Raw genomic sequence first — 57,671 nt, 5'->3', positions numbered from 1 at the left:
AGTGCGTGACACTGGTATCCAGCCTTTTTACCAACAAAAACTTAGCATAAACTTTCGTGCTCAAAAAAATTCTGGATTCCAGTTGGATTTGTTGCATAGGTCAAATAAAAAGAACTGTCAGTTACTGACAAAATTCACTGTAAGACAAGCATTTAACCTACTAAAGAAAATATGCCGCAAAAAATGAGAGTAAGTAACCAAAGAGAATATAACGAATTTCTCAAAAAAAAAGAGGAAATATTTTTCATTTTGTTAATCAAGCTATAGAAAATTGGTATGAAAATAGTCCAAAAGTTGCAGGTGGCAATATCACTTATAGTGATGAGGTTGTAATTTTAATACACATAATAGTTCATCTTTTTAGAATTGGCTTGAGACAAGCTGTAGGTTCTGTAAAAGGTTATATGGTACAAATAGGCAAAAAAACTTAAGATTATCAGCTATACACAAGCGTCCAGAAGCTTTAAAAAGCTTAATTTGAAGATTGATGACCATAGAGCCAATAAGGATGATTTTGAAAATATTAAAATTGCCGTAGATAGCACTAGAGTTGGTATCTAAAATAATAACGGTGGCATAGTAGGCTTAATACTCGAAAAAGAAAATACAGTAGCGGAGTTTATTTTGACCACTATGGAGCATGTGATCTTGTTGCAAGGATTAATGTTAAATATAATATAAGCACACTATACGTAGACAGGGCATATAATCGAAAGAAGTTATAAAAACTGTGCGATGAGCTTGACATAAAGACAAGGATTTCTCCGCAAAATAATGCAATAGAGCATCCAAAGTTGGATTATATGGATGAGAGAAATTCTACAATCAAGCTCATAAAGTCATATGATGAAGATGGTATAAAGAGGTGGACAAAAGAGATAAATTGTGGGAAGAGATCTTATATAGAAAGTTTTTTTCTCTCGAATAAAGCAAACATTTGGGTTTAGTTTTAGAAATAAATCTGAGGTTAATCGTGAGAGAGAACTGCTTCTCAAGTGTTATTTGCTTAACAAATTTACTGATATAGGCATGGCTAAATTTGAGATAGCTTCATGAATTTATTCCACCTTGCCTATTATCCGAAGAGTGATGCAACAAAGCCATCCCAGTGTTAGCTACTTGCATGACATCACCTACTATGTAATTTACTTTTTTATATAATAAATATTAATGATTTATTAAGATATATAGTTAATATCTTAATAAATAATATGCCAAAACATGTTAATCGCATTTCTCAATCTATTGTATTAAAAGTCTATACTGATAAGGAACATCCTAGAGTTAAAGTGTTTTGTAAAACTGAAGATAGAGAAAATGGACAAGTTGAAATAAGACTCTCAAAACAGAAAGTTGCGGAGTTTTTAAATCAAATTGCCAATAAAGGAAAGCACCAAATTTCTATCAGTAAAAATGTAGAACAAGGTATAATTAAAGATATAGAAGGTATACGTAGAGAAATGGTAGATATGTATACAAAGCACCGTATTTATCAGCTGAAGAACAATATAATAAGTTATTTGAAAGTGAGAAAGCTATTCAATTTAGTTTGAATACTTTTATGTCAAACAGTATACTTAAAATTGTAAAATAAAAAGATAGATTTGAAGAAATTTTAGATTTTGATCCCAAAAAAGGGCTATATCACTCATTAAGTTACTTTATTACTTTTATAAAATTAGAGAATAGGAAAGATTTTGTTGCATTTCTCGAGTCTAATAATATTATATCTGAACAAGATTTTATGAATTATATTGATAAAAAAAAAGAACAAACGAAAAAGTTATTAATGATGCAGTTTTTATCGCAATTCTTACCTATTCTTGATGTTCAGAGCATTGAAAAGCGAGAAGGGGATCAATTTTATTATGATGACATAATATATAAGTAATTAAATAATAATTTATCTTCAATACAACTATGGATCTATACTGAGCAAGAACAAATCAAATGTGCGTTAAATGATATGGAGATAGGATGCCACTTAGAATTTAGTTATTTTTGCTATGCTTGTAATGAAGAAGATGTCATTGAGGATGAGGGGCATTCTATGTTGGTGTATAAAGCAGGGAATGATAAATACATATTTTTTGACCCTAATAAAGGAGCGGTTGGCTTTTGTCCTGATACAGGAGCTGCCAATTTTACATTAGAGGAAGTTTGTAGGGTAATGGAACTTGCTGTAAACCGTTATTCATATGATATGTATATTGAAAATATTGCAGATTATTGCCAAGTTTATATTATGGATTAGAAATGCAACACTAATGTTAAAGAAATCCGAAAAGCTTTATGAAACAATGGAAAGAATAAATTCAAAAATAATTGATATATCAGTTGATAAAGGTATGAATAAATTGTTGCTCACACCTGCAAGTCTGTGAAAGGACATAACTTGATCTTTTTGGCTATTTACCTAGTATAGACATCAGCTCATTCCATTCTCTTTTACCAATGCCACTTTCTTCTTTCGTGACATTTTCTCCTTTTATTAGCTTGCGAATTATTTCAAGACCAGTTTTTGAAATACAGGCTGATTTTAGCGAGTATTCAACAAAAGCATTATAGGCCAGCGGGACCCATTTCTTCACTATGTCCAACATAACTTCTGCATAGACTCTAATTTCATATTGGGCGTGTTGATCGGCTCTAAGCCTTAAAAAGTGAAGAAGGTTGTGTAAATCTATTTTCCAATAAAACTGAGTATAGTAATTAAGTGTTAGATTGGTTCGGGCAATTTCCCTTGCAAGGCCCTGTTGAATAAATTTCTCATAATGAGAATATACTAAATTAGAATTATTTATTAGAGAATCTATTATTTCTTTTGAAGTACTTGAGTCAAAAGCTTCACCGCTGCCTTGTTTATTATTATCAGATTGTTTTGCAACCTGTTCTGGTATATAAAATTCATTATCAAGTATAGAATACCTTCCGGAATATTCATTTACATTTGCAGTTCTATGTCTTATCCACTGTCTTGCAATAAAAATTGGAAGTTTCACGTGAAACTTAATTTCACACATTTCAAATGGAGTTGTATGATGATTTCTCATCAAATATTTTATAAGAGCCTCATCTTGATTTATCTGTTTCGTTCCCTTTCCATAAGAAACGCGAGCAGCTTGAACTATGGCGCTGTCAGAGCCCATATAATCAATTACTCGAACAAATCCATGATCTAACACCTTATGTTCTTCGTATAGAATTTCATCTATCTCTTTTACTTTAGTTCTCTTATTCATAACTTGTCCTCAAGGAAATATCGGCTCCACACGAATTGAGTTTTTCGTCCATCCCTTCATAGCCTCTCCATAAATGATGTGAGTTATTTATTGTAGTTTCTCCTTTAGCTACTAAAGAAGCGAGAATTAAAGCTGCTGTTGACCTTAAGTCATTAGCATGCAGATTAGCTCCATATAGGCTCTTTGTTCCACTTATAGTAGCTTTACTTTTTTCGATGCTGATATTAGCGCCTAATTTTCTTAGCTCATTGGCATGTGCAAATCTACTTTCAAAAATGTTCTCTTCAATGATTGATATTCCATCTGCAATGCACATTGCAGACATTAGTTGTGGTTGCATATCACTGGGAAAGTTGGGATATGGATTTGTTGCAACGTGAGCAGATTTAATAGAGCCATTTTTTCTAGAAATAATAATACCATCATTATGTAACTCAACTCTGGCTCCTATAGTCTTCAATTCATTTGCAATACATTCTATATCAGACAAACTTACTCCTTCTAACTTTAGCTCGCCGTCGGTAATGACAGCAGCCAAAGCATAAGTACCGGCCTCTATGCGATCTGGTATTACTTTATGCTCACACCCATTTAATTCTTCAACACCTTCTATTGTGATTTTTGTATTATTAACTTTAATATTGGCACCCATAATCTTCAGAAACTCTATTAAATCAAGAACTTCCGGCTCGATTGCAGCATTGTTTATTATTGTTACTCCCTCTGCAAGAGTTGCTGCCATTATTATATTTTCTGTTGTACCAACACTCACTTTTTCAAATGTTATTTCTTTGCCTTGCAATTTCCCTTTTGTTGTTGCAGTTATATTACAGCTATCAATTTCAATTTTAGCTCCCATTGCTTCAAGTGCCTTAATATGAATGTCAACAGGACGTTTTCCAATATCACATCCGCCAGGAAATACTGTTGAAACTCTACTAAATCTGCTGAGCATTGGACCTAGCATTAAAAAAGATGCTCGCAGTCTGCTTGCAATTTCATGTGATATTAAATAGTTATTGATATTGCTACAGTCAATTTCCAAAGTGTGATTTGCTTTATAGTCTTTATTGCATATAAAATTTACTTCTGCACCAAGACTCTTAAGCAGCTCAGACATCAAATGTACGTCAATTAAATCAGGTACGTTATGTAAAGTCATTGAAGAATTACCAAACAAGCTTGCCGCCATTATTGGCAAGACTGCATTCTTTGAACCATTAATCTTTATTTTTCCAATCAAGGGCTTGTGGTTGCTTCTTACTAATATTTTATACATTTAATCAAGCGATAGAACTTATCAAGTAAGTATAATAGGTTAGCGGTAAAAGGCAAAATTTTGCTCTCTCTTCTTCTGTTATTCGAGTAGCTGAAACTGGGATCCATTTCTTCATCATCATCAAAATGATATATTTTAACATTACTTCTATGCTGACCAATTTAACTGGATTCTAGTTTTAGCTACTCGAATAACATTTTTGTAGTCGATTCAAAATAGCATAATTAACTACACCTTTCCAAAGATGAGAGACGCGTTGGTACCACCAAAACCAAATGAATTAGAAAGCGCATATTGAATTTTATGCTCTTGAGCTTTAAGTGGTACAAAATTTAAATCACACCCTTCTGAAGGTTTGTATAGGTTTAAAGTTGGTGGAACAATTCCATTGTTTAATGCAAGGATACTAAATATTGCTTCAACACTTCCTGCGGCACCAAGTAAATGTCCTATAGAAGATTTAGTCGAGGAAACAGGTATTTTATAGGCACAGTCACCGAATAACTGCTTCATTGCTATTACTTCAACTTTATCCCCAAGTGTTGTTGAAGTCCCATGTGCATTGATATACCCAATTTGACTTGGGCTTACTTGTGCACTCCTTAAAGCAAGTTCCATTGCCTTAAGTGCGCCTCTTCCTTCTGGATGTGGTGCTGTGATGTGGTGCGCATCTCCTGTTAACCCATATCCAGTGAGTTCTGCATATATTTTTGCTCCCTTTTTTTTTGCATGTTCATATTCTTCCAGAACTAATACACCTGCCCCTTCGCCCATGACAAATCCATCGCGCTCTTCGTCCCATGGCCTTGAGGCCTCTTCAGGATTATCATTGAATTTAGTTGATAGTGCCTTCATCGATGCAAAACCTGCAATTCCAACTCTGCATAACGCACTTTCTGCTCCGCCTGCAATCATAATGTCAGCTTCACCGAGTTTTATAGCTCTTGCTGAGTTTATAATCGCATGCGCACCTGTTGCGCATGCAGTTACCGCTGAGTCATTTGGACCTATAAATTCGTATTTAATAGAAATATGACCAGATATCAAATTTATTAGACTTGCAGGAACAAAAAGTGGGCTAACACGTCTAGGCCCCTTCTCCTGCATGGTAATTACATTTTCCTGAATCGATGGAAGACCACCTATACCAGAACCAATAGCTACACCTATTCGCTCTTTATTAATATTTTTATTTTCCAAAATTAGTGAGTCTTCTACTGCTTGAACAGCTGCCGCAATTCCGTAATGAATAAAACGGTCTGTTCTTTTTAGGTCTTTTTCAAAAATATAGTCTTGTGGATTAAAACAATGCTCAATGTTATCGGATTGCACAGGTACCTGCCCTGCAACCCGACAAGGAAGATCAGAAGAATCGAACCTATCTGTATTTATTGCTTTAATGCCAGATTTACCTTCTTTCAGCTTTGACCAGGTGTTATTAACATCTGCCGCTAGTGGAGTAATTAACCCAACACCGGTAACTACTACTCTTCTTCTCATTCAATATCAACTGTTTGCTTTGTTTACTACATATTCAACTATCTGTCCCATAGTTTCCATTTTTTGCGCATCTTCGTCAGGAATCTCTATACCAAACTCTTCTTCAGCTGCCATAATTATTTCAACTGCATCCAAACTATCTGTTCCATGGTCTGAAAGCTTTGAAGAACTACCAAATGCCTCTATATCCTTATTGATGTGCTCTAGTATAATCTTCTTTACTTTTTCTTCTATATGTTCCCTAGTGCTTTTTGCTAATTCGTTCATTTCTTACTAAAAAATAACCTATCCTCTGATGTTATAAGAAATTTTGATGTTTGCAATAGCTTTTATGATTATATAAACTATTAAAAGCTTCCTATCTCTTAGCACTCGATAGTTGATAAATTTAAAAATGCTAGACGAAACAACAAAAAATTTGCTTGTTGTAGAAGTGAATAAGCTCTTACCTGAAAATAGCGAGAATAGACTTATATCAGCTATGCGTTATGTGCTTCTTGCTCCTGCAAAACATATACGTTCTTTTTTAGTTATAGCATCTTCGTCGATATTCAACATAAAGGTTGAAAAAGCAATAACAGCAGCAGCAGCAATTGAATTTATTCATGCTTACTCCCTAATTCACGATGATCTGCCATGTATGGACAACAGTGACACACGCAGAGGCCAGCCAAGCTGCCACAAAAAATTTGGTGAAGCAACAGCAGTACTGGCCGGAGATGCATTACTTACCCTGGCTTTTGAGGTATTATCTTTGTTAAATTGTGAGATCATAAAAGTGCTCTCTCAAGCAATAGGAATGAAGGGAATGGTGGGAGGGCAGATTTTAGATATAGGTGCAGATTTTGACAAAATAAAAGAAATTCATTTGATGAAAACTGCAAAACTATTTGCAGCTTCATGTGAAATAGGTGCTATAATAGGAGGCGCTGCAGACAAGGAGCGGGAAGCATTATATAACTATGGAATAAATCTAGGGCTTATTTTTCAATCCAAGGATGATATCGAAGATTATGAGCAAGATAAAACAAATAATTTGATGTCCGTGCTTGGCAAAAATGAAATGGAAAATTATATAGGTAGTCTCTTTAAACAAGCCTCAGATAATCTAGGTACGCTTTCAGGTAATACTAATGACTTGTATGATTTATTGAATCAAGTAAAAAAAGATGGTTAGAAAAATTATATTACAAATGTTTATCTCTGTAGTAATGATTTTCGCTTTAGCTTCTGCTTTTATAATTACGATTGTTTATATAAACAAAGATAAACCAGAGAAAAGGGAAAAGCTTTACGAAATAAATGCTACACATGGTGGTTTGATACGGATGATAGCAAGTTATTTGGTCAGGCCGATACTTGAATCAGCTCTTGATCGTTATATTGAAAAGCATGGGTTAGCAGAATATTTAGAAGAGATAACACAGCAAAAAGAAGAAGAGATGATAAACTTTTATGAAATTACTGAAGGCAGTGGCAGTAAAGTTTTCTGTGGCCAAGAAGTTCTGCTGCAAATGTACAAAGTCTCCAACAACCTAGCAACGCTACTTCCGACTGATGTCAATTTGAAAATAGGTCAGGATTACTTAAAAGAAGTGAGTTTAGGGGTAATAGGTATGAAAGAAGGCGGGGAGCGTGTAGTTACTATTGCTGCTGATGACAACAAAATGAGTTTTAACTCTTATTACATCAAACTTATTGAAGTAAAAGATAAATATCCCGATTCAGTAAATAACCTGATGATTTTTAATGACTTAATTAATAAAACTGGAAAACAAGTAAAATGTGGCGATGAGATATCAGTTCAATATAGCATAAAGAGACATAATGGTGAGTATATAATCAAAGATCAAATAGTGCAGTTTAAGGTTGGTGACAAAAAAATACCACTTGCTATAGAACTTGGAGTTGTGGGAATGAGAGCTGGTAATAAAAGAACAATTCTTTCTCCACCTGATCTTTTAACTGATGTGTCAACAAAAGGCATAGACTGTGATATTGCAATAATTGATTTAAGCTTGAGTTCTTCTACTGAAAAATAGCTTAAAGAACTACGAAGTAAGAAAAAACAAAACCTCTTGAATGCTCTATATTACTTAAAGTAGTCTTCCTCTAAAGTATAAATTTAGATAAGTCAAGCTGCTTTGAAATTGACTCTAGCTTATCTCTCACATATTTGCTATCTATAACGAATTTTTCATTATTTTTTTCAGAAGCAATAAAACTTACTTCATCCAAAAGCTTCTCCATGACAGTATGAAGTCTTCTTGCACCTATATTTTCCACTTCTCTATTAACTGTAAATGCTATTTCAGCTATAGTCTCTATACCATCATCAGTAAATTCAAGTGTTACATTTTCCGTTTTCATTAACGCTATATACTGTTTTAACAAATTAGATTCTGGTTCCTTTAATATTTTCATTAGATCCTCTTGAGTAAGTGCCTTAAGTTCCACTCTAATTGGCAATCTACCCTGTAATTCTGGTAAAAGATCAGATGGCTTAGATAAATGAAAAGCACCAGATGCAATAAATAATACATAGTCTGTTTTTACGGGTCCATACTTAGTTGAAACAGTTGTTCCCTCAAGCAATGGTAACAGATCGCGCTGCACTCCTTCTCTGTTGACTTCACCTTTTATTTCTGTACGCGCTGCAATTTTATCTATTTCATCTAAAAACACTATACCTTCATTGCTAACAAGATCAATCGCTTCTTTGACTATCTTGTCTTCATCCATTAACCTTTCGCTTTCTTCATTAATCAATATTTCACGTGCTTCCTTCACTTTAACTGTAATAGTTTTTGTTTTTTTGCTCCCATTAAATATCTTGCCCACGATTTCTGTTACGTTCATCACACCAATTTGCCCACCTGGCATGCCAGGTATATCAAAAGTGGGTAACATACCCTTGCTCTCCCTGACGTTAATAGAAACTTCTCCATCTTCAAATTCCTTATTTCTCAGTCTTTCTCTGAAAACTTTTTTGCTTTCCTCGGTTGCATCTTCACCAACCATGGAGTTGACTATTATCTTTTCAGCCAAACCTAAAGCTTTTTTAGTTAAGGCTTTACGTGCTTTTTCCTTAACTAAAACTATTGCTGCGTCAACTAAATCACGTATTATCGAGTCAACATCACGTCCAACATATCCTATTTCAGTAAATTTCGTTGCTTCAACTTTTATAAAAGGTGCACCAGCAAGCTTTGCTAAACGGCGAGCTATTTCAGTTTTACCAACTCCCGTATGACCTATCATGAGTATATTCTTAGGTATAATCTCTTCACGTAGTGGAAGTGGGACTTTATTTCGACGCCAACGGTTTCTGAGTGCAATAGCAACAGCGCGCTTTGCATCATTCTGCCCGATTATAAATCTGTCTAATTCTTTAACTATCTTCTGTGGTGGTAGATCATCTAATAAAGCTTGTGAGCTTTGAATGCTACTACTTCCTGTACCTTCATTTTCATAGAGGCTATTTTTCTCATTACAGTCATCATTATTATCAAATTGACCCACTACAGATTGACTAGAAAAATTAGCATACAAAGTTCTTGACATATTACTCCTCTATTTTTTCGATAATTAGATTATGGTTTGTATAAACACATATATCAGCAGCTATCTTCATAGCCTTTTTTGCAATCTCCTCTATTGATATTCCTTCAACGTCAATCAAAGCTTTTGCTGCAGATAAAGCAAAATTTCCTCCAGAGCCAATGGCTGAAATGCCATCTTCAGGTTCAAGAACATCACCCGTTCCTGTAATTACCAATGAAATGGACTTGTCTGCCACGATCATCATAGCTTCTAATTTTCTTAGATATTTATCCATCCTCCAGTCTTTTGCAAGTTCAACACATGCTCTCATCAACTGTCCTGGGTGCTTATCAAGTTTAGATTCTAGCCTTTCGAAGAGAGTAAATGCATCAGCTGTTGCTCCAGCAAAACCGGCAACTACGGAATCACCAGAAAGACGCCTAACTTTTTTTGCTCCAGATTTTATAACGGTATGGCCTAGCGAGACTTGCCCATCACCTATGACTACTACATTTTTGCCTCTTCTAATTGACAGTATAGTAGTACCATACATTTTACTGCTGTCATGATGAATCATTTTTTGTTATCTTAGTTAGTTATATTATATTAAGATTATAACCTACAATATAGTACTTTTCTTATAACATTTAAAGTGTAGATGCAAAACATAATTCATCCAAATCTGGAAAAAGATATAAATAATTGGTTCAAAACAAAATTTAATGGTTTTACATTACCATTTTATAGCTCCATAGATCTTAGGAATTCAGGCTACAAAATCGCTCCAGTAGACGCTAATTTATTTCCTGCAGGGTTTAATAACTTAAGTGAAGTATCAAAAGCGATAGCAGCAAAATTGATAAAAAGCTACTTCGAAACAAAACAATATAAGAAGGCCCTGATAATACCGGAGAATTACACACGAAATAAAATGTATATAGAAAATGTATTTGCCATAGAACAGGTACTGCAACTCGCAGGTTTTAAAACTAGAATTGGCCTCTTTCATAATGAAACGTACAATTTAATAGAACAGTATGAAACTGTTGTGAAAGAAAACTCTTTGCTGAAGACAACTTCAGGATTTGTGCCTGATGTTGTTATACTGAACCGTGATATGACGAGCCACATTCCAGACACGCTAGAAAACGTAAAACAAGAGATAGTGCCAAGTCCATTATATGGCTGGCACAGTAGGCGGAAATTTCAATATTTTGAAATCTATCAAAAATTAGTGTCCGAATTTTGTGGCGAATTTAAAATCGACCCATGGCTTATTTCTGTGCTTACAGAAAGCTGTAATGGAGTTGACTTTAATGATGATTCATCACTAGGAGCAGTAGCGACTAAAGTTGACCAAATATTATCTCTAGTGCAAAAAAAATATGAGGAATATGAAATAAAAACACAACCTTACGTTTTTATCAAAGCAAGCAATGGCACATACGGAATGGGCATTATAACAGCAACAAGTGCAAAGGAAATATTAAATCTCAATAAAAAAAAGCGTCATAAAATGAAAAAGATAAAAGAAGGAATAGCAATCAATAGTGTTATTATACAAGAAGGTGTACCAACTATTGACATATTTAAAAGTAGTTCTGCAGAACCGCTAATATACTATATAGGAGATACTCCAACATGTTGCTTATACCGATGTAATAGCAGGAAAGATGTATATTCTAGCTTGAATTCCACTGACTGTGAATTTTATGACATCAGCCAAGAAAATAAAACTTTGCCACTTTGGAATATTGTTAGCAAATTAGCAGTGCTAGCATTGGCAGTAGAAATTAAGTCTTTTCATCTCTAATAATTAATTTCTACAATGCTGCCATTATGCTGAATATGGTGAGCGTCATCAAGTCCAGTAGGACTATCAGTACCATTATTAGGTTGATTGACAAACTTATCGATGTTTGATACTAGATGTACTATACTTAGTAGCAAACCGACCGTAATGGTTAAGTTGAAATTATAGATTATGCCACCACCCAAGTATATTGGCATGGTTGGAAGTTCCATTCTTTTTAATATGAAGCTTAACAAGCCCAATGACAAAGCGAATGTGCTAAAAATAACTTCTTTACCATATTTAGCAGACTTTTCAGAATCCTTATTATCTAGATACTTCTTCCATGTATAATAACAGTTTATGCATTCTGAAAATAGAAATAGAGCTGCTGATGTTAAGCTAATATAACTTATTACATCCTTGTTGTTTCTAGCTAAGAAATGAACGATTTTTGTCTCTATCAATATTCCTATTACACAGTTTGCCAATAGGGCTAAGCTACCCACAACCTGTATTGGTTTTTTAGGTTGATTTTCCCCTTTACCATTCTGAGGTTTTTTAGATTTACATCTAGCTAAATTGAGACCAAAGTCAAGAGCAAATATTATTGATGCTGGTAGTTTTAAGAACTGAGAAATATCTAATATAGTACAAATATTGGATCTGTTGTTATCAATAAACTCGCAACAGAACTGCAATGAAATTTTACACAATATGCCTGTTAAACCTACTGCAATACAATACATCTTTCTAATATCATTGTTGTGAGCGTCATGTATATTTTCTATGAATGTATTTGGCTCACCTTTTTGCATAAGTAGATACTAGAATAATAACTCTTTAATATTATATTATAAGAATATAAAAAGAAAAGTGCTATAAATCAGTACTTTGAGAGTGATCTGAACATAAATCGGCCAAGCACTTGATAAATAAGAGATCAGTACTGAGCGTTGGTACGCGAAAGTAATACCCGTCTTTGATAATTGCTTTATACTCTATATCAAGTTCAACCAGTGTTTCAGAATGCTCGGAAACAAAAGATATAGGTGATAAAACTACAGGTATATTATCGTCTTTTGCGCGTGATAGCTCACTTTCAGTGCTAGGATCCAACCATTTTACAGGGCCAACCTTACTCTGATAACATATTCCCCAGTCAAGATCTTCAATATTCAATCTTTTTACTATTAATTTTACTGTTTTTTCTATCTGTGAAGCGTAAGGGTCGCCTTTTTTAATGATACTAAGAGGTAAGCTATGAGCCGAGAATAGGACTCTTGGCTTACCGATTTTGCTAGCTAATTGATAATATTTAGACGTTAGATTAACATGAGCTTCAATAAAGTCTTCATTGTCATAATAATGGTGAATTGTTTTTGTGTTACATTCCAGTTTGGCATTTTTTTGCCAATTCTCGATGGATGATAGAGTTGTGGTGGTTGAATATTGCGGATATAGTGGTAACAGAATGATTTCTTCAGGGTCGAATTGCTTTACGCTTTTAACAACTTCATCAGCGAATGGATGCCAATAACGCATGCAGATGAATATCTTATATACATGGTTTCCATTTTCATTTAATTTCAGTTCTAAAGCATCAGCTTGTGCTTTCGTATTCTCCAAGATTGGTGATTTACCTCCAATGTACTCGTATATTTCTTGTGCAGTACTCTCTCGCCTTTTGGAGATAAACTTTGCTAAAAGGAAGCGAAAAGGATTTGGCAGATTTATTATTCTTTTATCGTAAAAAAGATTAAATAAGAAAGGGCGTACCGCACTTAGTGAATCAGGTCCTCCTAGGTTAAATAAGATTACTGCCTTCTTCACTGACAGCACCTTTCTTCAGGTTTGCCTATAAAATCAGCCACACACTCATCAAGTTTAGTTACAGGCACTAAATTTCTTACACTGGCATACAATAGATGAGCAGATCTCTTCATGTTACTCTGTGTAGATGCAAAGCCTCTATCGAAAACCACATCAACACAAAAACTTGGCACTGCTTCAAGAAGTTCAACAGCAGCCAAAGATATCATTATGTAGCTTTGTAGGGCCTTCAAAGGGAACATAAGCGGAAAAAGTAAAACCTTAACAAAGAGAGAGCTAGGACTTTCATTCATTATTTGTCCTTGATTGGGAGAATTATACTCAATATGCTGTCTATTTCTATAAAAAACAGGAAATTTTATAGTGTCTTCCTCAAATTGCTTATCTATTTCTTTTCTACTATGGTTAGTGATCTTTTCCATTAATTTCTCACGCACTTGACAAGTGGTTCTCACAAAAAAACACGTGGCAATCATCAATACAGCACATATAAGCGCACAACGCATGAGGTTCATCCCACCTATCATAGATGGTAATGCAAGACAAACAAATGGTACTATGATAGCCATTTCGAAAAATGGAATAGTGTTCCTTTTCATTGCAAAAGCAGCGCCTTCTTTTAATTTTGTATTATTGTGTAAGCTATACTCTAAATAACTCAAAAATGCCAAATTAAAAGTTAAAAATCCTTTTGTTCCACAAAAAATTGATGACTTAAATTGATTAACCCATTCTTTAGCAGTAAGTGTGGTTTCAATTGATTGTTTAACATTGGGATCGACTGGTTTGTTGTTTTTTTTGTTACAACACCCCATAAAACACCTCCTTGATGGTTTATCCTTAACTATAAGTGAAAAATTGCTTTTATCAAATCAAAGTTTATAATAAAATAAATCTGCAAATATACGATCTTAATATAAGGGAATAACATGGCAATTGAGAGAACACTTTCAATATTAAAACCTGATGCAGTAAAAGGTAATATTACAGGCAGTATAAATTCTTACATTGAAAAATCTGGACTAAAAATTATAGCACAAAGAATGATGATGCTGACAAAAAAACAAGCAGAACTGTTTTATGAAATTCATAGGGATAGGCCTTTTTTTGTAGAGTTGGTGGAATTTATGACTTCTGGGTCTGTGATAGTTCAAGTTTTAATCGGTGAAAATGCAGTCAGTAAATACAGACACATCATGGGTGCTACAGATCCAAAGCAGGCAGATAAAGGTACAATTAGGGGTGATTTTGCTGATGATATTAGTGAAAATAGAGTGCATGGTTCTGATAGTCTAGAGAACGCTCATAGAGAAATAGCTTTCTTTTTTGCTGAATGTGAATTAGTGTAGTTTTACTTTTTTACATACTAAATTTCTGAGTTTTATGTTGAACTGTATAATATCAGCTTAATTTTTAGTTTAAGCAACATTAAGGGAAAGCTTTTTCATGCACTATAGATAATATTTACAATGGATCATGTTGTTAACGCTTATAATAGATCTGAAGCTTCTATAGTTAGAGGAGAAGGAGTATATCTCTTCGATAAGGATGGTAAAAGATATTTAGACTTTGCTGCAGGAATTTCTACAACCTCTCTAGGTCATTGTCATCCATACATTACAGATAAACTGAAGGAGCAACTGGATTCATTATGGCACTGCTCTAATATTTTTACTATTCCCCAGCAGGAAAGGCTTGCTCAGCGTTTAACAGACCTTACCTTTGCAGATAAAGTTTTTTTCTGCTCAAGTGGACTTGAAGCAACAGAAGCTGCAATTAAATTTATTCGCCGCTATTTCTACTTAAATGGACAAGAAAAGCGCAATCATATCATTACAATTGAAGGAGGTTTTCATGGCCGCAGTATTGCTGCAATTTCAGCTGGGGGAAATGAAAAATCACGCGAAGGTTTTGCTCCACTCCTTTCTGGTTTTGATAAAGTTCCAAGAAATAACATTGAAGCATTAGAAAAGAAAATCAATAGCGAAACAGCTGCCATATTTTTAGAGCCCATACAAAGTGAAAGCGGAGTACATCCATTGGACGTAGAGTATCTTAAAAAAGTAAGAGAGATAACAAAATCTCAAGGAATAATTTTATGCTTTGATGAAGTGCAATGCGGATATGGGCGGATTGGCTCTCTATTTTACTATCAAAATATAGGAGTTGAACCTGATATGCTCACTTGTGCGAAGGCTATGGGTAATGGATTTCCTCTGGCTGCATGTTTAGTAAAAGATTATATAGCAGAAGCAATCACTCCAGGAACTCATGGGTCAACTTATGGAGGTAATCCACTTGCCATGACTGTGGGTAATGCAGTACTCGATGTAATGCTAAAGGAAGGCTTTTTTGACCATGTTAAGAAGGTCAGTAAATATCTAAAAGAAAAGTTATTGCCTTTGACTGAAGAATTTCCGAAGATCGTTTCAGAAGTTCGTGGGGAGGGTTTATTGATAGGGATAGAGCTTAGAGTACCTTTCGCTGATAAAATTGTTAAACAATCTCTTGACAGAGGCTTAATGATGACTAATATTATAGATAATAGGGTAGTGAGAATAACTCCTCCACTTCTTGTTGAGAATATGCATGTGAATACAGTATGTGATATATTTCATGATTTATTTTTTTATATTAAAGATATATAGAATTGCAAATGCCTCTTGCAACATATAAAATCAACTCTGTTTCTATATCGCAATAACATCATACTTTAATGGATTGGTTATTGATCTCAGTATTGTCAGCAATTTTTTCCTTATTGATTTTATCGTTTTTGTTCTCAGGAGCAGAAATAGGGTTAACCTCAATTAGCCGATCACGAGTGAATAAACTAAAGCTAGAAGGTAACAAAAAAGCCAAGATAATAGAGCTTTTGTTAAGTAAAAAAGAATTAACAATAGGAACAATATTACTGTGTAATACAATTATTAACATTACTTGCTCTGCTTTGTTTACAGTAATATTTATAAATTCTTTTGGAAGTGAGGGCATATTTCTTTCAACATTCATGATGACGTTTTGTATTTTGCTATTTTGTGAAGTTTTACCAAAAACTTACGCCATGCAAAATCCTGAAAAATTTACATTACTTTCTGCTTATTTTATGCTGTTTTTTGTCAAGGTTCTTTCTCCATTGACATTAGGCATTCAGTTTATTGTCAATATCATTCTGAAGTTATGTGGGCTTCATAAGAATAGGGAGGTAATATCTGCAGCAGATGCAATGCGTAATATGATTACTCTTCACCGCAGTGAGGGCACTATGTTACAACAGGATTTAGATATGCTAAATAGTATACTTGATTTGGCTGAGACAGAAATATCACAAATTATGACCCACAGGAGAAACTTATTTTCTCTTGATATAGATCGAAACAAAGAAGAGTTAATAAGAGAGATTTTAACCAGTAGCCATAGCAGAGTACCTTTGTGGCAAAAAGAACCAGATAATATTGTTGGAGTGGTTCACGTGAAAAATCTAATAAATGCCTTGCGTGAAAAGGATAATAAAATAGAGATTGCCAAAGTTATGTCAAAGCCTTGGTTTATACCAGAAAGTACGCCACTCAGTGTACAACTTCACAACTTCCGTAAAAACAGGAAACACCTTGCATTTGTTATTGATGAGTATGGGGCACTACAGGGAATCGTAACTCTTGAGGATATACTGGAAGAAATAGTTGGAGAAATTTCAGATGAGCATGATTTGATCACAGAGAATTTTATAAAAAAGATATCCGATAATATGTATCACATAGAAGGAAAATCTACCATTAGGGATATTAATAGACAGTTACATTGGGATCTTCCTGATGAAGAAGCTACAACTCTAGCAGGTATGATTGTAAACGAGATAGAGCGCATTCCTGAAGAAAATGAAGAGTTTTCCATGTACGGTTTTTACTTTAAGATTTTAAAAAAAGATAAAAATATTATTACTATGATTGAAGTACAAGTAAAAACTGCTAATACTGTAGTAGCAATTAATTAGTTGGGTTCTATGGAAGATACAGTAAAAATAACGGCTGAAGATTTGAAGAGATATATAGAGAGAATCGAAAAACTTGCACAAGAAAAGAGGGACGTGCAAGATCACATTCGTGATGTATATGCAAAAGCTGCAGATGAAGGTTGGGATATAAAAGTGATGAAACAGATTATTAGGCTAAGAAAGATGGATGATGATGACAGGGAGGAACAGGAGATATTACTTGATACCTACAAACGTGCATTGGGAATGAATTACGAAGGTGAATAGTAGGATTGTAATTGGAATAAGTGGAGCATCTGGTTCTATTTACGGTGTAAGGATTCTAGAGGCACTAAAAAATACCAATCATGAAACTCATTTAGTGATCAGCAGCACTGGAAAAATAGCTATAGCTCATGAGATTAAAGAAAAACTTGAAGATATTATATCGCTTGCAGATTTTTACTATTCTGAAGAAAAAATAGGAGAAAAAATAGCAAGCGGCTCATTTAAAACCTCAGGTATGGTTATTGCTCCATGTTCTATGAAAACAATGTCTGAAATAGCATCGGGGGTGACTTCCAATCTATTAACAAGGGCTGCAGATGTAACTCTAAAAGAAAGAAGAAGATTAGTTCTTATGGTGCGAGAATCTCCACTACATCTTGGACATCTCCTAAATATGTTAAAACTAACGGAGATGGGAGCAATTATTGCTCCGCCGATGCCTGCTTTTTATATTAAACCAGAATCTTTGGATGATATTGTAAATCATGCTGTTGGTAAAGTATTGAACTTATTTGATATTGCATTACCTGACTTCAAGGAGTGGCAAGGAAATGTCAATTATTATTAACGGTAAAAAAATAGCAGATGATCTCTGTGAGGAGCTATCAAAAAAAATTGATCTTTTAAAGAAAGAGTATAATGTTTTTCCTTGTCTTAAAGTAATTCTTGTGGGTAGCAATCCAGCAAGTCAGGTCTACGTTCGTAATAAACAAAGAAAAGCAGAATCAATAGGCATAAGTTCTGAAACTATTGTTTTGCCTGATAGTATTTCAGAAGATGAATTGATTAAAAAAGTTAATACATTAAATGAAGATTTATCTGTGCATGGAATTTTAGTTCAGTTACCTTTACCAAAAAACATTAGTGCAAGCAGAATAATTAATACAGTAAGTGTTGAAAAAGATGTAGATGGCTTTCATGATGAGAATATTGGCAGGTTAGTTAAAGGTGAAAAAGATTGTCTGATACCTTGTACTCCCAAAGGTTCTTTGCATTTAATCAAGTCAGTTGAAAATAATCTATCAGGTAAAAATGCGGTAATCATTGGCAGATCAAATATTGTGGGTAAGCCAATGTTTCACCTATTGTTGCAAGAAAATTGCACTGTTACCATCTTGCATTCACAAAGTATGGATTTAGCTGATTATTGCTCTAAGGCGGATATAGTAGTTGCAGCAGTTGGAAAGCCAAATTTTGTTCAACCAGATTGGATAAAAAAAGGTGCAATAGTGATTGATGTTGGCATAAATAGCATTAACATAGGAAATCAAAGTAAGCTTGTGGGTGATATTGACTTTGAGGGAGTAAAAGAAAAAGTCAAAGCTATTACTCCAGTGCCTGGTGGAGTTGGCCCGATGACAATAGCATTTCTTATGATAAACACTGTAGTTGCTGCTTGCTTACAGCGGGAAGTTGATCCCTCTAATTTTATTGCTTAGGATTTATTCTAATATTAGAATAAACAGAATACCTTTGCAAATAGCACATATATAGCACCTAGCATACAACTATATATAAGGATTCAAAGTGTTCATAGCTTAAAAATTATAACGTATACCTACTTCTATGATTGCATCTGGTTTTTTCATCGGTGGTTTAAAGCCACTTAATTGACCGCTTGCAGCAATAGCTGCTGTGCTAACTATCTGTGGAATAATTTCACAATCAACACCTAACTTTACTTTATAGGAAATAGCACCTAGTATTTTATCTAGTGTTTCATTTTGACCTGCGGCTACAGTTGCAGATGAATTTACTGCATTTGTATCCTCACCAAGACCAAAAGATGGCAATATTCAAATATATCCACCCAGACCTATACTAGCATATAATTTAATAGGATCAATTTCAAGATCAGGATAGTAAAGGTAATTTGCCAACAAACTAGCTCCTACTTTCCTTTTTTGTTTATCAGTTATATCACTTATGTTAGCAAGAACCTCAAGTTCAAACTTAGAATTTTTGTTATGATGATAACCAAAGACAACGTTGGGGTTCAATTTAAAGCTTTCACCCCATCGGGTCCCAAAGTTTAAACCTACATAGCAATGATCTTCGTATTGATCTTCACAATGATCTTTGTGTTGATTTTCTAACTCACTTGTACCATTACTAGCTGTACTTGCTAAAGCAACCAACGCAGCGAACACTTTCATCATTCTCATATAATTCATACACATTACTTCCTTAAAACAGGCCGGAATAAATGTTCAAATATGCTAGCAGCAAGTTTTGAGCATCGCTTGTGGTTACACCTAAACATTACATGTATTCAATGTTATCCAGCGTTAAAAATTATAGCGTACTCCTACTTCCAGCATCATATCCGGTACTGTCATTGCTTTTATACCACTCATTTGCCCGCCTAAGGTTAAAGCAGCTGTACCAACTATCTGTGGAGCAACTTCATAATCAGCACCAACCTTCAGTTTGTAGGAAATAGCACCCAGTATTTTATCTAGTGTTTCACTTTGAGTATCAGCTGAATTTATAACTTCAGTTTTAGGGTTAGGTTTTGTACTTTCAGATTTAGGTTGTTTATTTGCATCTGTACCAGAGCCAAAAGGTATTACTTGGAGATATCCACCTAAACCTCCACTGACATATAGTTTCACAGGATCAATGTCAACGTTAGGATAATAACGGTAATTTGCTAACAAACTAGCTCCCATTTTCTTGTCTGCTGCACCAAACATATCACTTACGTCGGTGAGAATCTCAAGTTCAAACTTAGAGCTTTTATCATAATTATAACCAAAAACTAAGCCAGGTTTTATTTTTCATCTAGCACCCCATCTACCACAAATTTTAAACCTGCGTAGTACTGCTCTTTTGCACTATTACTAGCTGCACCTGCTAGAGATGAAGTGAGCAACACAGCTAAAACACATAATCCTTTTATTTTCATATAACTACCCATACAAAAAAATATATAATGCACAAGTATATATCTTTTATATTAAAAAAAGTATAACTGCTAAATTAGGGACATGCTACTCAAAAATTTTATATAACTATGTTTACTACCTTATTTGGCACAGCATATATAGTGCGAATTTTGCTTTGATCGATTTTATTAGATACAGAATCTGTTGCTATTTTCTTCAATTTTTCTTGAGGTAAATCAGTTGCCACTTCAATGGTCGCACGTAACTTTCCATTGATCTGCACTGCTACAGTCACCATATTATCAATTAGTAGTGATTCATCAACTTTTGGCCAAGGTTGCATATATAGCATGCCTTTGCCTCCTATTTTTTGCCATAAATTTTCAGCCAGGTGTGGCATGAATGGCTCAATCACTCTGATTAGTATGCATATACCTTCATCAATAAGAGATTTTCCAGTTTTTACGTCTATTTCAGCTATTAAATTTGTCATTTCACGAAACTTTGCTACCACACAGTTTAATCTGCAGTTTTCCAAGTCATCTGTAAACCCTTGCAATAGTTTATGGATTTTTTTTCTGTACTCTAGTAGTTTACCTATAATGTTTTCATTATCATAGTGTATGTTTACGGTCCTAAGTTGCACCACCATACGCCACAATTTATTTATATAGCGAAAACAACCTTCCACGCCATCATCAGACCATTCCATATCTTTTTCTGGGGGGGTATCGGATAATACAAACAAACGAGCAGTATCAGCACCGTATTTTTCTATGATAAAGTTTGGGTCAACTGTATTTTTCTTTGACTTACTCATCTTTTCGACTTTTCCAACTTTGATCTTAGCACCCTTCGCAATCAACTCTTTTGCTTCTTCGGGAAAGAGCCATTTGCCATTCTCATCTTTATAAGTTATATGGCAGACCATTCCTTGAGTGATTAAAGTAGAGAAAGGCTCTCTAACGTCAAAATAGCCACACTTAGTTAAAGCACGGCAAAAAAACCTTGAGTAAAGCAAATGTAGAATTGCATGTTCTATTCCACCTATGTAATAATCAACAGGCATAAAACGATTACAAGTATCTTTATTAATCGATTTATTTTCACTGCAAAATGCAGCAAAATACCAAGAAGATTCAAAAAAAGTGTCAAATGTATCAGTTTCACGTTCTGCTTGCTTTCCGCACTTTGGACAATCAACAAATTTCCAGGTTGGGTGCTTATCCAGGGGATTACCACCACTTGTAAATTCTACGTCCGTTGGTAGAACAACAGGGAGATCTTTTTCTGGAACTGGAACAATTCCACAATCTTTACAATGTATAATAGGTATAGGACATCCCCAATAACGTTGCCTTGAAATTCCCCAATCGTGTAGACGATAGTTTATTGTTTTCTTACCTATTCCTTTTTCTTCAAGTTTTTTTATGATTACTTTTTTTGCCTCATTAATCATTAGTCCGTTTAAGAATTCAGAATTGAACATCACTCCATCACCGAAATACGGTTCTTTTAAGATCTCTGTGGTCTCTTCACAAACTACAGGAATAATCGTTAAACCATACTTCTGTGCAAATTCAAAATCACGCTGATCATGTGCAGGGCAACCAAAAATCGCACCTTCTCCATACTCAATCAACACAAAATTCGCTATATAAATTGGTAATTCCTTGTCGAGAAATGGGTGCCTAACGTTCAATCTAGTGTAAATTCCAATTTTTTCATCATTCTCCTCCTTTACCTTCATATTATCAATGAAGTCTCTTATTTCTTTGTCCTTAAGGTCTTTTACAATAGGGTGCTCTGCTCCTACTGCAAGAAAAGAAGCTCCAAATAAAGTATGAGGAGAAGTTGTAAAAATCTTTAATTTCTTATTCAGGCCAACTATTTCAAAATCTATAGTTGCCCCTTCAGATTTTCCTATCCAGCGCTCTTGCATAGTTTTGACTTTTTCTGGCCAATTTTTTAAACTTTGCAGACAATAAAGCAAATCTTCAGCAAAATCAGTAATCTTTAAAAACCATTGGAATAACTTACGTTTTTCAACAACTGCACCTGATCGCCATCCTTTTCCATCAACTACTTGCTCATTTGCAAGCACTGTTTGGTCCACTGGATCCCAATTAACCCACGACTCTTTTCGATAGGCAAGACCATGCTTTAAAAAATCCAGAAAAAATTTCTGTTCGTGTTTGTAATAATCAGGCTCACATGTGGAAAGCTCATGATTCCAATTGTAGGAAAGACCTATAGATTTTAGCTGTGCACGCATATTGTCTATATTTTCTTTTGTCCACGCCGCAGGGTTAATATTATTGTTCCTTGCTGCATTTTCAGCTGGTAATCCAAACGCATCCCAGCCAATTGGGTGCAAAACCTCAAATCCATGAGCTCTCTTGTAACGTGCTATAACATCTCCTATCACATAGTTACGCAGGTGACCCATATGAATCTTACCAGATGGATATGGAAACATTTCCAACACGTAACATTTCTTCTTTTTACTATCTTTGCTTACAGAAAAATCCCACTTGTTTTGGTAGAATTTTTCAACGGTTTTAAAATCATATTTCATAAATTCAATCACAGTTTATATGTACTAAAGGATCGACTGCTTGACCATTATGCCTTATTGTGAAACACATCTGCGGATCTTTATCTTGTGTGCTTGATTTACCTGCAGATCCAATTACTTGACCTTGTTTTACTTTATCACCAATTTCAACTTGTATATTTTTTAAATAGGAGTACATAGTCATGTAATTGTCTTTATGTTCCACTATAATTAAATTTCCGTACCACCTCAGGCCTTTACCCACGTATATTACTTTGCCAGGTGCAGAAGCAATAACCTTTGTTACACTTTGAGCAGTAATTTTTATTCCATCTTGACATATTTTATCAGAAGAAGTAACTGCACCTTTAACCGGTATTACAAATTTACACATGCTTTGTGCATTATTGTTATATACCTTATCTACAAAGGCTTTTCTACTTTCTTTTCGCAGCGAAGAATAAACATTTTCTTTAATCAAATGATACTCTCTTGTGTACTCTAGGTCTCTTTTCCCATAAAATTCTTCGCCTTTAAGTAGTACAGGTGCAGGTTTTTGCAGGCCACAGCTCATCATTATTGCTGATAATATAAAGAACAATGCTATACGATACATACACTTATCTTTAGATATATCAACTTTCACAAAACTTTATAGTGTTTTTCGTCTATTTATTACTTTCTTCATTTATTTTATCAGTCAAATAGTCTCTTAAATCTATAAGTTCTTGCAATAAATTTCTTGAATAATGATCAATTCTTACATGGTTACCAAATTCCTTTTGTACTCCTTTTATTGTATATCCTTTGTCATATAGCATATATTTTATTTTCTTTATTGCCTCTATACACTTATGATCATACAGTCTTCTTCCCTTCCGTTTTATGGGTTTAATTTGATGGAATTGACTTTCCCAGAATCTTAAAACATGCCGCTCCAAATGTAGTTCTTCAGCTACTTCTCCAATCGTGTAAAATAATTTTCCCTTATTCATCGGTTATTTATTAATTTCTTTATCACTTTTGAAGGTCTAAAAGAAATTGATTTTCTCGCTTGAATTACTACCCTTTCCGATGTCTTTGGTATATTTCCTGGTCTTTCTTTCTTGTTTTTAACCAAAAATGTTCCAAATGAAGATATTTTTACTATTCCATCCTTTGCTAAGCTCGTTTTTATCTCATCCAATATATCATCTATTATTGCAATAGAGTCTTCTTTCGATAATCCAATTTCCTGATTTATACATTCAGCTATTGTTGCCTTAGTTACCGTTATGTCTTTTGTTGTCATAATTTATTACAGCATGTTAATATAATATAACAATCGACTCAAGATTCAGCTACTTTATTTTATAGTATGTTTCTTTTGTAGCATAATTAAAAATACTAGCAAATGTTAACATTGCAAATATTGTGAAAAGCGCCATTTGGTGATCTGAAAAAAGTGCTAAAATTGACACTAAAATTCCACTCATAACAAACATAAATCCATTGATAATGGATGATGATGTGCTAATATACTTCTGCTCAACAATCTCACTACCAACAGTAAAATTAAGCATATGTCCTCCTGCAAAAAAACCAAACATTAACATACAAAAGTATATAATATGAACTGTTAAATTGCCGCACAGTAAAATAATAGCTGAAATACTTTGCAATGTAGCAAAAGCAGAGATTACGTGCCTTCTGTTTTTAAATAGATTTGAGATTAGATCTGCAATTGGAGCACCAACTGCAAGACCAAGCCACGATATTGCAGTTGCTACACCTAACTCCATTGTATTGAGTTCTAAGTTGCTTAGTAACCTTGGTGCCCACAGCATATTAAGCGCTAAAAATGTTCCAAAAGTAATAGCACCCACTATTGAGGTTATCCAGATATCTCTTAATTTTAGCACTGTTAGTACAGAACATATTACTGTTTTTATAGAGCTCTTTATTGTGTATTCCCCCCAATTTTTTTTTGAAAGTCCTTTCGGATAAAAAAACATAAGTACAAATATCGATACGCCAAATAATATTACACATACAATAAGATTTTTCCAATCTGCACCTTCGGCAAGCAAGCTAGAGAAGCACATTTGAATCATCAAAGCAGAAAGACTTGAAATTGTCTGTACTAGTGAGAACATCAGTCCAAATTGAGTAAGGGGAAAATATGTGCTACTTACATGAGCAGCGCCAATAAAACCAAACGATGCTCCAATTGCGATCAAAAATTGAGATAAAATTAAATGGGCAAAATTGTCACTCTTGATAAGGACAAAAAAACCAAAGAGCATAATTGACAATGAGAAAAAATAAATTTTTTTGCTGGAAAAAACATTAAACATTGCCCCACTAAAAAATTGTGAGATAGCAAAAGTCCAAGTATATGCTGAGTTAGCTAGTGCAACTTGCGCGATTGTGAGATCAAGTTCTTTTTCAAGATTCACGCTTATAAAGGTGTATATTATCTGCATGTTGCTGAATACAACAATCAAGTTACTGATGAGCCAAATGAAACAAGCTTTATTTTCCATAAGATTTTTTATAAATAGTACATTGATAATAAACCTCTTTTAGGCTCTGATTATTGTTAAAACAATTGCAATTATAGTATGCTATAAAAATTATAAAGCAACAAATTTGTTGTGAGATTTAATTTGTTAGAGTCTGTACATAATCTCGAGCAAGAAATAAGTTCAACAATCATTACCTATAAGATAAAAGGTGAAAATTTGAAATTATCATGAAATGGCTCATTTTTCTGCTACTCGAATGATGTTCTTTCAATTATTGGTAAATCAAAGTCAGTTTAACTATTAATTAGTTATCTTTTTTCTAGCTATGCAACGGGCCTATTATTAAATCTTTCAATAACACCTTTTATTTTTGCCGCCTCTTCAAACTCTAAATTTTCAGCATGCTTCAACATTTGCTTTTTCAGACTATTTAGATCATCCTGACTAAAATTCTCAACTACCACTTTTTCCTGTAAAGTATTTGATATAGGCTTTATTATAGTTTTTGGTACAATATTATGCAGTGTATTATGCTCTGTCTGTTTCTTTCTTCTCCTTTCAGTTTCTTTCAGTGCACGATCCATAGAATTAGTAATTTTGTCTGCATATAAAATTACTCTGCTTTCAACATTGCGTGCAGCACGACCTATCGTTTGAATGAGCGAAGTCTCTGATCGTAAAAACCCTTCTTTGTCAGCATCTAAAATTGCAACCAATCCACACTCGGGAATATCAAGACCTTCCCGCAACAAGTTAACGCCAACAAGAACATCTATTTCTTTAGATCTTAATTTGCATATAATTTCAATTCTTTCCAGCGCACCAATATCTGAATGTAGGTAAGTTACTTTCATACTGAGCTCACTCATATGCTCAGCTAGTTTTTCAGCCATTTTTTTTGTCAATGTGGTAATTAGAATACAAAACCCTTTTTTTATCGTCACTTGTGCCTCATGAATCACATCATCAACCTGACTCCCTGTTGGTTTTATGATGCAGATGGGATCTGTCAGTCCTGTTGGGCGGATAACTTGCTCTATAAATGCGTGATTAGTCTTTTCTAATTCATATTTTCCTGGAGTAGCCGAAACGTAAATAGTCTGTGGCCGTATTGCCTCCCACTCTTCCAATTTTAACGGACGGTTATCAAAAGCAGAAGGTAGCCTAAAACCATAATCTATCAATTTCTTTTTACGTGCTTCATTACCGCTATACATTGCACCTATCTGGGGAACGGTTACATGGCTTTCATCAACAAATAAAATTACATCTTTAGGTAAATACTCAAACAATGTAGGCGGTGGATTTCCAGCTTTCATTCCGTAAAGATAACGCGAATAATTTTCAATACCTTTACACACTCCCGTTGCCATCATCATTTCAATATCAAAATTAGTACGCTGCTCAAGGCGTTTTGCTTCAACAATTTTGTTCTGTAAATAGTAATAATCCAAGCGTTCATGTAGTTCTTTTTTAATCAATTGAACTGCTTGCAAAAGAGTCTCACGTGATGTAGTGTAATAGCTGTTTGGAAAAATGGTGACTGTATCTATGCGTCTGATAATATTGCCGTTCATGGCATCAATCTCAGAAATTTCCTCTATTTCATCACCAAACAATGATAAACGCCAAGCTTTATTTTCATAATAGGCAGGAAACATATCAATAATATCGCCGCGCACCCTGAAATATCCCCGCTCAAATCTTACATCAGAACGTTTATATTGGAGATTAACTAAATTATTCAGAAAGTCATTAACATGAATCTTATCTCCAGCACTTAAAGTCAAGGTCATGCTGAGATAGCTCTCAGGCGAACCAAGACCGTATATACAAGAAACACTCGCAACTACAATCGTGTCCCTACGCTCCAAAAGAGAGCATATAGCAGAATAGCGTAGCATATCAATTCTTTCATTTATTAAAGAGTCTTTTTCAATATAAGTGTCTGTTTGTGGCGAATAAGCCTCAGGCTGATAATAATCATAATAAGAAATGAAGTATCCAACAGCATTGTGGGGGAAAAATCCTCTCATCTCCTCGTAAAGCTGTGCCGCTAAAGTTTTATTATGCGCCATAATTAACGCAGGCCTGTTTGTTCTTGCAATAACATTTGCCATAGTAAAAGTTTTTCCAGAGCCAGTTACTCCAAGTAAAACCTGATCTCTTTTTTTGTTATTTAGTCCTTCAACTAAACTATCTATTGCTTGTGGTTGATCGCCAGCTGGCTGAAAATTTGTAACTATTCGAAATGCCATAATCCCTATACTTTCATAATATATTTATCATTATATTATAGAAATAATATCACGAGTAAGGTATAAAAACGAGCGTAAATGAAGTTCTATTTTCCTTTTTTATAGAGTTGGCTCCAAACTCTATTGTTAGTGAGAACAAAAAATACCGTCAAAGTCATAAAATATGTCACTATTTTTAGCCCAAGTTTATGTCGGCGCTCCAGTTCTGGCTCTGCTGCCCATTGTAAGAAATTTACCACATCATATGCCATATTTTCAACTGTGGCTTGCCTAGTACCATCATATTCTACCATTCCTTCAGAGAGTGGTGGTGCCATGGCTAACCTGCCTGTTGAAAAATATGGATTAAAATATAAACCATTCTCATCATGTTCACCGTTTTGATAACCAATTAGTAGTGAATAGACATAATTTGCACCATCATGTCTTGCTTTGACAATTAATGATAAGTCCGGTGGAATTGCTCCATTGTTGCTTGCTGCAGCTGCTTCTTTTGTATCAAAGGGTGCAATAAAATAATCCGAAGACACTCCCGGTCTATCAAACATTTCACCCAAATCATTCGGACCATCTTTAACTTGGTAAGAGGATGCAATTTGTTTTACATTCTCTTCAGAAAAACCAACATCTTGCAAATTACGAAACGCTATTCTGTTCATTGAATGGCAAGCAGCACAGACTTCTTTGTATACTTTATAGCCACGCTGAATTGACTCTCTATCGAAAGATCCAGTAATTCCATCAAAACTCCAGTCGATTTTCTTATTTGGTAAAGGTTTAAACTCCTCTGCAGACAAAGAATTAGTGAAAAATAATATACAAAATACAGCAACTTTAACCAATAGCATCACTTCATCTCCGGAACGGAATCGCTTATTGTTTTTGGTAATTTTTTTGGTTTCTCATACTTACTAAGTAAAGGTAAAACTATCACAAAATATGAAAAATAATAAAGAGTTGAGAGCCTACTTAAAGTGATATAAGGCTCTTTAACTTCTTGCCCCCCAAGCCAAGCAAGAAATGCAAAATTTATTGCAAAAACCCAAAAAAATTTCTTAAATAATGGGCGATAAGCACCACTTTTAACCTTTGCTTTATCAAGCCAAGGCAAAAGAAACCAAACTAAGATAGATCCAAACATGGTAAGTACACCAATAAGCTTATTTGGAATTGAGCGCAACATTGCATAAAAAGGTAGGAAATACCACTCTGGTACTATGTGTACTGGAGTTACCATAGGATCAGCTTCTATATAATTATCAGGATGACCAAGATAATTAGGGGCATAAAAAACAAATCCAAATAAAATTATAAAAAATAAACCAAAAGTTATGCAGTCCTTTGCTATATAATAAGGATAAAAAGGAATAGTGTCCTTACTTGACCTTACTTCTATTCCACTTGGGTTATTAGAGCCAAATCTATGCAGAGCAACAACATGCAACATAGCTAAAGCAATAATAATGAAGGGCAGAAGATAATGAAGGGCAAAAAAACGATTAAGCGTTGGGTTATCAACGGAAAAACCGCCCCACAACCATATAACTATTTTGTTGCCAATCAAAGGTATGGCTGAAAATAAGTTAGTTATAACTGTTGCACCCCAAAAGCTCATTTGTCCCCATGGAAGAACATATCCCATAAAGGCAGTTGCCATCATTGCAAAAAATATAAATATGCCAATAAACCACACCATTTCTCGCGGTCTCTTATAAGATCCGTAATATAATCCACGCATAATATGAGCATAGACCACCATAAAGAAGAGTGACGCCCCAACAGCATGAGTATAACGTATCAGCCATCCATAATTTACGTCACGCATTATACGCTCCACACTATTAAATGCATGATCAACATGCGGAGTGTAGTGCATGGCAAGAAATATACCTGTTATTATCTGCAAAATCAGTGCTATACCAGCCAAAGAACCAAAATTCCAAGCATAATTTAAATTTTTTGGTACTTGATAAGAAGCAGCATGTTTTAGAAAAGAAAATATAGGCAGTCTATACTCTATCCAACCTGATACACCTTTTTCTTCTGTTATTTCTTTCTTGCTACCATCTTCCATAACTTAAACTTTTTTTTTCATCTTAACTCATTTTATTGTAACAACTTACCTACAACGCACAATAAAAAGTTCAATTTAAATAATAGATTTCACGAAAACAAGCACTAAGACTTGAGTGCTTGTTTTAACTGATTTGGAGGGATCTTTGATGACGTACACCCTTAGATATTGTTGAATTGCTTAATAAACTTCGAGGACATTGATCAAATTCTTCAAACTCACCAATCATCATCTTAATATCCCTTTCTATAGCACTAACCTTTCTTTCTCTGATTTGCTCCAATGTCAAAAGTGAATCATCCAATGGTCTTGAATATTTCCTCCCGGTAAACTTTCTGATTACCACGTCAGCTAGCAGAGCTGTTCCATTAAAATCAACTTGCGAAAAATCAATTGGGCTTCTAGTCAAATGTGCAACAGATTGCTGTGCGGGAAGTAAAGCAGGGGCACTCTGAAACAAGCTACTGAGTGCAGCAGTTGTTGAAGTTCTCATCCAACTAAATGCACTATTAATAGAAGAAGAAGGCCTTACTGCACTGCTTGGTGCAGGGTCTGGATTTACATTTATACTCTCTTCCTCTGCAGCAATTTCTTTTATCGTTTTACCTGGATAAAATAACTTAACATAATCTGATGGTGTCCCGTCCCTTATATTCTTAACATTATCAATGTTAGCACCATTATCGTATAATAGCTTAATTATTTTTGGACGTTTTGAACTAATAGCAAAATATATAGGTGTTTGTCCCTGTTCGTTTTGAACATTGACATCAGCATGATATTCAATAAGAAGCTCAACTATTCTTGAGTGGTTTTTTTCAACAGCAGCATGTAGGCATGAATTTTGTGAATAAGCAAGAAGATCAAATTTGCCGTCTGGGCTAGCACCATGTTTAAGCAGGACCTCCACTTTTTCCGGACTATTCTTGTCTATAGCCCAACCCACAAGAGTACGTTCTTTATGAGCATACGAAAAATAACCACTAATCCTTGCTCCTTTATCGATTAGAAGCTCTATCATTTCTACGGTGCCCATTGTAACAGCATAGTACATAGGAGTCACATGAAAAAGGTCCTCAATATCAGGAACTGCGCCATTATCAATTAAAAACCTCATCATTCCTAAATCTTTTTTACTAACAGCAATCGATAAAGGTGAGTTACCATTTCTATCTCTATAGTTAACAACACTAACAGTGTGTCTCTTTCCTTCTCTAATATACTCCTCAGCTTTTTGAAAATCACGTTCGATTACTGCAGAACGTAGCCCGTATCTCCAGTTTTCAATTTCTGTTACTGTAACCATAACTCCTCCTAAAGAGAAAAACTTTTGGCTGTATATCACATAATTTATGCATATACTAGCAAAATCTGTATGTAAGGCTAAAGAAACTCCACAACGCAAGAGATTATTTACTTTATTGTGTATACCGTGCTACATTTAGTTTTTGTGCAAAACGCTATAGGTTTTCTTAATTTACTTAAATTTCGTAGCAGCTTATTCCCAATATATAAGAGCTTAAACTTAAAGAGGATTATACGAAAATAAGCACTCAAGCTTGAGTGCTTATTTTAACTGATTTAAGGGGAATTTTGATGCATACCTTTAGATATCGTTAAATTACTTAATGAACTTTAAGGACATTGATAAAGTTTTTTTTACACTTACTCAGTGCTGTCTCGAAGTTTTTTTCTATAGTGTTAAGCTTTCTTTCTCTAACTTCTTCTACTGTGAGAAGTGAACCTTCTAGTGGGCTTGAGTATTTTTTCCATGTGAACTTTCTGATCATTACATCAATTAGTAGAGCTGTTTCATTAAAATCAACTTGTGAAGAACCAATTGGGCTACCATCTAAGTGATCAACAGATTGCTGTGCAGGAAGTAAAGTAGGAACACTGCCGAACAAGACATTGAGTGTGGCAGTGATTACCTAACTAAATATACCATTAACAAAAGAAAAAGGTTTTACTGCACTGCTTGGTCCAGGGTCTGGAGTATCAACAGCTTCTGATCCTAACCTAGTATTTATTCTAGCAGAGAGTAACAGTTCTGTACAATTATTTTTATGAAATTTTGATAAATCTAAGTATATTTTGCTCATGTCACAGCCATCACTGCAAAGACTTTCATAACCTGGTATAACCTCAAATGCCGTTTTGCCATTTGCATTTCTAATATTAACATTAATAATATTGATATTGAGCAGAAGATTCGCGATATCTAATCGAAAATAAAAAAAAAGGCTAAGTATAAAGCTGTAAAACCTTGCATTATTTGGGAAGTGGTACTACTAGTACAATGATATATCATTCCTTTTTTCTGTTTTGCTACTCATGGTAGTAACGTACGAGTAAGGAACAAGACATCCATTACTAACAACATTAATATTAGCATTATTTTTAAGCAAAAACCGCACTATCTCTAAGCTACCTTTATAAACAGCAAGATGTATAGGTAACATACCATCTTTTTTACCATTAATAATCTCTTTTTCTCTATTTATATATCTTGCCTTTTTAACATATCTTTTAACTTTCTTAATATTAGGCTCATCTATAGCCGCAAATAAATTCTTTCTCAATCTCTCAAGTTTTTTTTATCAAATACCTCCTAAAGAATAATGTTTCCAGATTTATATCATGCAACTTAATATGTACAAGCAAGATTTAAAGAGAAAACAATGGTTAAAATTAGGTCTTCATCAACCTATCACGTGCTGCGTTTAACTTTTGTGCAAAATATTCCGATCCTCCCTTGTCTGGATGGACCAGTTTCATTAAATTTTGGTATGCCTTATTGATTTCATTTTGGCTTGCCTCAGAATTCAGCCCCAGTATTTTTAATGCTTCATCTTTGGACATATTATCACCAGTATAATTTTTGGTGTAACTTTTACTGCTGTTAAATTCGTTCAAAAACTTACTTAATATAGAGTTCATCATAAAACTTATGTTATTTCTCTTTGCCAAAAAGAGAAAAAATACAACAACGCTAGGTAAAACAAACGTGATTATTGTGAATATCAAAAAAAGGAAGAAGATGAATGACATGTATATTTTTTTATCATTTTATGATTAAATAGTAACAATTATAATTGTCATGGTAAATAACATGTTTATCCAGATTGAAGAAACACCAAACCCAAACACGCTGAAATTTCTTCCTGGTTTTGAAATTATGAGCGAAGGAGAAACAGCTGATTTTTCGAATGCAGATGAAATAAAGAACTCAAAACTAGCAGTAAATCTTTTTCAAATAGAACATGTTGTAAGAGTATTTCTTGGTCATGATTTTATTTCGGTAACAAAATCGGATAGAATAAATTGGGATATAGTAAAGGTGGAAATTTTAACTACAATTATGGATCACTTTACTTCTGGTGGAAAAGCTTTTGATAAAGAAGGAGTAAGTGATAATAAAATGCTAGAGGAAGAATTCTTTAATAAAAATGATATAGAAATTGTAAATAGAATAAAAGAATTGATGGAAAGTTATATTAAGCCTGCAGTTGCTCAAGATGGTGGTGATATCAAGTTCCGTGGCTATAAAGACGGAATAGTTTACGTTGTACTGCAAGGAGCTTGCTCTGGGTGCCCAAGTGCTGCAATTACCTTAAAGCAAGGAGTGCAGAATATGCTAAGCTATCACATACCAGAAGTTTCAGGTATAGAGACTATGCTATGACTAATCAAACAGTTAGAGGAACGAAAGATCTTCTATTTGATGAATGGTATAAATTTAAATACATAGAGCAAACAGCAAATAGAATCTCAAGTTTATACAGTTTTTTAACTGTTCAAACTCCGATATTTGAATACACAGAAGTCTTTACAAAGACTTTAGGTGATAGCTCAGATATTATCACTAAAGAGATGTATACTTTTATTGATAAAGGGGGAAAGAGCATAACTCTGCGTCCTGAGTTCACTGCAGCTATTGTTAGGTTGCTCATTGAAAAAAAACTGCAAACACCAATAAAGTTATTCTCAACAGGACCTATATTCCGCTATGAAAGACCACAAAAAGGACGACAAAGACAATTTCATCAGATAAATTTTGAGGTTTTTGGTATAGAAGATCTGAGAGTTGATATTGAATTGATATCACTTGCTCAGCACCTACTAACTGAATTTGGTATCAATAGGAATGTAAAACTAGAAATTAATTCTTTGGGCGATGGTAAAACAATAACTAAATATAGAGAAGCTTTGATATCGTATTTAAAAAAGTTTCAAAATGACCTATCAGAAGATAGTAAAAATAGATTGATTAAAAATCCACTCAGAATATTAGACTCTAAGGATAAGAAAGATAAAGAAATAATCTCTAACGCACCACAAATCAGTGATTATTATACAAAAGAATCTTCATATTTCTTTGACCAGGTGTTAAATGGACTGCAAGCTCTTGGCATACCTTACACTGTAGATAGCAAATTAGTTCGAGGTCTAGACTATTATTGTCACACAGTATTTGAATTTGTCACAGAAGATTTAGGTGCACAAGGGGCGGTTTTTGGCGGTGGAAGATACGATAATCTAGTATCTTCAGTAGGTGGAAAACACACTCCAGCGATAGGATTTGCAGGAGGTATTGAACGCATAATGGAGTTAATCAATTATTCTCCGAAAGAAGAGCGACCTATTTGCCTAATTCCAATTGGTAGAGAGGCTGGAGAACATGCTCTAACACTTGCAAATGAATTACGCAGGCATAGTTTATACGTAGCTTATGAACATAGTGGAACTCTAAAAACCCGAATGAAAAAAGCAAATCAAGCAAATGCAAAAGTTGTATTAATCTTTGGTGATGAAGAGCTAAGCAGTAAAACTTTAAAAATTAAAAACATGGACACAGGTGAAGAAAAAATGATTGCTCGCGATAAAATCGTAGAAAATCTCTAATTAGAAGCAATAGGAGTGTTAGCTATAGAAGAAAATTCCTCTGCACAAGAATTTTTCATAGCATTTAATATATTATAATCTGTAAAATCCAATTTTATTGGTGTAATAGTAATAAAACCTCCTTTTATTTTATTTATACTACCACTGCCTGAGTGCTCTCGAGACCAATTTAAGCTCAAAGAACCATTCAAGTTTTCAGTAAAAGTTAAATCACCATCAATGCTATATTCACCTTGTTCAGCAAACTCGATCCCTTTCACTTTTTCTGTAGTAGGAAAATTTATACTCATCACTATATCTTTAGGCCAACCAACTTTCATTAGCTTAGCAATAACCTTTGGTGCAAAAATCTTTGTATTGTTCCAGTCTATTTTACTATGATAAACTTGGCTCAGCGCAATAGAAGGTATAGATCTTGCAGCACCTTCCATTGCAGCACCAATTGTGCCTGAATAACAAATATCATCTCCGACATTTGATCCAATATTTACTCCAGATAATACTAAGTCTGGTTTCTTATTCATAATTTTATTTAACGCGATAATAACACAATCTGCAGGAGTACCAGACACAATAAACTCCCTTTCGCTATGTTGGTTTATTCTAATAGATTGTTTCACTGGGTAATCAAGAGATCTTGCAGATCCACTCCTGTCAGTATCTGGTGCCACCATCCATACTTCCGATGCAAAATTGTGTGCAATTTCTTTAAGTAGTCTTATTCCTTCACTTTCAAAACCATCATCATTTGTTATCAATATTATCATGTCTAATACTCACCTATCAAAGTATACTAATGAGGTTTGAAGTTTCTCTTCATAACCATAACAAAGAACCTGCTACAAATCAATAAGGAAAAATTAGAAGGCGTCCAGATTGCCATCGCCTAGGTTGCTGTGAGTTAATTGTAAATACCAATTTTAGCTTCATGCCTAACTCACAATCAAAGTTTAGACAAGTCTTAGAGCTTTAAGCAGCAGAGAATCTTGTATGCCCTGCAAAAAATGCTTTCATCTTTTCAAGATAAGTAGATGGTTTTTTAGGGATTTCTATATTATCTATTACAGCACTTGCTGCTTCCTTGATATCCTCATCTGTAATTAGTTCTTTCAATTTCTTCTTTATAGGATCCCTTCCAACTTCTTGGCCATATCTATTATAGTAATCGACATACAACTTATTAAAGACAAGTTGCTTTGCCTCTTTCATCAACTTACCCATACTATCTTTTACTTCAGGATCCATACCATTCTCAAAATAGAAATTATTAAAATTATTCTTTAAAATCTTCATCTTTTTGCTTTCATGATGGTTGAGAAACTCTTCCGTAATGCTTTGCATTCTTTCGTATACTTGAGCATTTACCTCAACCGTAAAGTTATTTTTTGCTTCAAGGTAACTAAGCGAATAAATAATACGATTAAACATTCCAAGATGACATGCACCACTTCCTTCTTGTAAACACATGAGTAACATGCATTTTAGTAAATCTACATCTAACTTTTGATTATTGGCTGCAGCTAAAACTAAGTTTGCAGCTTGTGTTAGCGTTAATTCAGTTCTTGATTCTCCATAAGTTGCTCCATTGGAACCATTAAAGTTAAGATAAAGTTTTAATTGTTCTTTTTGATTCCCTGTCAACTCATCTGAATTATTTATATAATCTTCAAACTCTTTATTGAGTACATTTGATTGATTCCCAAATTTCTGCTTTAAATCTTGAGCGCATTGGAGAATGCTATACTCAAAACTACTAGTATGGACGCTCTGACTGCCAGTACCTACATCACTTACATTAAACAAAAAGCTCATTTGCTTTAGACTTAAACCCAGAGGCGAGAAGAGCTTGTTAATGGATACTTTATTAACTCAAGAAGTGCTACTGGGATCAATAATATAGTATTAATAAGCACTAAACATATTCTAAGACCTAAGCTCTACTATTTGATAATGTTCTGCTAAGCTCTAATATCTTCGATGAACAATACAAAAATGGTAATTTGATACAATATATTGAGTATATAGAAAAAATAAAATCTTATCTTTCAACCCTACTGTCGGGTCATTATATACTTCAGAAAAGATGTTATCATCACTATTTTCATTTTTGAAAGATTGATAGCTACTTGTAATCTTTTCTGTAAAAATAGAACAGAGCTTATGCAGTCCGTAGCACAAAACACAAGTGACAAGTAAAACTGCAAGTGTTCCAAAAACAGCCAACACCTCACTTGAAGTTTTGGCAAGAAGGAATGCATAAAGCGCATCAATAAAGATCTCAAGTAAGTAGTCAAATAAAAAAATTGCTCCAATGGCAGCACTAACTAATATAACATACCCACAAACAACCAAAAATGTTTTTAACCTCGGATTCATAAACCACTTCTTAATAACCTATTAATATACTCCTCATTATATGCTTAAATTAAAAAATGCAAATTTTATACAAAAAAGATCAATTGAAATTTTCGAGCTTCAGCTATATTGTTAATATATTCAGATAAAAATTAAACATTGTCATGTCAAATAAAATAGGCTTTTTGGCTATTTTCGCCTTGGTGATCAGTAGCCAAATCGGCTCTGGAATTTTTATGCTCCCAATTAGCCTTGCACCATACGGCGCTTATAGCCTTATAAGCTGGGTTATATCAGGATTTGGTACTATATCTCTTGCTTTAGTTTTTGCTTCACTCTGCGCAAAATTTCCAGAAACGGGTGGTCCTCATATTTATGTGAAACATGCCTTTGGCTCTACAGCAGCTTTTTTTGTTGGCTGGACATATTGGGTAAGCTCGTGGGTAAGCTCAACAGCTGTGACAATTGCAAGTATCGGTTATTTAGCCCCGCTTTTTCATAATGATATACAAGATATACGTTTGCTTTTAGAAATAACATTAATTTTAGCTATTATGCTAATAAACTTAAGGGGAGTAACTACTGCTGGGCATGTTGAGCTTCTGCTTACCATTGTTAAAATTATTGCACTTCTCGCAATACCTATTGCAGGGTTGTTTTTCTTTGATAAAAGTAATTTTATTGTAAGCGAGGAATTATCAAACTTTACAATATCACAAACTCTTGCTCGTTCTACACTCCTTACTCTATGGTGTTTTATTGGACTTGAATCAGCAACAGCACCTGCAGGATCCGTCAATAATCCAGCTCAGACAATACCAAGAGCTATAGTGCTCGGAACAGTCTGTGTTGCTGTGATATATTTCATCAATAGTCTTTCAATTATGGGATTGATAAGTGGTAATGAACTAGCTAGTTCAAAAGCACCATATGTTGATGCGATAAAAATTATGTTTCCAGGTAATTGGCATTTAATTATTTCTGTTGTTGCCTTTATCGTTTCTGTAAGTAATTTAAATGCTTGGTTTTTAGCTGATGGACAGGTCACCTTAGGCCTTGCAAAAGACAAGTTAATGCCACAATTTTTTGGCAAAAAAAATAAGCATGATGCTCCATTATGGGGAATAATACTCAGTACTTTGGGGGTGTTGGTTTTACTTATCCTAACGTCAAACAAAAGTTTTGCTGAGCAAGTAACTTCAATAATTGATATCTCTGTGGTGTCATTTTTGTTTATCTACTTAGCATGTAGCCTTGCTTTTCTCAAAGTTAATATACAAGACAAGAGCTACTGCAAATTTTTAATTGGAGGTGTGGCTGTATCTTTTTGCTGTTGGATAATACACGAGACTTCTATGAAAACATTGTTAATATCAAGTCTATTCCCTTTAAGCGGGACACTTATTTATCTACTTTGGTATCATAAACTAAAAACTTAACTTAAATTTTTTATTTGCTAAAATTCTTAAGCTATACTACTGGCTTACATTAATAGAATTAAGAGGTGTTGTGTCAAATAAAATAGGTTTTTGGGCTGTTTTTGCTTTAGTTATTAGTAGTCAGATCGGCTCTGGGGTTTTTATGCTTCCAATTAGCCTTGCTCCATATGGCGCTTATAGCCTTATAAGTTGGATGATATCAGGAGCTGGTGCTGTGTCTCTTGCGCTAGTTTTTGCTACGCTATGTGCAAAGTTTCCAGAAACAGGAGGTCCTCATGTTTATGTGAAACATACTTTTGGTCCTGCTGCAGCGTTCTTTGTTGGTTGGACATATTGGGTAATCTCATGGGTTAGTACAACAGCTTTAATAGTTGTGGGTGTTGGCTATCTTACACCATTTTTCCATGAAGATATCAAAAGTATGTGTTTATTTTTAGAGCTGTTGTTATTTACAATCATTACATTAATAAATTTAAGGGGAATAGCTACTGCAGGGCATGTTGAGTTTCTGCTCACGGTTGTGAAGGTTGCTGTATTGCTTGCAATACCTGTAGCAGCGTTGTTTTTTTTCGATAGAAATAATTTTATTATAAGTGAAGAAGTATTAAGTCTTACAACATCGCAAATTCTTGCTCGCTCTACACTTCTTACTTTATGGTGTTTTATTGGACTTGAATTGGCAACAGCACCTGCAGGGTCAGTTGATAATCCAGCTAAAACTATACCAAAAGCTGTGGTGCTTGGCACAGTTTGTGTTGTTGTTATATATTTTATCAACAATTTTGCAATCATGGGATTGATCAATGGCAACGATTTAGTAAGTTCAAGAGCACCATATGTTGATGCGATAAAAATTATGTTTTCTGGTAATTGGCATTTAATTGTTTCTATAGTTGCATTCATTTTTTGTGTTAGCAGTCTAAACGCTTGGGTTTTATCTAGTGGACAAGTTGCTTTTGGTCTTGCAGAAGATAGACTAATGCCAAAATTCTTTGCTAAAAGGAACAAGCACGGCTCTCCTTTTTGGGGAATAACAGTTAGTTCAATTGGAACTGCAATTTTACTAATTCTCACTTCAAACAACAATTTTGCCCAGCAGATTACGTCGATTATTGACTTTTCTGTAATTTCATTTTTGTTCGTTTATCTTGCGTGCTGTTTTGCCTTTCTAAAGGTTATTATACAGGAGAGGAGTTGTTATAAGATTTTAATTGGTAGCATAGCAACAACCTTTTGTTGTTGGGTGATATTAGAAACACATGTAGGCACTCTGCTGATTTCGAGCCTGTTCACTGCAAGTGGCATACCGGTTTATTTATTTTGGTACTGCAAAACTTCTGTGCAACAAATTCAGTAGTGAGAGATACACTATAAATGGTTAATATTTATGGGCCAAGATTTTTTTTCTCCTTATCTACTTGTTCAATATTACCATTCTCAAGTTTGCTACCTACTTCTTCTGTGCGTCTATTATCTACGTAGATCTCATTTTTTGCTTTATTAGAAAGACCTATTTGCGATTGCAGTTTTTTATACCCTCCTTTTTCAGGCGTGAAAATTTTCACTAAAAATCTTCCTATTACCGGTATTGAACTTAGAAAAGCTCTTAATCCAAAAGATTCTTGCTTCTTGTTTGAAAGATACTGATCTATCTTAGAAATTTTCACACCATACTTTTTATCATCAAAATTTATCGCTGGCTTGTTTTTTTTCGAAAGAACATTTTGAATCTCTAATCTATTGACTTTTTCAGGCTTTTGAAATTCAGACACTATAGGTTTGACCTTGGTGTCATAATGTTTTTTACTCATTTCATTCTACCACGCAATATTACTAGTATCTTGCGATTATAACTAAATTATGGTTAATTTCAAGGTAAAAACATTAAAGTAATTGTAAATTTTATCAGTAAAATATAATATAACTTTAAAGTCAGAGGTTTATCTAATGGGATATAAAGTTGCTGTTATTGGATCAACAGGAAGAGTAGGTCGTGAGGTATTAAGCGCGCTTGCCGAGTTTCAAGACGAAGGAAAAATTTCAATAGATTCTGTTATTGTATTTGCATCAAAAAAATCAGAGGGAAAAAAGGTAAGTTTCGGCGATGAAGAATTAACTGTCTTAGACCTTGAGAACTACGATTTTGTTGGAATTAATATAGCAATTTTCTGTGCTGGGTCTCATGTTTCCGAGAGATACGTACCGATTGCAACTGAAGCTGGATGTATTGTCGTAGATAATACCTCTCGTTTTAGGATGAAAGAAGGCGTGCCACTAGTTATTCCAGAGATCAATAAAGATAAAATTACGGAATATAAGAATCACAACATAATATCTAACCCAAATTGTACTACAATACAGATGTTGTTGGCATTGCATTTATTGCACCAAAAAGCAAAAATAAAGAGAATCGTTGCTTCAACTTATCAATCAACTTCTGGTGCAGGTAAAGCAGCAATGGATGAACTCTACAACCAGACAAAAAAAATATTCATGAACGAAGCGAAAAAATCTGAAATATTTCCTAAGCAAATAGCATTTAATTGCATTCCCCATATAGGAGGTTTCATGGAAGATGGCTCTACAGAAGAGGAATGGAAAATGCAAGAGGAAACAAAAAAAATTTTAGGAGAGAATATAAAAGTGACTGCAACTTGTGTAAGAGTGCCTGTCTTTATTGGACACGCTATTGCGGTAAATGCTGAATTTGATCAGCATATAACTGAAAAGGAAGCTCGTGAAATGCTCAGTGAAGCCGAAGATAGTGGAATTTTAGTGTACGATAGGCGTGAAGAAGGTGAATATACGACTCAGATTGATACTGTACAGGAGGATGCTGTATATGTATCGCGTATCAGACAAGACAGTACCATAAAATATGGACTCAACATGTGGATAGTAGCTGATAATCTACGCAGAGGTGCAGCACTAAATATAGTGCAGATCTTAGAGATCTTGATCAAAGAGCATTTATAGCTCAATAACTTAAATCTATATTGACATGTCCCATTTTACGCTTATCCCTAACCTCTTTTTTCCCATATATGGTCAAACTAGCTTTTTCGTTGCTCAAATATTTGTGAGAATTATATATATCATTACCTATTATATTTTTTGTCATGCAAGGAAAGCGTAATACTACTTCCCGCATAGATAGCCCGCATATTATCCTAACTAGCTGCTCGAATTGACTAATGTTGCATGCATCCAAGCTCCAGTGGCAAGAATTGTGGGGTCTCGGGGCCAGTTCATTAACTAGTAATTCATGATTCTTAGTGATGAAAAATTCAATAGCTAGAATTCCTACTATATCAAGCGCAGTTACTATTTTCTCTGCAGTTTTTTGTACCTCTTGGGCTAATTTATTATCTATTTTAGCTGGTGCTATTGAAGTATTAAGTATTCCGTCAACGTGGTGATTCTCTGCTATGGGAAAAAGAGCTACTTTACCGTTTTTATCTCTTGCAACGACTGTTGAAACCTCTTTCAGTAAATCAACACTTGCTTCAAGAATGTACTCCTTATTCCAATCCAAGAAAGCAAATTGCTTCAGTTCAGAATTATTTTCAATCACATATTGTCCTTTTCCATCATAACCCATTTCCGTTGTTTTTAGCCTCACTGGACAGCTAAAAGTTTCACTACTTTCTAGTAGCTGATTATAATTTTGTATACTTTTGTAATCAGTAGTTTTTATGCTTAAATCTCTAATAAAATCTTTCTCTCTCAGCCTATTTTGCGAAATGTGTAATGCCTTTCTGCCTGGATAAAAATCTGTATGCTGTGACATAATATCAATTGCACTACATGGAATATTTTCAGACTCAATAGTGACTAAATCCACACTCTTTGCAAAAGATTCAAGTGCTCTCTTATCACAGAAGCCTGCTATTGTTAAGTCATCAGCAACAGAACAAGCTGGATCGTTTTTAGCACCGGCAAAAATATGTGTTTTGTGCCCAAGTTTCATTGCAGCGGTAGCAGTCATTTTACCCAATTGCCCACTTCCTATTATTCCTATCACTTTTTTATCCAGTGGATCTGTTGTGTTCATCATGTAAATTAATACTTCCTAGTTAGAGTACGATAATATGCTTGGAAAATCCATGAAAAAAAGTGTATAACTGAAGTGTGTTAAATTTTTCTCATGAACACTTTACGATGACCATGAAATACACACTTATTACTAATTCTGTTGAAGTTACGGTTTTGCCAATTTACATTGAAGAGCAATCCATTCCTTATGAAAATTGTTACGTATGGATATATAATGTTAAGATAAAAAACAAAAGCTCATCAACCATTCAATTATTAAGTCGCTATTGGCAAATAATAGATCATAAGGGAAAAACAAATGAAATTGCCGGAGTTGGTGTTATTGGAGAACAACCTGTGATAAAATCTGGAGAGGTATTCAAATATACAAGTGGAACATACTTAAATACACCATCAGGAATAATGCAGGGTAAATATGAATTTCTGAACGAAGAGACCATAAAAACCTTTGATGTTATGGTACCAGCCTTTTCCTTAGATAGTCCATACGTTAACACTAGACCTCATTGATTATCAAGATAGTGTATTTGTTTAAGTGCATCTGAAACCAGTGCTTCTTGTTTTGTCATTTGAGCTTCCATGATGTCGTCCGAGTAGCTGATACTGAGATCCAACTAAGTTGATAAACACGAAAGCACTGACCATTTGCTTCTATAGTTGTCTTTTTTCGTCTATCTTATTTTGTTACTCTGCTGAACAGATACAAAACAGTTTATTTTTGATTCTTATCATCAAGTGTGAATAAGATTATTGTAGAGGTTAAACCTATAATAACTATCATTAACGAAAATGGGGCAGCTTCCCTGTAACGCTCATCGCTGACAAGTTCATATACTCTAGTTGATATGGTTTCAAAATTAAATGGTCTGATAATTAGTGTTGCAGTGAGTTCTTTTACCGTATCCATAAACACGAGCAGAAATCCCGATAGTATGCTTTTCTTGATAAGGGGAATATGAATATTTAGGCAAGTGGAAATAGGCCCATGACCCATAGTATATGCAGTCCATTCAATTTCATTTGGTGTTTTTTTGAGTCCCGACTCTATCGCCTTGAAAGATATAGCAAAAAAACGAAATAAATATGAGTAAACTAATGCGCCAATAGTTCCTACCAAGCTAATTTCCATAATATATTGAGTAATGAAAGAAGATATTCTGCTTAAAAACATTATTATGCTAATTGCAATAATTGCATTTGGAATTGCATATCCAAGAGAAATGAGACGTGCTATATTCCTTATTACCTTATTTTTACGTGCTGTATATCCAATAATTATTGCAATGCTGATCGAGATTAGCGCGGTAATAAATGATAAACTAATACTGTTTGTTATTATATTATAAAATCTTGCTTCGTATATGAAAAAGCCTTTCTCTATGCTCCAATATATAAGTGGGATCATTGGTAAAATAAAGCCTATTAATATCGGCAATAAACACATAAAATAAGAAAAGATCAACGATATAGAACCGTTTATACTACGTTTATTGTGATAATCTGCATTAGTATTGATTGAAGAGTAAGATATTTCTCTTTTTTGTAGTTTTTTCTCGACAACTATTAGTGTTGCAACGAAAATGAGTTCTGCAACTGCCAAAACAGTGGTTGAATGTTTGTCATGCAATAAAAACCAAGTACGGTATATTCCTGTCGTGAAAGTATCGATAGCAAGAAACTGTGGTGTGCCGAAATCTGTAATTGCTTCCATTAGTACCAAGGATAATCCAGCTATAATTGATGGACGTATTGAGGGTATTATGACAGAAAAAAGACTCTGTAATGAGGAGAACCCAAGTGTTGATGCAATAGTGACTGAGTTGCTAACGCTCTTTAGACTTGAGCGGACTAACATATAAACGTATGGATATAGACTAAATCCCATTACTAATATTCCACCACCTAGGGATTTGATCTCGGGAAACCAATAGTCACCTTTGCCCAATTGAAAAGTGTCTCTTAACAAGCTCTGAATAGGACCTGAAAACTCTAGAGTATTTACATAAACAAACGATACTATATATCCAGGAATTGATATCGGAAAGAATAAGGCAATCTCAAAAATTCTACTTCCGGGAAACGCAAAAAATGTAGTAAGCCAAGCTGGAATTACTCCGAATATAAAGGATATTAACCCTACTCCTACCATCAAAATCAACGTATTGAGTATATATTCAGGAAAAAGTCTACTAATTACCCATCCAGAGTTTGCTGATTCTGTGAATAGAATCGATATTAACGATAGTATAGGGCAGACAAATAATACACTTACTAAAAACAAGAATACATTTTTAAATTCTCTCAGAAACATCAACTTGAATCTATATTTGATATTAAAATGTTATATGTAAAAATTAAAGATATCCAGTAATTAACAGCCGTCCTGTTGAATATCTTCATAATTTTATATATTATGTCTTAGATCGATAAACTAATTAGTTATGAGTTTTGTTATTGCAACTTTCTATCATTTTATAAAACTTTCTAATTATTATGACATGAAAGACGAAATAAAGGTTGCATGTGACAACGTTGAATTAAAAGGCACTATACTCCTTGCAGAAGAGGGTATTAATGCAACTGTATCTGGAGAAAGAAACGCAATTGATAAAACACTTGATTTTCTACGTTCTGATGAAAGGCTCAAAGGTCTTACGTGGAAAGAGAGCTCGTCAGAATATCAACCATTTAGTAAGATGAAAGTGAGATTAAAAAGAGAAATTGTGAATCTTGGTGTAAGTAATCTCGGTACTTACGTCAGAGGCCAGTACGTTGATCCAGAACATTGGGATGATTTTGTCTCTCAATCTGATGTTTTAGTGATAGACACACGAAATGAATACGAAGTAAAACTAGGCAAGTTTAAAAATGCAATTAATCCACATACTCAGCGTTTTCGCGATTTTCCTCAGTGGGCAGAGTCATTTTCTGAAAGTAAAGACCTGAAAGTAGCTATGTACTGTACTGGTGGAATCAGATGTGAGAAATCTACAGCATATATGAAAAGCCTTGGATTTAAAGATGTTTACCATCTTAAAGGTGGTATTCTTTCCTATCTTGAAAAAACTGGTAATAAAAGTGGTAATTGGGAAGGCGAGTGTTTTGTTTTTGATGATAGAATTGCTGTTGATCACTCACTCGCCCCAAGTGATAAAATAAAATGCATATTCTGCTCAAGTAAAGTGTCAACTGATGAGCTGAAATCAGTTCCACGTGGCCAAGTAGTTTGCTCTGATTGTAAATCTTTAAGTATTAAAAGAAATTCAGAATACAACACTAACCTTTAACAACTTCTTTCTCTTTGTATATTTGTCACCTTAATTTTATCAAGGCATTTACCCACAACATAGCCCGCTCCAGATCCAAGTAACGCACCAACTATAGCAAATGCAATCAACACCACACCAGAACAGCCAATAAGAGCTAAAGTTTCTTGCCCTAAACAACATGCTGCAACTAGACCAGCAACTAAACCAGTTCCTACACCTATACACCTAAGTTTCATATTATTACCTCTTCTAGATTTTATTTCATGACTAGTATAATGATCTCCAAAACCAAATTCTTCGATATCTTTTCTTTCTTTTATAAAATCGATAAGCTCACCTATGCTTTTGTTACGCAAACTATCTAAAAATATAACTTTATCTTCTACATTTTGTTCAAATACATTTTGTTTGTGTGTCATTTTATTTTTCCATTCTATTAGAATATGTTTTTATTACAATAAGCATCTTAACGATTGGTAAATTTCCATACAAGAATAAGTAGATAATCTTACCACTATAGGTGGGACTAAAGCGGTATAAGATTAAATTCCTAAAAATGTTGGTAGGAAGAGCTTTTCCAAAAACAATAAAGTTAAGAGTTGAAGAGATAGTAAAAGAGCGACTTACAGTTAATCTAATTGATTTTGGTGAATCGTTTTGTTACAAACCCAAAGGATACAGAAGACTGAGAACTAGTGATTATCGTATCATGTAAATGCTGCAAAGTATGAAGTAACCATTGTTTCAATAAAACACAGAAAAGACATTTACGAGTCTGAGGATCCATACTAATATCCTTCCAGTATTAACTTACTGTAACCTTTCCGGTTGAGCCAATGCAGATTCTTTGCAACGTTTATCTCTAATCCGTTATTAGCATCGATTTTATAGTCTATAGAGCAGTAAAATTATAGGGGTATAGTCAAAAAATGAATTATTTTTGAGCTGAGCAAAGCCACCTAAGGTGCAGAATGGATCGGGAAGTAAGGGTGTATAATATTTATTTTGTAAAAACTGTATTGAGAAATAACTATGCTATTATCAATATTTTAACATTTATATGTTTAAATTATACTAATTTTTTAATTAAGGAGAATATTATGCCAAAAAACATAAAAGCCCTTCCTTTTTTTTCTCCTTTTCACATGTCGGAAAGTGGGATGCCAAAAGACACACAAGACTTAACTTCATCGACACTTGAAGCATGGGATGGACGTCATTGGTGCCATAGAAACTGTGAGAAGATACACGCGGATAGTGATTTTCTGGGAGTAGAAAAATCTATATGCAAGGCCAAATGTAATAGTATGTATGATGCTCCTGAACATCCTTCACAAGGACCAACTGATATTGATGTAAGTGATACATTAAGAGGTATTGGAGACAATTTCCATGCTCTCGCAGATTCATTTTCTGTTCTGTAGAAGATACAGTAAAAAGCGTAAGGCTTCTCTTGTTTTCCGGAATTTTCAATAAAGAATTGTATTGATATATTATGGTAGGTTAAGTATATAGCAGTTTGCTGATGCTCGTGAGAAATGACACATACTAAGTATAGTATTGCAAGATATTGTTAGGAATAGGGAAGTTATGCTGGCTATTGGATGTATTTCTATGATAACAACTACTCTTTGTCATCAAAAATCAAGAAGGCTCTGCAACTTGATGAACATCAACTCTATTCTTTTATTGACTTAGATGACTCTGAAAAATTGCGGAGCTGAAGTGCTAATGCTATATGGTTATTACGTTCAAGAACAAAACAGAAAATCCTATGTTATACTAGAAATAATGTGCGGAAAAGGGGGGATTCGAACCCCCGACATATTTTTATATGTGCACGCTTTCCAAGCGTGTGCTTTAGACCACTCAGCCACCTTTCCATACTTATCATAATATTAAAAACTGTGCTGCTAAACAACTGGTATATATGGTTCGCCACGGAAATTCACAGTATTGTTAAACTTGTTTTTGCATGTTAAAAATGCTTTATCACAACCTACAAGTATCGAATATTTATCTCCGGTAGAAATTTGATATGGAGGAGAAGCAAATAATGTGACTACTTTATTTTTGTATTCTTTAACTACAACTTCAAATGTTGCTGAACTACAGAATTTTACTACTCTGTGCTTATAATATCCATCGCTTTCGATTAAATTAGTGTCTTCAAATCTTCTTTCATCTATCACTTTAGTAATTGTGCTCATTCTACTAAACTTTTTAGCATCAGCTTTACATCTATCATCGCAAAATTGTGCCCTGCATACAGGAGAATATAGCTCTATTATGCTTCTCTCAAGCTTTGTCGTGAGACCTCTAATTTTAGCGATAAACCTCCCAATATTTAATGTTACTTTACCAAAAGTTCCTGAATGCAAATTCATAATTCCCTGACTCAAATCTTTGTAATTCACAAGAAATATTTCAATATTTGCAAAGTCATACCTTCCTGATAAAACATCTTTTTCTTTAATATCAGCACTATTTAATATTCCTTCAATTTCTAGATTATCAGTTATCAAATCGCTATTTAATTATACTGTTGGCTATAAAGCCGCTTGAAGATTTATAGAGTATGTTATTGAGATTTAAATCTTCATCATAGTAAGTAAATCCCATTACTTCTCCACCTACAAGTGTTAATTTTCGGCAAGTAGCGATGGTAAGTAATTCTCCAGCTAAATGGTTTTTTAGTTTGGTTTGCATACTGCTTAATTGATTGAATTTGAAGACGTTCGATAGGTAAGGGATTATGATGATTTATCCATTATCGGAGTAGCCATAGGGTATCATGCCAGCGCCCAGATATTGTCATCTAGTTAAATTTACAAGTATAAAAGTAATGTTAAAATACAACGTTTCTGATGATGATGGAAAAATGGATCCCAGTGTCAAGCACTGGGATGACACCATTTACTATGCTAATTGCCACAATTTTCGTACAGCTGTGAATGAGATGACATTACTTATTGTGTGAAAAAATAAACACCCGTAGAGTTTGTTACGCACTGGCTTATGTTTATTTGATTGACAAATAAACACTAACAGACAAGACACACACCACATTCAAGCTGTGGCGTGTATTATTAAATAACTAGAAAGAAAACTTCACACCAGTGAGGAGAAGAATTCCTTGGTTAGAAGGTACATCAGTACCTTCTTGGTCTTTCAGCGCACCTTTTTCATCAGTCATAAAATAATGTAAGGCTGCATAAGGAACAAACTTGCTCTTATTGCAAGAAGATAGATCATACTGAATACCAAGTGCAACATCATGAAGCATATCTTCATCGCTCATTCTGCTACCAAAGTATGTCAAGCTTGTGTAGATATTATCATACTGATAACCAGCACCTGCAGTCCAATATATGGTGTCCTTGTCATTAAATTGCTTTAAGCCATTTTTTCTAACATCATCATTGGTATCTTTATATTCTTTCGAAGTAGGGTCGAGTTCCTTGATACTTTTAGGTTGACCAGATTTGCCTAAGTATGCAAAAGAGGCAGCAAATTTTACACTTTGATCTTCATCAATCTTATAATCAGCTCTTGCACCTAAATTCATACCTGCTAGGTTATTGTACTCTATGAACTCATTGTAAAGGTGCTTATCTTTACTTGGCTCTTTTGCCAAGCCAAACTCACCAACTACGGAAGTTTGAACTTTTATATTATGTTGACTAAAGTCATACTCATATGACGCACCAGCACTTATTATATGCTGGTAATCTGGTCCAACATGTCTTGACATTTCCTTATTCTTTACCTCTGTTAAGTTAACATTTGAATCTTTGAGGAGATCTGGAGCTATTTCTTTTACAACGGATAAACCACTATCGTAGCGAGGTGAGTAGCTAAGACCAAATCTTGCACCCATATAATTCGGCGAGTAGTAAGCAGCTCTAAATGGCAATGTAGTCATAACCTTTTTGTTGTATTTTTCCGCCATACGGAAGGAGAGTTTTTCGCTCTCGCTCGAGAAGCTTTCAGTGTAAAGACGTGGTGTTACGTAAAATGGGAAGTTTGCGGCACTTCCTTCTAAGTTTACTTTTCTGAACCAGTCACTATCTGCAGCTCCATCAACAGTTGCAATTCTTGTTGCATCAAGTCTCATCAGAGACTCAGGACCAAACTGATAGCCAAGTTTTAGATCACCATACTTTGAATTCAAAAACACATGTGCACTTCTACCTCTTGCAGCATTCACGCCTTGTGAAGCTCCTTTACCTTCAGCAACTGGAACATAGAATTGTACATCAGCACCATAACGAAGACCAATATCCTCATTTTTATTTTCAGCTCTTAAGTGCAATATTGCATCTGAAATCATGCCCATGTTTTCACTGTAATCACCAATATTTCCTATCTCTTTAGGAAATATTGGATTTGCTCCTTTTATACTATCTGAAGCATTATTAAAATAATCTATAGATTTACCTGGCATAACATTATAATGGTTATAGTCACTTAGCCCATGGCTACCATAACCTTGAGAATCAATAACGCCACCGAAAGTTATTCTTAAACTATCCCCTTGATTGGTATTGATATTATCAATACCACCAACTGAAACAACAGGACTTGCCTTACCTTTTTCCTCTATATTGCTGTTAACAACTTTTACGTCCTTTTTTATATCTTTAGCTTCAATTTTAGTATTGTTAGTTTTAGAGCCCTTAATTTTTGACTTTTCTACATTAGAATTTTTAGTGCTTAGAGCTTTCGCCTTTGAATCCTCCATAAGCTTTACTTTTTTCTCTTTTGCTAGCCTAATTTCATCTTTTTTCTTTTGTTTTGCTACTAATTTTAACTCTTCTTTTTTCTTCTTTTGTTCAGCTGCTAATTTTAACTCCTCTTTTTTCTTCTGCTCAGCTGCTAATCTTAGTTCTTCTTTTTTCTTAAGCTCCTCAGCTTTTTTTCTTGGATCAGCATTACATATCCTGTCCATTTTTTCTTTTAGTTTCTTATTTGACGTCTTCGTCACTTCCATCTTTCCAGAAGTTTCGATTGACTCGTTGCTCTCTTGCTTTTTTACTTCCTTCATACTCTCGTCAGAAAAGTCAGCAGCAAAGCCACTAAAAGAACATAAAGTCAATAGAGAAGCTAGAGCAGTTCTAGTATAAATAGATTTTTTCATGAAGTGCCCCCAAAAAATTTTAAAATCATAAGATAAATAGTATAAAGATGTTGAAAATCCAACTTAAAGCAACCTTATAGCGAAAATAAAAGTAAAATGCAATACTTTAAAAGCAGCTTTCTTAAATACGCTCAACGTACATGTTAACCAAAATTTAGTACAGAGGTTTGCTTGTTAGTACATTATAACTCTATACTTATTCTATTTCTATGGAAGTAAAATTTACTCATGTGGAAGTACATAAAGGTTAAAATATCAATATAACCATTGATAATAATATTATTTTATATTATAATTAGTGGATTATTATTTTATTTTTAATAATCAGGGTGTTTATGGACTTTAGTTTTTTACGAAATTGGTTTAGCACTACGGGTGCTGCTATAGGCTCAGAGCCAGGTAATACTGAACAGCCAGACTCTATTTCAGTAGATGATGTCAAATACAAGATGAAAGAATATGACGATGAATTTGAGATCATTGAAGATTATGAATTTATAAATCGTGCTGATGAAAATGAGCCATGTTTTTTATCTTCTGACTATAAAATAGATGAAAGTATTGTAAAAATTGCAGGATTTGATAGAGAGAAATTATTAGAAATGGGTAATTTCTGCAAGATAAGCTATGGCGATGATGATGGTAAATTAAGTAAAAAAAAGATGTAACAACCTAGCCCAAAGAGCGTACAAAGCTGAATTTGAAATTGTAGAAGATTTTGAATTGTTCCATCTACTGAAAAATGTATAAAACTAGAGCTGAACTCATCAGCGAAGGTTATGAAATTATTCCATTTGGTAATAGCTTTGAAAAAGATGCTGGTCACGTTTTTATAAAAGGTAAAGAAATAACAGTAGCTTACCATGGTGCTCGTCTGAGCCAGAGTTTTAATGATGGAGTTACTGATATTAAATGTACTTTTTGCTACTTCAGAATTTTTACCTGAAGGTGGAAGAATTCGTTGTGCTTTCTATAATTCATTTATGGATTCATGGCCTAATCTGTATGGCATTTTGAAATCTCATTCTGAAAAACAGGGATCAGAAATCAAGTATTTTAAAATTAATCTCATTTTGGTGATCCACGAGTTTTTGATCTTACTGCTGGTGAATTTTATAATGATGTTCTTCAAGAAAAAACTATTAGAGTCACTCAACATAGACAAGAACCAGTATCAGCGGTACACCTGGTATTTGTGGTTATGCTCACGTAGGTGCACAATTGAGAATATCAGTACCTGAAGGATATTTTGTTGATCAAATAGATGGTTATCATGAAGCCATTAAAATAATTGATGAAAAGGATTTCCGATCGAACAATAACGTTTCTCTCTTTTATTACCCTTCAAGAATATTAAGTCGAATTAACTGTGCAGTTTTAGGTGATGCTCAATATTACGCTGCTAATTTAGGTAATTATATTCTTGTGGACAAAATTTTTTCGAGAAAGTAAAAAAGGAATACCAAGATAAAAACTTAGAAAATTTTTCTAAGCTTGAACAAGCAGAAGTTAAGCAAAGGGCACATCAAAATGTCTTTTCTACTGCAAGCAGTTTACAAATACTATGCAGAGCAACCATTAGATTGCTCTGTAACATCTATTCATTTAAATTCAATATAAAATTCACCAGAAGTTATTTTCCATTCTTCTTTAAATTTCTTTAGGTGTTCTTTTTTTTCGCATTCTAAAAGCAGTTCTTCTATGCTCTTATTATAGCTTTCTGTAGTAATTCTTCCTTGATGATGCATAAACCTCAAGTAAATCAAATAATTGTTAATCACATCTATTTCACAATAATCGCGAATCTCTTGTATTTTGCCACTATCATACAAGTCCATAACTTGTGAACCATCAACTCCAATCTTGCCGGGAAGATTAAATGCTGCGCAAACTTCGTTCATCTTCATTCTTGAAGAAGCTCCAAAATCAGAGAGAGATTCAAGCAAATCACAATGCCAATCACTACTGTACCTCTGATTGTAACTATTCCACTTATCGCCAGCTTTGTGAAAATATTCTGCTTGAGTGCCATGAACCATAGCACGGTACTTCAGTACCGGTATATCAAAAGTGCGCCCATTGAACGAAACTAGTCTTGGCTTTTTCTCTGATATGTAGTTAAAAAATCCCTTTACTAGCTCTTTTTCATTGGAGTTTACTGTGCCTCCAGATCTTATTTCTTGTAGTGTGAACATTTCATAACCGCTCTGGCGTGTTATATTACAAAGTAAAAAACTAATAACTACAACAAGGTGGAAGGGTTGACGCAGAAAAGAGTTTTGCCCGTTTGTTATTTCAAGATGATATTTTGTTAATGCGTTCCTCTTTTCTTCTACACTGCTATCATCACTAATATTTAGTAAATTCTTGCAGGAATTTACATCTGGTATAGTTTCAATATCAAATACCAACAAAGAATTAAGCATTACTTATATATTCCTCAGGGCGATCAGTCCAAGGTCGCACTTTTACGAACAAAAAGAGATGAACTTTACACTCAAATAACTTTTCCAATTCTGTACGTGCCTCGATATTAACTTTTTTTATGCTACTGCCGTCTTTTCCTAGCACTATTTTCTTATGATTATCTTTCAATACAAATATGATCTGTTTTATGACTAAACTCTTATCTTTTTTTTCCTCAAATTGTTCGGTTATAACAGCTATAGAGTATGGCAATTCTTCACGTAGGTTCAAGAATAACTTCTCTCTTGTAATTTCTGCTGATAAAAAATCAGCTGAGGAATCGGTTACTTGATCTTCTTCATAGAACCAAGGGCTTATCTGTGCAATTTCAGATAAGTAATTCATCAAATTAGAAAGTCCATCATTCTTCAGTGCCGATATCGTAAAAATTTTTTCAAACTTATAAAGCAAATTTAGGTGCTCATGTGCCATCTTGAGCTCTGATTTCTTTACTAAATCATTTTTATTGATAACCAAAATGCATCTGCCTTTTGTGCGCTCCAGTCGTGCAAATATCGTTTTTATTCTTTCTATATTTTTTAGGTAATTGTTTACATCAACAAGCAACAAAGTAATGTCGCTATCCTTAACTGCTCCCCATGCAGATTTGACTAAAGCTTTTTCAAGATTTGTTTCTGCTGAAAACACTCCTGGAGAATCAGTAAAAACAATTTGCGTATTGTTGGATATAGCAACACCCCTTACCTGAGTCCTTGTTGTCTGCACTTTAGGGGTGACAATTGCAATTTTCTTGCCTACGATACTGTTAATTAGCGTTGACTTTCCAGCATTTGGCAAACCAGCTATCGCTACAAATAAGCACTTTTCTTCTTTCACAAAGGAAATTATAGAGAAAACTAAATGCTAACGTCAATTGATTATTATATAGCTTGCCCTTTCTCTTCCTCTTTTAAAGAAAAACATTTTTCAACTATAGGTGATACAATATACTCATTCACTTTCTTAGCCATTGGTTCAATAACACAAGCTGTTGTAATTAACCCTGCGACCACTGATATGGGTGCCATTAACGCACCTGCTAAAGGTTCCTATCCCATTACAAGCATTGCACCAGGGAAAACAGCAGCTGCAGCTGCAGCAAGACCAACTCCAGTTGCAAAGCTTGCAGCACATAAACAGGCAACAATAAAAAACTTTTTTTTTGGAAAAATTTTTATTATAAATCATTACGCGTGTAAATAAGGCTGCCAGGACAGAAGAAACAATTCCACTCATTACCAATGGTGATAGAATTGTAAAACTGAGCGCTAAGCCTGTAAATGCATCCTATTGATGCAGCTATACCTAAGGCAAATAACACTTTTAGTATCGTTGTCTATATAACCCTCCCAAATAATAATTTTCTAAAAAGCTTTTATCTGCTTTAAGCAGAGCTAAACTAGTTGAATAAGTGAAGTAATTTTTTTTATGAAGAGCGGGAGAAGGGTTTCGAACCCTCGACCTCAACCTTGGCAAGGTTGCGCTCTACCAACTGAGCCACTCCCGCAACGGAAATTTACTTATTCTTATTATAGGTGCATATCATAATTTGTAAACCCTACATACATAAAAATCATGAGAGCCAAATTTTTATGATCTTTTCGTATACTTAAAACTCATTTTTGATTATTGTATGTGTCATAAAACATATTAAATTTATGAGAATCTTTGTATATAAAGACGACCTACCAGCCAGTGCAATACCGAATGATATAAAATCTATAGCTGTTGATACAGAGGCAATGGGGCTACTGCATAGCAGAGATAGATTATGCCTTATTCAGCTTTCTTTTGGTGATGGCAACGCTCATTTGATTCAATTCAAAAACGATTATACAGCTCTAAATTTGAGAAAAATATTAGAGGATAAAAATATAACCAAAATATTTCACTTTGCGCGATTTGATGTAAGTATAATACATTATTATTTAAAAACCTGGGCACTGCCTTGCTATTGCACGAAAATAGCCTCACGTTTAGTTCGCACTTATACAGATAGTCATAGCTTAAAAGAGTTGTGCTTCGAACTACTTGATATAAAATTAAATAAGCAACAACAATCTTCTGATTGGGGAAATGAAAATTTAACAGACAAGCAAAAAAGTTATGCTGCATCTGATGTTTTATATCTTCATAGAATAAAGGAAAAGCTAGATTTAATGCTAGAACGTGAAAATAGAAAAGAACTAGCCGAAAAGTGCTTTGCATTTCTTCCTACTCGCATTGAGCTAGATTCAATGGGTTGGGGGAGTGTAGATATCTTTAATCATCAGATGTAATCACTTCACTTGAATCTAGAAAAATTTAGTTGATCAGCTGTTAATTGATACGCTATATTTATAAAAATTTAGGTATTTTATGAGTGATGATATTAAAGCGGTAAATGATCAAAATTTCGAGTCTGAAGTTGCTAACCACAAAGGATTTGTGCTGGTAGATTTTTGGGCAGAATGGTGTGGACCATGCAAAAGTCTGATGCCACGTATCGAGCAGTTAGCCAAGGATAGAAAAGACAAGATTAAAATCTGTAAGTTTGACATAGATGGAGAAACTGAAGTGCCAAGTAAGTATGGAGTTCAATCTATACCTACTTTAATCATATTTCAAGATGGTAAGGAAATTGCACGCAAAATTGGTGCAATAAATGATTTACACAGTTGGGTTGATAGTGAAATAAGCGAGTAGACAAATTTCCTTTTGCGTGTATTATAGGTGTTAATAAAAGGGATTGTAGCTCAGTCGGTTAGAGCAGTTCGCTCATAACGAATTGGTCGTAGGTTCGAGTCCTACCAATCCCACCACTATTGGTACAATTGCAAGGCCTACTCTCTTAGATAAGCTTTTTGCCTTATTAAAGCACTTGGTTGTTAGTGTCTGAAAACTCCATGATATTAGGTTCCTTGTGTAACTGGAATTCAAAAGTTCCAGCACGGTTTTCTTGTTGGATCTCAGCTGGGATGAAGCCTGGTTATGAAAGAAATCTATTGTTGAAAAAAAAAGTTACTTCCGCGTATTTTCAATCTGATTATAGTTAAAGTTAGAGATATTTTAAGAGCTCAAAATTTATCTTTGTCTGCAGACTTTCAATTAATCTTTCAATAAAAGGCGTGCTCTTCAGCTTATATCTGTCGTGTGTGCGCTGCATTTTTTTCTAATTTATACAGGAGGATTTTATGTTCAGAATTCCAGGTATTTGACCTTTATCTTAGCTAATAAAAACCAACTGGCGCCCTTTGGTTTTTATAAAGAAAATCTAGGAAATAACCAAAAACTGTTTCCAGGCATAAATTTGCCATCTATACCTAAAAAGTAATGATATTGGTATAATGTTCATATTTATATGTCAATATTAACATTGTTTAAATTGAAGAATATTATGGAATAACAAGCATCAAACAAAGAGAAAGGGATTGAATTTAGATATAATCAATGTAAGCAGAAATGCCATTCCTACATAATAAAACAGACAGACCAAGAATTCCTAGATAAATGCTATGAGAAGTACGTTTCTAAACTTTATCCACAAATTAGTGAGAAATTATTAGCTAGAGATGTTAGCTTTTTAGGTATACTATGACTTATTGAATAATTCCTTAAATTGGTAAAATACTGTTTCTTTTCCTTTATTTCTTTTTCACTATTCTTTCCACATATCGCTTTTGTTTTTATCTCTGTTTGTTTCTCTTGAGCCCTTCTTTTCGATCTGTGAAACATAGCCAACTTCTATTGCTTAATAATATGATTAAACATCTATGTCCTTTTTGAGGAACCTTTCCTTGATTAGCTATAGCTGATTACATTCTCCCTCTAACGTATATCTTAACAAATACAAATTTTCTCATAGAAAATCTGTTTTAGGCACCACTCTTAATCTCTTTATTTACTTGTTTTAATAAATTAGTTGAAATCTTTAATATTTTTATGCTATTATTAATACATTGATCACTAACTTTAATTATTAGGAGAAAACATAATGAGAAATTTATTTAACAAAACATAAAATATCTTCTTTACCCGGTAGGCTTTATTGCATAGAACTGATAGTGCATGTAAATCAAAGTAAATTTACGCAGCTAATTTAAATTTAGCCACACCTATATCAGTAAATTTATTCAATAAGTAGCACTTAATTAACAGCTCTTTTTCACGATTTACCTCTGATTTATTTTTCAAGTTAAACACAAATATTTGCTTCAACCTATAGAAAAAGACTTCAATATAAGAACGTGCTCCATACTTAACTTTTTTCTTCCATTCATTAATACCATCTTCATAATTCTCATATTACCTAATTCTACTAATGTACT

At 34.1% G+C, this 57,671-nt stretch carries 58 protein-coding genes, 3 tRNA genes and 5 pseudogenes (1 of these 66 running past the window's edge); 28 read left to right on the top strand and 38 right to left on the bottom strand.

The features are described 5' to 3' along the window. Positions 1-171 precede the first annotated feature (171 nt). The 3 genes and pseudogenes from wTpre_RS07535 (at position 172) to wTpre_RS06980 (ending at position 2,254) form a co-directional block, all read left to right on the top strand. Positions 172-1,056: pseudogene (locus wTpre_RS07535) on the top strand (transposase). 155 nt (positions 1,057-1,211) lie between these two features. After that, positions 1,212-1,553, top strand: a complete 342-nt coding sequence (locus wTpre_RS06985; RefSeq protein WP_245609400.1) for a hypothetical protein — start codon at positions 1,212-1,214, stop codon at positions 1,551-1,553. A gap of 413 nt (positions 1,554-1,966) precedes the next feature. Beyond that, entirely contained in the window at positions 1,967-2,254 is a 288-nt protein-coding gene (locus tag wTpre_RS06980; RefSeq protein ID WP_245609399.1) for a hypothetical protein, read from the top strand. Between the two features lie 154 nt (positions 2,255-2,408). Here the strand turns inward: wTpre_RS06980 and thyX are convergent, their stop codons facing one another. The 4 genes from thyX to acpP all read right to left on the bottom strand — a co-directional run bounded on the left by thyX (position 2,409) and on the right by acpP (position 6,288). After that, positions 2,409-3,242, bottom strand: coding sequence for an FAD-dependent thymidylate synthase (gene thyX / locus wTpre_RS04630; RefSeq protein WP_068652325.1), 834 nt, complete (start codon positions 3,240-3,242; stop codon positions 2,409-2,411). Continuing rightward, positions 3,235-4,521, bottom strand: coding sequence for a UDP-N-acetylglucosamine 1-carboxyvinyltransferase (gene murA, locus wTpre_RS04625; RefSeq protein WP_068652323.1), 1,287 nt, complete (start codon positions 4,519-4,521; stop codon positions 3,235-3,237). The genes thyX and murA overlap by 8 nt, the downstream gene beginning before the upstream one ends. 228 nt (positions 4,522-4,749) lie before the next feature. Next, complete coding sequence (gene fabF / locus wTpre_RS04620; RefSeq protein WP_068652321.1) at positions 4,750-6,021, bottom strand: beta-ketoacyl-ACP synthase II; 1,272 nt, start codon at positions 6,019-6,021, stop codon at positions 4,750-4,752. Positions 6,022-6,027: 6 nt separating this feature from the next. Next, complete coding sequence (gene acpP, locus wTpre_RS04615) at positions 6,028-6,288, bottom strand: acyl carrier protein (protein ID WP_068652319.1); 261 nt, start codon at positions 6,286-6,288, stop codon at positions 6,028-6,030. Between the two features lie 127 nt (positions 6,289-6,415). On the opposite strand from acpP, the gene wTpre_RS04610 reads away from it, so the two are divergent. Together wTpre_RS04610 and wTpre_RS04605 are read left to right on the top strand one after the other, a co-directional pair. Then, a complete protein-coding gene (locus wTpre_RS04610; protein WP_068652660.1) occupies positions 6,416-7,198 on the top strand; it encodes a polyprenyl synthetase family protein in 783 nt (260 codons plus the stop codon). Continuing rightward, positions 7,191-8,063, top strand: a complete 873-nt coding sequence (locus wTpre_RS04605) for an FKBP-type peptidyl-prolyl cis-trans isomerase (RefSeq protein WP_068652318.1) — start codon at positions 7,191-7,193, stop codon at positions 8,061-8,063. Before wTpre_RS04610 ends, wTpre_RS04605 begins: the two co-directional genes overlap by 8 nt. Positions 8,064-8,133: 70 nt before the next feature. Here wTpre_RS04605 and hslU read toward each other — a convergent pair whose 3' ends face one another. After that, complete coding sequence (gene hslU / locus wTpre_RS04600) at positions 8,134-9,585, bottom strand: ATP-dependent protease ATPase subunit HslU (RefSeq protein ID WP_068652316.1); 1,452 nt, start codon at positions 9,583-9,585, stop codon at positions 8,134-8,136. Between the two features lies 1 nt (position 9,586). Beyond that, positions 9,587-10,141, bottom strand: a complete 555-nt coding sequence (hslV, locus tag wTpre_RS04595) for an ATP-dependent protease subunit HslV (protein WP_068652314.1) — start codon at positions 10,139-10,141, stop codon at positions 9,587-9,589. A gap of 81 nt (positions 10,142-10,222) precedes the next feature. Between hslV and gshA the strand changes: the two genes are divergently transcribed. Next, on the top strand, positions 10,223-11,377 hold the full coding sequence (gene gshA, locus wTpre_RS04590; RefSeq protein WP_068652312.1) for a glutamate--cysteine ligase: 1,155 nt from the start codon (positions 10,223-10,225) through the stop codon (positions 11,375-11,377). On the opposite strand, the gene wTpre_RS04585 is transcribed toward gshA, so the two are convergent. From wTpre_RS04585 to wTpre_RS04575, 3 genes are all read right to left on the bottom strand, one after another. Continuing rightward, positions 11,374-12,174, bottom strand: a complete 801-nt coding sequence (locus wTpre_RS04585) for a hypothetical protein (protein WP_068652310.1) — start codon at positions 12,172-12,174, stop codon at positions 11,374-11,376. The two genes, gshA and wTpre_RS04585, sit on opposite strands and share 4 nt — an antisense overlap. Before the next feature lie 61 nt (positions 12,175-12,235). After that, on the bottom strand, positions 12,236-13,189 hold the full coding sequence (gene hemH, locus wTpre_RS04580; protein WP_068652308.1) for a ferrochelatase: 954 nt from the start codon (positions 13,187-13,189) through the stop codon (positions 12,236-12,238). Continuing rightward, the gene (locus wTpre_RS04575) at positions 13,186-14,004 is read right to left on the bottom strand and encodes a hypothetical protein (protein ID WP_245609398.1); all 819 of its coding nucleotides are present in this window, start codon (positions 14,002-14,004) and stop codon (positions 13,186-13,188) included. The genes hemH and wTpre_RS04575 overlap by 4 nt, the downstream gene beginning before the upstream one ends. Before the next feature lie 114 nt (positions 14,005-14,118). On the opposite strand from wTpre_RS04575, the gene ndk reads away from it, so the two are divergent. The 6 genes from ndk (at position 14,119) to folD (ending at position 18,889) form a co-directional block, all read left to right on the top strand. Then, complete coding sequence (ndk, locus tag wTpre_RS04570) at positions 14,119-14,538, top strand: nucleoside-diphosphate kinase (RefSeq protein WP_068652306.1); 420 nt, start codon at positions 14,119-14,121, stop codon at positions 14,536-14,538. A gap of 120 nt (positions 14,539-14,658) precedes the next feature. Next, entirely contained in the window at positions 14,659-15,837 is a 1,179-nt protein-coding gene (locus tag wTpre_RS04565) for an aspartate aminotransferase family protein (RefSeq protein WP_068652303.1), read from the top strand. A gap of 68 nt (positions 15,838-15,905) precedes the next feature. Then, entirely contained in the window at positions 15,906-17,183 is a 1,278-nt protein-coding gene (locus wTpre_RS04560; RefSeq protein ID WP_068652301.1) for an HlyC/CorC family transporter, read from the top strand. A gap of 9 nt (positions 17,184-17,192) precedes the next feature. Beyond that, a complete protein-coding gene (locus tag wTpre_RS04555; RefSeq protein WP_068652656.1) occupies positions 17,193-17,450 on the top strand; it encodes a DUF2312 domain-containing protein in 258 nt (85 codons plus the stop codon). Then, positions 17,443-18,018 (top strand): UbiX family flavin prenyltransferase, encoded by a 576-nt coding sequence (locus wTpre_RS04550; RefSeq protein ID WP_068652299.1) that lies wholly within the window; start codon positions 17,443-17,445, stop codon positions 18,016-18,018. Before wTpre_RS04555 ends, wTpre_RS04550 begins: the two co-directional genes overlap by 8 nt. Next, positions 18,002-18,889: a bifunctional methylenetetrahydrofolate dehydrogenase/methenyltetrahydrofolate cyclohydrolase FolD gene (gene folD, locus wTpre_RS04545; RefSeq protein WP_068652297.1), complete on the top strand. Its 888-nt coding sequence runs from the start codon at positions 18,002-18,004 to the stop codon at positions 18,887-18,889. Before wTpre_RS04550 ends, folD begins: the two co-directional genes overlap by 17 nt. A gap of 99 nt (positions 18,890-18,988) precedes the next feature. Here the strand turns inward: folD and wTpre_RS04540 are convergent. The 13 genes and pseudogenes from wTpre_RS04540 to wTpre_RS04480 all read right to left on the bottom strand — a co-directional run bounded on the left by wTpre_RS04540 (position 18,989) and on the right by wTpre_RS04480 (position 32,677). Next, a pseudogene (locus wTpre_RS04540) lies at positions 18,989-19,630 on the bottom strand (cell envelope biogenesis protein OmpA). A 108-nt stretch (positions 19,631-19,738) separates the two neighbouring features. Then, a pseudogene (locus wTpre_RS04535) lies at positions 19,739-20,358 on the bottom strand (hypothetical protein). Positions 20,359-20,456: 98 nt separating this feature from the next. Next, positions 20,457-22,916 (bottom strand): leucine--tRNA ligase, encoded by a 2,460-nt coding sequence (gene leuS / locus wTpre_RS04530; protein WP_068652654.1) that lies wholly within the window; start codon positions 22,914-22,916, stop codon positions 20,457-20,459. A gap of 4 nt (positions 22,917-22,920) precedes the next feature. Next, positions 22,921-23,511, bottom strand: coding sequence for a murein hydrolase activator EnvC family protein (locus wTpre_RS04525; RefSeq protein WP_068652652.1), 591 nt, complete (start codon positions 23,509-23,511; stop codon positions 22,921-22,923). A 52-nt stretch (positions 23,512-23,563) separates the two neighbouring features. Next, positions 23,564-23,890 carry a MerR family transcriptional regulator gene (locus tag wTpre_RS04520; RefSeq protein ID WP_068652295.1) on the bottom strand — a complete coding sequence of 109 codons (327 nt, stop codon included), beginning with the start codon at positions 23,888-23,890 and terminating at the stop codon, positions 23,564-23,566. Continuing rightward, entirely contained in the window at positions 23,887-24,186 is a 300-nt protein-coding gene (locus wTpre_RS04515; RefSeq protein WP_068652293.1) for an integration host factor subunit alpha, read from the bottom strand. Before wTpre_RS04515 ends, wTpre_RS04520 begins: the two co-directional genes overlap by 4 nt. Before the next feature lie 49 nt (positions 24,187-24,235). Continuing rightward, positions 24,236-25,360, bottom strand: a complete 1,125-nt coding sequence (locus tag wTpre_RS04510; RefSeq protein ID WP_245609397.1) for an MFS transporter — start codon at positions 25,358-25,360, stop codon at positions 24,236-24,238. Between the two features lie 365 nt (positions 25,361-25,725). Continuing rightward, positions 25,726-27,660 carry an excinuclease ABC subunit UvrB gene (uvrB, locus tag wTpre_RS04505; RefSeq protein WP_068652289.1) on the bottom strand — a complete coding sequence of 645 codons (1,935 nt, stop codon included), beginning with the start codon at positions 27,658-27,660 and terminating at the stop codon, positions 25,726-25,728. 86 nt (positions 27,661-27,746) lie between these two features. Then, positions 27,747-28,508: a cytochrome c1 gene (locus wTpre_RS04500; RefSeq protein ID WP_068652287.1), complete on the bottom strand. Its 762-nt coding sequence runs from the start codon at positions 28,506-28,508 to the stop codon at positions 27,747-27,749. Beyond that, positions 28,508-29,734 carry a cytochrome b gene (locus wTpre_RS04495; protein WP_068652285.1) on the bottom strand — a complete coding sequence of 409 codons (1,227 nt, stop codon included), beginning with the start codon at positions 29,732-29,734 and terminating at the stop codon, positions 28,508-28,510. The genes wTpre_RS04500 and wTpre_RS04495 overlap by 1 nt, the downstream gene beginning before the upstream one ends. Positions 29,735-29,858: 124 nt before the next feature. Beyond that, positions 29,859-31,040 (bottom strand): ankyrin repeat domain-containing protein, encoded by a 1,182-nt coding sequence (locus wTpre_RS04490; RefSeq protein ID WP_068652283.1) that lies wholly within the window; start codon positions 31,038-31,040, stop codon positions 29,859-29,861. Positions 31,041-31,369: 329 nt separating this feature from the next. Continuing rightward, positions 31,370-32,338 (bottom strand): annotated as a pseudogene (locus wTpre_RS07410) (ankyrin repeat domain-containing protein). An 87-nt stretch (positions 32,339-32,425) separates the two neighbouring features. Continuing rightward, positions 32,426-32,677 carry a J domain-containing protein gene (locus wTpre_RS04480; protein ID WP_245609393.1) on the bottom strand — a complete coding sequence of 84 codons (252 nt, stop codon included), beginning with the start codon at positions 32,675-32,677 and terminating at the stop codon, positions 32,426-32,428. Positions 32,678-32,846: 169 nt separating this feature from the next. On the opposite strand from wTpre_RS04480, the gene wTpre_RS04475 reads away from it, so the two are divergent. Next, entirely contained in the window at positions 32,847-33,419 is a 573-nt protein-coding gene (locus tag wTpre_RS04475; protein ID WP_068652282.1) for a NifU family protein, read from the top strand. Continuing rightward, positions 33,416-34,639 carry a histidine--tRNA ligase gene (gene hisS, locus wTpre_RS04470; protein ID WP_068652280.1) on the top strand — a complete coding sequence of 408 codons (1,224 nt, stop codon included), beginning with the start codon at positions 33,416-33,418 and terminating at the stop codon, positions 34,637-34,639. The genes wTpre_RS04475 and hisS overlap by 4 nt, the downstream gene beginning before the upstream one ends. Here hisS and surE read toward each other — a convergent pair. From surE to wTpre_RS06955, 3 genes are all read right to left on the bottom strand, one after another. After that, the gene (surE, locus tag wTpre_RS04465) at positions 34,636-35,406 is read right to left on the bottom strand and encodes a 5'/3'-nucleotidase SurE (RefSeq protein ID WP_068652278.1); all 771 of its coding nucleotides are present in this window, start codon (positions 35,404-35,406) and stop codon (positions 34,636-34,638) included. The two genes, hisS and surE, sit on opposite strands and share 4 nt — an antisense overlap. A 202-nt stretch (positions 35,407-35,608) precedes the next feature. Continuing rightward, the gene (locus wTpre_RS06960) at positions 35,609-36,451 is read right to left on the bottom strand and encodes a hypothetical protein (RefSeq protein WP_245609392.1); all 843 of its coding nucleotides are present in this window, start codon (positions 36,449-36,451) and stop codon (positions 35,609-35,611) included. A gap of 153 nt (positions 36,452-36,604) precedes the next feature. After that, positions 36,605-37,015, bottom strand: coding sequence for a hypothetical protein (locus wTpre_RS06955; protein WP_245609391.1), 411 nt, complete (start codon positions 37,013-37,015; stop codon positions 36,605-36,607). Positions 37,016-37,158: 143 nt separating this feature from the next. Between wTpre_RS06955 and wTpre_RS04455 the strand changes: the two genes are divergently transcribed. Continuing rightward, positions 37,159-38,433, top strand: a complete 1,275-nt coding sequence (locus wTpre_RS04455) for an APC family permease (protein ID WP_068652276.1) — start codon at positions 37,159-37,161, stop codon at positions 38,431-38,433. 70 nt (positions 38,434-38,503) lie between these two features. Next, complete coding sequence (locus wTpre_RS04450) at positions 38,504-39,790, top strand: APC family permease (RefSeq protein ID WP_068652274.1); 1,287 nt, start codon at positions 38,504-38,506, stop codon at positions 39,788-39,790. 28 nt (positions 39,791-39,818) lie between these two features. Here the strand turns inward: wTpre_RS04450 and wTpre_RS04445 are convergent, their stop codons facing one another. Next, complete coding sequence (locus wTpre_RS04445; RefSeq protein ID WP_068652272.1) at positions 39,819-40,244, bottom strand: hypothetical protein; 426 nt, start codon at positions 40,242-40,244, stop codon at positions 39,819-39,821. 136 nt (positions 40,245-40,380) lie between these two features. Between wTpre_RS04445 and wTpre_RS04440 the strand changes: the two genes are divergently transcribed. Then, positions 40,381-41,409: an aspartate-semialdehyde dehydrogenase gene (locus wTpre_RS04440; RefSeq protein WP_068652270.1), complete on the top strand. Its 1,029-nt coding sequence runs from the start codon at positions 40,381-40,383 to the stop codon at positions 41,407-41,409. A gap of 1 nt (position 41,410) precedes the next feature. Here wTpre_RS04440 and wTpre_RS04435 read toward each other — a convergent pair whose 3' ends face one another. After that, positions 41,411-42,487: a 5-(carboxyamino)imidazole ribonucleotide synthase gene (locus tag wTpre_RS04435; protein ID WP_068652650.1), complete on the bottom strand. Its 1,077-nt coding sequence runs from the start codon at positions 42,485-42,487 to the stop codon at positions 41,411-41,413. 107 nt (positions 42,488-42,594) lie between these two features. On the opposite strand from wTpre_RS04435, the gene apaG reads away from it, so the two are divergent. Further along, complete coding sequence (apaG, locus tag wTpre_RS04430; RefSeq protein ID WP_068652269.1) at positions 42,595-42,999, top strand: Co2+/Mg2+ efflux protein ApaG; 405 nt, start codon at positions 42,595-42,597, stop codon at positions 42,997-42,999. Between the two features lie 202 nt (positions 43,000-43,201). Here the strand turns inward: apaG and wTpre_RS04425 are convergent, their stop codons facing one another. After that, positions 43,202-44,800: an ABC transporter permease gene (locus tag wTpre_RS04425; RefSeq protein WP_068652267.1), complete on the bottom strand. Its 1,599-nt coding sequence runs from the start codon at positions 44,798-44,800 to the stop codon at positions 43,202-43,204. A 130-nt stretch (positions 44,801-44,930) separates the two neighbouring features. On the opposite strand from wTpre_RS04425, the gene trhO reads away from it, so the two are divergent. Next, on the top strand, positions 44,931-45,776 hold the full coding sequence (gene trhO / locus wTpre_RS04420) for an oxygen-dependent tRNA uridine(34) hydroxylase TrhO (protein WP_068652265.1): 846 nt from the start codon (positions 44,931-44,933) through the stop codon (positions 45,774-45,776). On the opposite strand, the gene wTpre_RS04415 is transcribed toward trhO, so the two are convergent. Further along, positions 45,773-46,177, bottom strand: coding sequence for a hypothetical protein (locus tag wTpre_RS04415; RefSeq protein WP_068652263.1), 405 nt, complete (start codon positions 46,175-46,177; stop codon positions 45,773-45,775). The two genes, trhO and wTpre_RS04415, sit on opposite strands and share 4 nt — an antisense overlap. 137 nt (positions 46,178-46,314) lie before the next feature. On the opposite strand from wTpre_RS04415, the gene wTpre_RS05865 reads away from it, so the two are divergent. Further along, the gene (locus wTpre_RS05865) at positions 46,315-46,473 is read left to right on the top strand and encodes a hypothetical protein (protein WP_179945509.1); all 159 of its coding nucleotides are present in this window, start codon (positions 46,315-46,317) and stop codon (positions 46,471-46,473) included. A gap of 256 nt (positions 46,474-46,729) precedes the next feature. Continuing rightward, on the top strand, positions 46,730-47,182 hold the full coding sequence (locus tag wTpre_RS04410; protein WP_068652261.1) for a hypothetical protein: 453 nt from the start codon (positions 46,730-46,732) through the stop codon (positions 47,180-47,182). Positions 47,183-47,554: 372 nt separating this feature from the next. Here wTpre_RS04410 and wTpre_RS04405 read toward each other — a convergent pair. The 3 genes from wTpre_RS04405 to wTpre_RS07230 form a co-directional block, all read right to left on the bottom strand. Further along, positions 47,555-47,641: transfer RNA gene (locus tag wTpre_RS04405), tRNA-Ser, on the bottom strand. A gap of 30 nt (positions 47,642-47,671) precedes the next feature. Continuing rightward, a complete protein-coding gene (locus wTpre_RS04400; protein ID WP_256359284.1) occupies positions 47,672-48,283 on the bottom strand; it encodes a DUF2163 domain-containing protein in 612 nt (203 codons plus the stop codon). A gap of 4 nt (positions 48,284-48,287) precedes the next feature. Beyond that, complete coding sequence (locus tag wTpre_RS07230) at positions 48,288-48,467, bottom strand: baseplate hub domain-containing protein (protein WP_256359283.1); 180 nt, start codon at positions 48,465-48,467, stop codon at positions 48,288-48,290. A gap of 136 nt (positions 48,468-48,603) precedes the next feature. Between wTpre_RS07230 and wTpre_RS07225 the strand changes: the two genes are divergently transcribed. Beyond that, on the top strand, positions 48,604-48,738 hold the full coding sequence (locus tag wTpre_RS07225; RefSeq protein WP_256359282.1) for a hypothetical protein: 135 nt from the start codon (positions 48,604-48,606) through the stop codon (positions 48,736-48,738). A gap of 117 nt (positions 48,739-48,855) precedes the next feature. Here wTpre_RS07225 and wTpre_RS04390 read toward each other — a convergent pair whose 3' ends face one another. Further along, a complete protein-coding gene (locus wTpre_RS04390; RefSeq protein WP_068652256.1) occupies positions 48,856-50,898 on the bottom strand; it encodes a WD0745 family porin in 2,043 nt (680 codons plus the stop codon). Positions 50,899-51,233: 335 nt separating this feature from the next. Here wTpre_RS04390 and wTpre_RS06950 point away from each other — a divergent pair, with 335 nt between their 5' ends. Beyond that, on the top strand, positions 51,234-51,566 hold the full coding sequence (locus tag wTpre_RS06950; protein ID WP_245609390.1) for a hypothetical protein: 333 nt from the start codon (positions 51,234-51,236) through the stop codon (positions 51,564-51,566). Between the two features lie 74 nt (positions 51,567-51,640). After that, positions 51,641-51,844: a hypothetical protein gene (locus wTpre_RS06945; protein WP_245609389.1), complete on the top strand. Its 204-nt coding sequence runs from the start codon at positions 51,641-51,643 to the stop codon at positions 51,842-51,844. 655 nt (positions 51,845-52,499) lie between these two features. On the opposite strand, the gene wTpre_RS04380 is transcribed toward wTpre_RS06945, so the two are convergent. After that, positions 52,500-53,324, bottom strand: a complete 825-nt coding sequence (locus wTpre_RS04380; RefSeq protein WP_068652255.1) for a 3'-5' exonuclease — start codon at positions 53,322-53,324, stop codon at positions 52,500-52,502. After that, positions 53,317-54,201 carry a GTPase Era gene (gene era, locus wTpre_RS04375; RefSeq protein ID WP_068652253.1) on the bottom strand — a complete coding sequence of 295 codons (885 nt, stop codon included), beginning with the start codon at positions 54,199-54,201 and terminating at the stop codon, positions 53,317-53,319. The genes wTpre_RS04380 and era overlap by 8 nt, the downstream gene beginning before the upstream one ends. A 24-nt stretch (positions 54,202-54,225) precedes the next feature. Here era and wTpre_RS05710 point away from each other — a divergent pair, with 24 nt between their 5' ends. After that, the gene (locus wTpre_RS05710) at positions 54,226-54,567 is read left to right on the top strand and encodes a hypothetical protein (protein ID WP_068652250.1); all 342 of its coding nucleotides are present in this window, start codon (positions 54,226-54,228) and stop codon (positions 54,565-54,567) included. Between the two features lie 231 nt (positions 54,568-54,798). Here the strand turns inward: wTpre_RS05710 and wTpre_RS04365 are convergent. After that, positions 54,799-54,871 (bottom strand) — tRNA-Gly (locus wTpre_RS04365). Positions 54,872-55,022: 151 nt separating this feature from the next. Here wTpre_RS04365 and wTpre_RS04360 point away from each other — a divergent pair. The 3 genes from wTpre_RS04360 (at position 55,023) to wTpre_RS04350 (ending at position 56,165) form a co-directional block, all read left to right on the top strand. Next, positions 55,023-55,643, top strand: a complete 621-nt coding sequence (locus tag wTpre_RS04360; protein WP_068652248.1) for a ribonuclease D — start codon at positions 55,023-55,025, stop codon at positions 55,641-55,643. Positions 55,644-55,722: 79 nt separating this feature from the next. Next, on the top strand, positions 55,723-56,049 hold the full coding sequence (gene trxA / locus wTpre_RS04355; RefSeq protein ID WP_064085368.1) for a thioredoxin: 327 nt from the start codon (positions 55,723-55,725) through the stop codon (positions 56,047-56,049). Positions 56,050-56,088: 39 nt separating this feature from the next. Continuing rightward, positions 56,089-56,165, top strand: a tRNA-Ile gene (locus wTpre_RS04350). A 715-nt stretch (positions 56,166-56,880) separates the two neighbouring features. On the opposite strand, the gene wTpre_RS04335 is transcribed toward wTpre_RS04350, so the two are convergent. Together wTpre_RS04335 and wTpre_RS07530 are read right to left on the bottom strand one after the other, a co-directional pair. Further along, a complete protein-coding gene (locus wTpre_RS04335) occupies positions 56,881-57,078 on the bottom strand; it encodes a hypothetical protein (RefSeq protein WP_068652246.1) in 198 nt (65 codons plus the stop codon). Between the two features lie 351 nt (positions 57,079-57,429). Further along, a pseudogene (locus tag wTpre_RS07530) lies at positions 57,430-57,671 on the bottom strand (IS5 family transposase); it runs 718 nt beyond the window's last position.

The organism is Wolbachia endosymbiont of Trichogramma pretiosum (assembly GCF_001439985.1).
Lineage (GTDB): Bacteria > Pseudomonadota > Alphaproteobacteria > Rickettsiales > Anaplasmataceae > Wolbachia.
Note: the sequence above shows the minus strand (reverse complement) of the source record. Positions and strands in the feature narration are given on the sequence as shown.

What these genes read in the sequence shown, in the direction of transcription:
- wTpre_RS06985 (WP_245609400.1), top strand. Translation starts at nt 1,212, where the DNA reads ATGCCAAAACATGTTAATCGCATTTCTCAATCTATTGTATTAAAAGTC.
- wTpre_RS06980 (WP_245609399.1), top strand. Translation starts at nt 1,967, where the DNA reads ATGGAGATAGGATGCCACTTAGAATTTAGTTATTTTTGCTATGCTTGT.
- thyX (WP_068652325.1), bottom strand. Translation starts at nt 3,242, where the DNA reads ATGAATAAGAGAACTAAAGTAAAAGAGATAGATGAAATTCTATACGAA.
- murA (WP_068652323.1), bottom strand. Translation starts at nt 4,521, where the DNA reads ATGTATAAAATATTAGTAAGAAGCAACCACAAGCCCTTGATTGGAAAA.
- fabF (WP_068652321.1), bottom strand. Translation starts at nt 6,021, where the DNA reads ATGAGAAGAAGAGTAGTAGTTACCGGTGTTGGGTTAATTACTCCACTA.
- acpP (WP_068652319.1), bottom strand. Translation starts at nt 6,288, where the DNA reads ATGAACGAATTAGCAAAAAGCACTAGGGAACATATAGAAGAAAAAGTA.
- wTpre_RS04610 (WP_068652660.1), top strand. Translation starts at nt 6,416, where the DNA reads ATGCTAGACGAAACAACAAAAAATTTGCTTGTTGTAGAAGTGAATAAG.
- wTpre_RS04605 (WP_068652318.1), top strand. Translation starts at nt 7,191, where the DNA reads ATGGTTAGAAAAATTATATTACAAATGTTTATCTCTGTAGTAATGATT.
- hslU (WP_068652316.1), bottom strand. Translation starts at nt 9,585, where the DNA reads ATGTCAAGAACTTTGTATGCTAATTTTTCTAGTCAATCTGTAGTGGGT.
- hslV (WP_068652314.1), bottom strand. Translation starts at nt 10,141, where the DNA reads ATGATTCATCATGACAGCAGTAAAATGTATGGTACTACTATACTGTCA.
- gshA (WP_068652312.1), top strand. Translation starts at nt 10,223, where the DNA reads ATGCAAAACATAATTCATCCAAATCTGGAAAAAGATATAAATAATTGG.
- wTpre_RS04585 (WP_068652310.1), bottom strand. Translation starts at nt 12,174, where the DNA reads ATGCAAAAAGGTGAGCCAAATACATTCATAGAAAATATACATGACGCT.
- wTpre_RS04575 (WP_245609398.1), bottom strand. Translation starts at nt 14,004, where the DNA reads ATGGGGTGTTGTAACAAAAAAAACAACAAACCAGTCGATCCCAATGTT.
- ndk (WP_068652306.1), top strand. Translation starts at nt 14,119, where the DNA reads ATGGCAATTGAGAGAACACTTTCAATATTAAAACCTGATGCAGTAAAA.
- wTpre_RS04565 (WP_068652303.1), top strand. Translation starts at nt 14,659, where the DNA reads ATGGATCATGTTGTTAACGCTTATAATAGATCTGAAGCTTCTATAGTT.
- wTpre_RS04560 (WP_068652301.1), top strand. Translation starts at nt 15,906, where the DNA reads ATGGATTGGTTATTGATCTCAGTATTGTCAGCAATTTTTTCCTTATTG.
- wTpre_RS04555 (WP_068652656.1), top strand. Translation starts at nt 17,193, where the DNA reads ATGGAAGATACAGTAAAAATAACGGCTGAAGATTTGAAGAGATATATA.
- folD (WP_068652297.1), top strand. Translation starts at nt 18,002, where the DNA reads ATGTCAATTATTATTAACGGTAAAAAAATAGCAGATGATCTCTGTGAG.
- leuS (WP_068652654.1), bottom strand. Translation starts at nt 22,916, where the DNA reads ATGAAATATGATTTTAAAACCGTTGAAAAATTCTACCAAAACAAGTGG.
- wTpre_RS04525 (WP_068652652.1), bottom strand. Translation starts at nt 23,511, where the DNA reads ATGTATCGTATAGCATTGTTCTTTATATTATCAGCAATAATGATGAGC.
- wTpre_RS04520 (WP_068652295.1), bottom strand. Translation starts at nt 23,890, where the DNA reads ATGAATAAGGGAAAATTATTTTACACGATTGGAGAAGTAGCTGAAGAA.
- wTpre_RS04515 (WP_068652293.1), bottom strand. Translation starts at nt 24,186, where the DNA reads ATGACAACAAAAGACATAACGGTAACTAAGGCAACAATAGCTGAATGT.
- wTpre_RS04510 (WP_245609397.1), bottom strand. Translation starts at nt 25,360, where the DNA reads ATGCAGATAATATACACCTTTATAAGCGTGAATCTTGAAAAAGAACTT.
- uvrB (WP_068652289.1), bottom strand. Translation starts at nt 27,660, where the DNA reads ATGGCATTTCGAATAGTTACAAATTTTCAGCCAGCTGGCGATCAACCA.
- wTpre_RS04500 (WP_068652287.1), bottom strand. Translation starts at nt 28,508, where the DNA reads ATGCTATTGGTTAAAGTTGCTGTATTTTGTATATTATTTTTCACTAAT.
- wTpre_RS04495 (WP_068652285.1), bottom strand. Translation starts at nt 29,734, where the DNA reads ATGGAAGATGGTAGCAAGAAAGAAATAACAGAAGAAAAAGGTGTATCA.
- wTpre_RS04490 (WP_068652283.1), bottom strand. Translation starts at nt 31,040, where the DNA reads ATGGTTACAGTAACAGAAATTGAAAACTGGAGATACGGGCTACGTTCT.
- wTpre_RS04480 (WP_245609393.1), bottom strand. Translation starts at nt 32,677, where the DNA reads ATGATGAACTCTATATTAAGTAAGTTTTTGAACGAATTTAACAGCAGT.
- wTpre_RS04475 (WP_068652282.1), top strand. Translation starts at nt 32,847, where the DNA reads ATGTTTATCCAGATTGAAGAAACACCAAACCCAAACACGCTGAAATTT.
- hisS (WP_068652280.1), top strand. Translation starts at nt 33,416, where the DNA reads ATGACTAATCAAACAGTTAGAGGAACGAAAGATCTTCTATTTGATGAA.
- surE (WP_068652278.1), bottom strand. Translation starts at nt 35,406, where the DNA reads ATGATAATATTGATAACAAATGATGATGGTTTTGAAAGTGAAGGAATA.
- wTpre_RS06960 (WP_245609392.1), bottom strand. Translation starts at nt 36,451, where the DNA reads ATGAGCTTTTTGTTTAATGTAAGTGATGTAGGTACTGGCAGTCAGAGC.
- wTpre_RS06955 (WP_245609391.1), bottom strand. Translation starts at nt 37,015, where the DNA reads ATGAATCCGAGGTTAAAAACATTTTTGGTTGTTTGTGGGTATGTTATA.
- wTpre_RS04455 (WP_068652276.1), top strand. Translation starts at nt 37,159, where the DNA reads ATGTCAAATAAAATAGGCTTTTTGGCTATTTTCGCCTTGGTGATCAGT.
- wTpre_RS04445 (WP_068652272.1), bottom strand. Translation starts at nt 40,244, where the DNA reads ATGAGTAAAAAACATTATGACACCAAGGTCAAACCTATAGTGTCTGAA.
- wTpre_RS04440 (WP_068652270.1), top strand. Translation starts at nt 40,381, where the DNA reads ATGGGATATAAAGTTGCTGTTATTGGATCAACAGGAAGAGTAGGTCGT.
- wTpre_RS04435 (WP_068652650.1), bottom strand. Translation starts at nt 42,487, where the DNA reads ATGAACACAACAGATCCACTGGATAAAAAAGTGATAGGAATAATAGGA.
- apaG (WP_068652269.1), top strand. Translation starts at nt 42,595, where the DNA reads ATGACCATGAAATACACACTTATTACTAATTCTGTTGAAGTTACGGTT.
- wTpre_RS04425 (WP_068652267.1), bottom strand. Translation starts at nt 44,800, where the DNA reads ATGTTTCTGAGAGAATTTAAAAATGTATTCTTGTTTTTAGTAAGTGTA.
- trhO (WP_068652265.1), top strand. Translation starts at nt 44,931, where the DNA reads ATGAGTTTTGTTATTGCAACTTTCTATCATTTTATAAAACTTTCTAAT.
- wTpre_RS04415 (WP_068652263.1), bottom strand. Translation starts at nt 46,177, where the DNA reads ATGACACACAAACAAAATGTATTTGAACAAAATGTAGAAGATAAAGTT.
- wTpre_RS05865 (WP_179945509.1), top strand. Translation starts at nt 46,315, where the DNA reads ATGTTGGTAGGAAGAGCTTTTCCAAAAACAATAAAGTTAAGAGTTGAA.
- wTpre_RS04410 (WP_068652261.1), top strand. Translation starts at nt 46,730, where the DNA reads ATGGATCGGGAAGTAAGGGTGTATAATATTTATTTTGTAAAAACTGTA.
- wTpre_RS07230 (WP_256359283.1), bottom strand. Translation starts at nt 48,467, where the DNA reads ATGCAAACCAAACTAAAAAACCATTTAGCTGGAGAATTACTTACCATC.
- wTpre_RS07225 (WP_256359282.1), top strand. Translation starts at nt 48,604, where the DNA reads ATGTTAAAATACAACGTTTCTGATGATGATGGAAAAATGGATCCCAGT.
- wTpre_RS04390 (WP_068652256.1), bottom strand. Translation starts at nt 50,898, where the DNA reads ATGAAAAAATCTATTTATACTAGAACTGCTCTAGCTTCTCTATTGACT.
- wTpre_RS06950 (WP_245609390.1), top strand. Translation starts at nt 51,234, where the DNA reads ATGGACTTTAGTTTTTTACGAAATTGGTTTAGCACTACGGGTGCTGCT.
- wTpre_RS06945 (WP_245609389.1), top strand. Translation starts at nt 51,641, where the DNA reads ATGTATAAAACTAGAGCTGAACTCATCAGCGAAGGTTATGAAATTATT.
- wTpre_RS04380 (WP_068652255.1), bottom strand. Translation starts at nt 53,324, where the DNA reads ATGCTTAATTCTTTGTTGGTATTTGATATTGAAACTATACCAGATGTA.
- wTpre_RS05710 (WP_068652250.1), top strand. Translation starts at nt 54,226, where the DNA reads ATGCTAACGTCAATTGATTATTATATAGCTTGCCCTTTCTCTTCCTCT.
- wTpre_RS04360 (WP_068652248.1), top strand. Translation starts at nt 55,023, where the DNA reads ATGAGAATCTTTGTATATAAAGACGACCTACCAGCCAGTGCAATACCG.
- trxA (WP_064085368.1), top strand. Translation starts at nt 55,723, where the DNA reads ATGAGTGATGATATTAAAGCGGTAAATGATCAAAATTTCGAGTCTGAA.
- wTpre_RS04335 (WP_068652246.1), bottom strand. Translation starts at nt 57,078, where the DNA reads ATGTTTCACAGATCGAAAAGAAGGGCTCAAGAGAAACAAACAGAGATA.